57 protein-coding genes and 2 riboswitches (1 of these 59 running past the window's edge) are annotated in these 57,671 nt (G+C 37.3%); of the genes, 12 read left to right on the top strand and 45 right to left on the bottom strand.

Annotated features, from left to right (window positions below; genetic code table 11):
- Positions 1–384: the 3' portion of a phosphatidylglycerophosphatase A family protein gene (locus GKP30_RS18925; protein WP_216831037.1), read on the top strand. 108 nt of this gene lie to the left of the window's left edge; the window shows 384 of its 492 coding nt (coding positions 109–492); the start codon falls outside the window, past its left edge; its stop codon occupies positions 382–384.
- A gap of 76 nt (positions 385–460) precedes the next feature.
- Here GKP30_RS18925 and GKP30_RS18920 read toward each other — a convergent pair whose 3' ends face one another.
- The 3 genes from GKP30_RS18920 to GKP30_RS18910 all read right to left on the bottom strand — a co-directional run bounded on the left by GKP30_RS18920 (position 461) and on the right by GKP30_RS18910 (position 3,176).
- On the bottom strand, positions 461–1,237 hold the full coding sequence (locus tag GKP30_RS18920) for a TIGR01457 family HAD-type hydrolase (RefSeq protein ID WP_216831036.1): 777 nt from the start codon (positions 1,235–1,237) through the stop codon (positions 461–463).
- Between the two features lie 122 nt (positions 1,238–1,359).
- Positions 1,360–2,004, bottom strand: coding sequence for a helix-turn-helix transcriptional regulator (locus GKP30_RS18915; protein ID WP_216831035.1), 645 nt, complete (start codon positions 2,002–2,004; stop codon positions 1,360–1,362).
- Between the two features lie 728 nt (positions 2,005–2,732).
- Entirely contained in the window at positions 2,733–3,176 is a 444-nt protein-coding gene (locus tag GKP30_RS18910) for a DUF86 domain-containing protein (protein ID WP_216831034.1), read from the bottom strand.
- Positions 3,177–3,449: 273 nt separating this feature from the next.
- Here GKP30_RS18910 and glpX point away from each other — a divergent pair, with 273 nt between their 5' ends.
- The 3 genes from glpX to GKP30_RS18895 all read left to right on the top strand — a co-directional run bounded on the left by glpX (position 3,450) and on the right by GKP30_RS18895 (position 5,272).
- On the top strand, positions 3,450–4,424 hold the full coding sequence (gene glpX / locus GKP30_RS18905; RefSeq protein WP_216831033.1) for a class II fructose-bisphosphatase: 975 nt from the start codon (positions 3,450–3,452) through the stop codon (positions 4,422–4,424).
- 12 nt (positions 4,425–4,436) lie between these two features.
- A complete protein-coding gene (locus tag GKP30_RS18900) occupies positions 4,437–4,703 on the top strand; it encodes a DUF3055 domain-containing protein (protein WP_216831032.1) in 267 nt (88 codons plus the stop codon).
- A 260-nt stretch (positions 4,704–4,963) separates the two neighbouring features.
- Positions 4,964–5,272 carry a cytosolic protein gene (locus tag GKP30_RS18895; RefSeq protein ID WP_216831031.1) on the top strand — a complete coding sequence of 103 codons (309 nt, stop codon included), beginning with the start codon at positions 4,964–4,966 and terminating at the stop codon, positions 5,270–5,272.
- A gap of 323 nt (positions 5,273–5,595) precedes the next feature.
- On the opposite strand, the gene GKP30_RS18890 is transcribed toward GKP30_RS18895, so the two are convergent.
- On the bottom strand, positions 5,596–5,883 hold the full coding sequence (locus tag GKP30_RS18890; RefSeq protein ID WP_216831030.1) for a YutD family protein: 288 nt from the start codon (positions 5,881–5,883) through the stop codon (positions 5,596–5,598).
- 338 nt (positions 5,884–6,221) lie between these two features.
- On the opposite strand from GKP30_RS18890, the gene GKP30_RS18885 reads away from it, so the two are divergent.
- The gene (locus GKP30_RS18885; protein WP_216831029.1) at positions 6,222–6,902 is read left to right on the top strand and encodes a YhcN/YlaJ family sporulation lipoprotein; all 681 of its coding nucleotides are present in this window, start codon (positions 6,222–6,224) and stop codon (positions 6,900–6,902) included.
- Positions 6,903–7,029: 127 nt separating this feature from the next.
- On the opposite strand, the gene lipA is transcribed toward GKP30_RS18885, so the two are convergent.
- On the bottom strand, positions 7,030–7,947 hold the full coding sequence (gene lipA, locus GKP30_RS18880; protein WP_216831028.1) for a lipoyl synthase: 918 nt from the start codon (positions 7,945–7,947) through the stop codon (positions 7,030–7,032).
- A 184-nt stretch (positions 7,948–8,131) separates the two neighbouring features.
- Here lipA and GKP30_RS18875 point away from each other — a divergent pair, with 184 nt between their 5' ends.
- On the top strand, positions 8,132–9,136 hold the full coding sequence (locus tag GKP30_RS18875) for a M23 family metallopeptidase (protein ID WP_216831027.1): 1,005 nt from the start codon (positions 8,132–8,134) through the stop codon (positions 9,134–9,136).
- 294 nt (positions 9,137–9,430) lie between these two features.
- Here the strand turns inward: GKP30_RS18875 and GKP30_RS18870 are convergent, their stop codons facing one another.
- The 11 genes from GKP30_RS18870 to GKP30_RS18820 form a co-directional block, all read right to left on the bottom strand.
- Entirely contained in the window at positions 9,431–9,538 is a 108-nt protein-coding gene (locus tag GKP30_RS18870; RefSeq protein WP_216831026.1) for a methionine/alanine import family NSS transporter small subunit, read from the bottom strand.
- Positions 9,538–11,049 carry a sodium-dependent transporter gene (locus GKP30_RS18865; protein WP_216831025.1) on the bottom strand — a complete coding sequence of 504 codons (1,512 nt, stop codon included), beginning with the start codon at positions 11,047–11,049 and terminating at the stop codon, positions 9,538–9,540. The genes GKP30_RS18870 and GKP30_RS18865 overlap by 1 nt, the downstream gene beginning before the upstream one ends.
- Before the next feature lie 311 nt (positions 11,050–11,360).
- Positions 11,361–12,893 carry a Na+/H+ antiporter NhaC family protein gene (locus GKP30_RS18860; RefSeq protein ID WP_216831024.1) on the bottom strand — a complete coding sequence of 511 codons (1,533 nt, stop codon included), beginning with the start codon at positions 12,891–12,893 and terminating at the stop codon, positions 11,361–11,363.
- A 154-nt stretch (positions 12,894–13,047) separates the two neighbouring features.
- A riboswitch (Lysine riboswitch) is annotated at positions 13,048–13,219 on the bottom strand.
- Positions 13,220–13,430: 211 nt separating this feature from the next.
- Positions 13,431–14,261 (bottom strand): sporulation protein YunB, encoded by an 831-nt coding sequence (gene yunB, locus GKP30_RS18855; RefSeq protein ID WP_328703183.1) that lies wholly within the window; start codon positions 14,259–14,261, stop codon positions 13,431–13,433.
- Between the two features lie 162 nt (positions 14,262–14,423).
- Positions 14,424–14,909 (bottom strand): dihydrofolate reductase, encoded by a 486-nt coding sequence (locus GKP30_RS18850; RefSeq protein WP_216831023.1) that lies wholly within the window; start codon positions 14,907–14,909, stop codon positions 14,424–14,426.
- Positions 14,910–15,385: 476 nt separating this feature from the next.
- Positions 15,386–16,342, bottom strand: coding sequence for a thymidylate synthase (locus GKP30_RS18845; RefSeq protein WP_216831022.1), 957 nt, complete (start codon positions 16,340–16,342; stop codon positions 15,386–15,388).
- A 446-nt stretch (positions 16,343–16,788) separates the two neighbouring features.
- Entirely contained in the window at positions 16,789–17,091 is a 303-nt protein-coding gene (locus GKP30_RS18840; protein ID WP_216831021.1) for a YunC family protein, read from the bottom strand.
- A 96-nt stretch (positions 17,092–17,187) separates the two neighbouring features.
- A complete protein-coding gene (locus GKP30_RS18835) occupies positions 17,188–18,585 on the bottom strand; it encodes a bifunctional metallophosphatase/5'-nucleotidase (protein ID WP_216831020.1) in 1,398 nt (465 codons plus the stop codon).
- Between the two features lie 135 nt (positions 18,586–18,720).
- A complete protein-coding gene (locus tag GKP30_RS18830; protein WP_216831019.1) occupies positions 18,721–19,545 on the bottom strand; it encodes a sulfite exporter TauE/SafE family protein in 825 nt (274 codons plus the stop codon).
- A gap of 76 nt (positions 19,546–19,621) precedes the next feature.
- Entirely contained in the window at positions 19,622–20,464 is an 843-nt protein-coding gene (locus GKP30_RS18825; protein WP_216831018.1) for a DUF72 domain-containing protein, read from the bottom strand.
- Positions 20,465–20,640: 176 nt separating this feature from the next.
- On the bottom strand, positions 20,641–21,624 hold the full coding sequence (locus GKP30_RS18820; RefSeq protein WP_216831017.1) for a hypothetical protein: 984 nt from the start codon (positions 21,622–21,624) through the stop codon (positions 20,641–20,643).
- A 561-nt stretch (positions 21,625–22,185) separates the two neighbouring features.
- On the opposite strand from GKP30_RS18820, the gene GKP30_RS18815 reads away from it, so the two are divergent.
- Positions 22,186–22,599, top strand: coding sequence for a hypothetical protein (locus tag GKP30_RS18815; protein WP_216831016.1), 414 nt, complete (start codon positions 22,186–22,188; stop codon positions 22,597–22,599).
- Positions 22,600–23,467: 868 nt separating this feature from the next.
- Here GKP30_RS18815 and GKP30_RS18810 read toward each other — a convergent pair.
- From GKP30_RS18810 to GKP30_RS18770, 10 genes are all read right to left on the bottom strand, one after another.
- Positions 23,468–24,640 carry a DGQHR domain-containing protein gene (locus GKP30_RS18810; protein WP_216831015.1) on the bottom strand — a complete coding sequence of 391 codons (1,173 nt, stop codon included), beginning with the start codon at positions 24,638–24,640 and terminating at the stop codon, positions 23,468–23,470.
- 23 nt (positions 24,641–24,663) lie between these two features.
- Positions 24,664–25,455, bottom strand: coding sequence for a prominin family protein (locus GKP30_RS18805; protein WP_216831014.1), 792 nt, complete (start codon positions 25,453–25,455; stop codon positions 24,664–24,666).
- Between the two features lie 253 nt (positions 25,456–25,708).
- Positions 25,709–27,412, bottom strand: coding sequence for an AlwI family type II restriction endonuclease (locus GKP30_RS18800; RefSeq protein ID WP_216831013.1), 1,704 nt, complete (start codon positions 27,410–27,412; stop codon positions 25,709–25,711).
- 19 nt (positions 27,413–27,431) lie between these two features.
- The gene (locus tag GKP30_RS18795; protein WP_216831012.1) at positions 27,432–29,327 is read right to left on the bottom strand and encodes a Dam family site-specific DNA-(adenine-N6)-methyltransferase; all 1,896 of its coding nucleotides are present in this window, start codon (positions 29,325–29,327) and stop codon (positions 27,432–27,434) included.
- A 522-nt stretch (positions 29,328–29,849) separates the two neighbouring features.
- Positions 29,850–29,975: a hypothetical protein gene (locus GKP30_RS23810; protein WP_268884701.1), complete on the bottom strand. Its 126-nt coding sequence runs from the start codon at positions 29,973–29,975 to the stop codon at positions 29,850–29,852.
- 110 nt (positions 29,976–30,085) lie between these two features.
- Positions 30,086–30,634 carry a hypothetical protein gene (locus tag GKP30_RS18790; RefSeq protein ID WP_216831011.1) on the bottom strand — a complete coding sequence of 183 codons (549 nt, stop codon included), beginning with the start codon at positions 30,632–30,634 and terminating at the stop codon, positions 30,086–30,088.
- Positions 30,635–30,733: 99 nt separating this feature from the next.
- Positions 30,734–30,931: a hypothetical protein gene (locus GKP30_RS18785; RefSeq protein WP_216831010.1), complete on the bottom strand. Its 198-nt coding sequence runs from the start codon at positions 30,929–30,931 to the stop codon at positions 30,734–30,736.
- Positions 30,932–31,141: 210 nt separating this feature from the next.
- Positions 31,142–31,357 (bottom strand): hypothetical protein, encoded by a 216-nt coding sequence (locus GKP30_RS18780; RefSeq protein WP_216831009.1) that lies wholly within the window; start codon positions 31,355–31,357, stop codon positions 31,142–31,144.
- 519 nt (positions 31,358–31,876) lie between these two features.
- Complete coding sequence (locus tag GKP30_RS18775; protein ID WP_216831008.1) at positions 31,877–34,435, bottom strand: DUF927 domain-containing protein; 2,559 nt, start codon at positions 34,433–34,435, stop codon at positions 31,877–31,879.
- A 99-nt stretch (positions 34,436–34,534) separates the two neighbouring features.
- Positions 34,535–34,825, bottom strand: a complete 291-nt coding sequence (locus GKP30_RS18770) for a helix-turn-helix domain-containing protein (RefSeq protein WP_216831007.1) — start codon at positions 34,823–34,825, stop codon at positions 34,535–34,537.
- Between the two features lie 151 nt (positions 34,826–34,976).
- On the opposite strand from GKP30_RS18770, the gene GKP30_RS18765 reads away from it, so the two are divergent.
- Both GKP30_RS18765 and GKP30_RS18760 read left to right on the top strand, forming a co-directional pair.
- Positions 34,977–35,417, top strand: coding sequence for a helix-turn-helix domain-containing protein (locus tag GKP30_RS18765; RefSeq protein ID WP_216831006.1), 441 nt, complete (start codon positions 34,977–34,979; stop codon positions 35,415–35,417).
- A gap of 16 nt (positions 35,418–35,433) precedes the next feature.
- A complete protein-coding gene (locus GKP30_RS18760) occupies positions 35,434–36,591 on the top strand; it encodes a tyrosine-type recombinase/integrase (RefSeq protein ID WP_216831005.1) in 1,158 nt (385 codons plus the stop codon).
- Positions 36,592–36,678: 87 nt separating this feature from the next.
- On the opposite strand, the gene sufB is transcribed toward GKP30_RS18760, so the two are convergent.
- From sufB to GKP30_RS18710, 11 genes are all read right to left on the bottom strand, one after another.
- Complete coding sequence (gene sufB / locus GKP30_RS18755; RefSeq protein WP_216831004.1) at positions 36,679–38,076, bottom strand: Fe-S cluster assembly protein SufB; 1,398 nt, start codon at positions 38,074–38,076, stop codon at positions 36,679–36,681.
- Positions 38,077–38,088: 12 nt separating this feature from the next.
- Positions 38,089–38,532 (bottom strand): Fe-S cluster assembly sulfur transfer protein SufU, encoded by a 444-nt coding sequence (gene sufU, locus GKP30_RS18750; protein WP_216831003.1) that lies wholly within the window; start codon positions 38,530–38,532, stop codon positions 38,089–38,091.
- Positions 38,519–39,742, bottom strand: coding sequence for a cysteine desulfurase (locus GKP30_RS18745; RefSeq protein ID WP_216831002.1), 1,224 nt, complete (start codon positions 39,740–39,742; stop codon positions 38,519–38,521). The genes sufU and GKP30_RS18745 overlap by 14 nt, the downstream gene beginning before the upstream one ends.
- On the bottom strand, positions 39,742–41,037 hold the full coding sequence (gene sufD, locus GKP30_RS18740) for a Fe-S cluster assembly protein SufD (RefSeq protein ID WP_216831001.1): 1,296 nt from the start codon (positions 41,035–41,037) through the stop codon (positions 39,742–39,744). The genes GKP30_RS18745 and sufD overlap by 1 nt, the downstream gene beginning before the upstream one ends.
- 19 nt (positions 41,038–41,056) lie before the next feature.
- On the bottom strand, positions 41,057–41,836 hold the full coding sequence (gene sufC, locus GKP30_RS18735; protein ID WP_216831000.1) for a Fe-S cluster assembly ATPase SufC: 780 nt from the start codon (positions 41,834–41,836) through the stop codon (positions 41,057–41,059).
- A gap of 425 nt (positions 41,837–42,261) precedes the next feature.
- A complete protein-coding gene (locus GKP30_RS23805; RefSeq protein WP_268884703.1) occupies positions 42,262–42,393 on the bottom strand; it encodes a hypothetical protein in 132 nt (43 codons plus the stop codon).
- Between the two features lie 342 nt (positions 42,394–42,735).
- Positions 42,736–43,131: a carboxymuconolactone decarboxylase family protein gene (locus tag GKP30_RS18730; RefSeq protein ID WP_216830999.1), complete on the bottom strand. Its 396-nt coding sequence runs from the start codon at positions 43,129–43,131 to the stop codon at positions 42,736–42,738.
- Positions 43,132–43,404: 273 nt separating this feature from the next.
- A complete protein-coding gene (locus GKP30_RS18725) occupies positions 43,405–44,256 on the bottom strand; it encodes a MetQ/NlpA family ABC transporter substrate-binding protein (RefSeq protein ID WP_216830998.1) in 852 nt (283 codons plus the stop codon).
- Between the two features lie 18 nt (positions 44,257–44,274).
- Entirely contained in the window at positions 44,275–44,943 is a 669-nt protein-coding gene (locus tag GKP30_RS18720) for a methionine ABC transporter permease (protein ID WP_216830997.1), read from the bottom strand.
- Positions 44,936–45,958 (bottom strand): methionine ABC transporter ATP-binding protein, encoded by a 1,023-nt coding sequence (locus tag GKP30_RS18715; protein WP_216830996.1) that lies wholly within the window; start codon positions 45,956–45,958, stop codon positions 44,936–44,938. Before GKP30_RS18715 ends, GKP30_RS18720 begins: the two co-directional genes overlap by 8 nt.
- A 230-nt stretch (positions 45,959–46,188) precedes the next feature.
- Positions 46,189–46,307, bottom strand: a riboswitch (SAM riboswitch).
- 84 nt (positions 46,308–46,391) lie between these two features.
- Positions 46,392–47,633 (bottom strand): MFS transporter, encoded by a 1,242-nt coding sequence (locus GKP30_RS18710; protein ID WP_216830995.1) that lies wholly within the window; start codon positions 47,631–47,633, stop codon positions 46,392–46,394.
- A 175-nt stretch (positions 47,634–47,808) separates the two neighbouring features.
- On the opposite strand from GKP30_RS18710, the gene GKP30_RS18705 reads away from it, so the two are divergent.
- The gene (locus GKP30_RS18705) at positions 47,809–47,982 is read left to right on the top strand and encodes a hypothetical protein (RefSeq protein ID WP_216830994.1); all 174 of its coding nucleotides are present in this window, start codon (positions 47,809–47,811) and stop codon (positions 47,980–47,982) included.
- A gap of 188 nt (positions 47,983–48,170) precedes the next feature.
- Here the strand turns inward: GKP30_RS18705 and GKP30_RS18700 are convergent, their stop codons facing one another.
- The 7 genes from GKP30_RS18700 to GKP30_RS18670 form a co-directional block, all read right to left on the bottom strand.
- The gene (locus GKP30_RS18700) at positions 48,171–48,584 is read right to left on the bottom strand and encodes a DUF4395 domain-containing protein (RefSeq protein ID WP_216830993.1); all 414 of its coding nucleotides are present in this window, start codon (positions 48,582–48,584) and stop codon (positions 48,171–48,173) included.
- Between the two features lie 138 nt (positions 48,585–48,722).
- The gene (locus GKP30_RS18695; protein WP_236035204.1) at positions 48,723–48,968 is read right to left on the bottom strand and encodes a YusG family protein; all 246 of its coding nucleotides are present in this window, start codon (positions 48,966–48,968) and stop codon (positions 48,723–48,725) included.
- A 256-nt stretch (positions 48,969–49,224) separates the two neighbouring features.
- Entirely contained in the window at positions 49,225–49,608 is a 384-nt protein-coding gene (gcvH, locus tag GKP30_RS18690) for a glycine cleavage system protein GcvH (protein ID WP_216830992.1), read from the bottom strand.
- A 68-nt stretch (positions 49,609–49,676) separates the two neighbouring features.
- A complete protein-coding gene (locus GKP30_RS18685) occupies positions 49,677–50,036 on the bottom strand; it encodes an arsenate reductase family protein (protein ID WP_216830991.1) in 360 nt (119 codons plus the stop codon).
- A gap of 270 nt (positions 50,037–50,306) precedes the next feature.
- Positions 50,307–52,091, bottom strand: a complete 1,785-nt coding sequence (locus GKP30_RS18680) for an acyl-CoA dehydrogenase family protein (RefSeq protein ID WP_216830990.1) — start codon at positions 52,089–52,091, stop codon at positions 50,307–50,309.
- A gap of 107 nt (positions 52,092–52,198) precedes the next feature.
- Entirely contained in the window at positions 52,199–53,380 is a 1,182-nt protein-coding gene (locus GKP30_RS18675; protein ID WP_216830989.1) for an acetyl-CoA C-acetyltransferase, read from the bottom strand.
- Between the two features lie 20 nt (positions 53,381–53,400).
- Complete coding sequence (locus tag GKP30_RS18670) at positions 53,401–55,779, bottom strand: 3-hydroxyacyl-CoA dehydrogenase/enoyl-CoA hydratase family protein (RefSeq protein WP_216830988.1); 2,379 nt, start codon at positions 55,777–55,779, stop codon at positions 53,401–53,403.
- A gap of 264 nt (positions 55,780–56,043) precedes the next feature.
- On the opposite strand from GKP30_RS18670, the gene GKP30_RS18665 reads away from it, so the two are divergent.
- Both GKP30_RS18665 and GKP30_RS18660 read left to right on the top strand, forming a co-directional pair.
- Positions 56,044–56,337, top strand: coding sequence for a hypothetical protein (locus GKP30_RS18665; RefSeq protein ID WP_407928642.1), 294 nt, complete (start codon positions 56,044–56,046; stop codon positions 56,335–56,337).
- A 15-nt stretch (positions 56,338–56,352) separates the two neighbouring features.
- Complete coding sequence (locus GKP30_RS18660) at positions 56,353–56,676, top strand: spore coat protein (RefSeq protein WP_216830987.1); 324 nt, start codon at positions 56,353–56,355, stop codon at positions 56,674–56,676.
- Positions 56,677–56,915: 239 nt separating this feature from the next.
- On the opposite strand, the gene GKP30_RS18655 is transcribed toward GKP30_RS18660, so the two are convergent.
- Complete coding sequence (locus GKP30_RS18655; RefSeq protein WP_216830986.1) at positions 56,916–57,164, bottom strand: DUF2573 family protein; 249 nt, start codon at positions 57,162–57,164, stop codon at positions 56,916–56,918.
- Positions 57,165–57,671 lie beyond the last annotated feature (507 nt).

Raw genomic sequence — 57,671 nt, 5'->3', positions numbered from 1 at the left:
CATCCAAATTTAGATATTGATGAGTGTAAGTTGAACGTTGATCGTGTTCTTTCAAAAAGAGAAGTACAAAATGCGATTATTACAGGGATACAACTAGACAAACTGGCTGAAAAAGGCCTAATTGAGGAACCACTATTGAGTATTATTCAAAGCGATGAAGGATTATATGGTGTCGATGAAATTATTGCTTTGTCAATTGTTAATGTTTATGGCTCGATTGGTTTTACAAATTACGGGTACATCGATAAACAAAAACCTGGTATCCTTGAGAAACTAAATGATAAGGAATCCAAAGAATGCCATACGTTTTTAGATGATATTGTCGGTGCAATTGCAGCCGCAGCATCTAGTCGACTTGCACACCGCGCCGCAAACTGTGAATAAAAAATGGGTGCCAGGCACCTTTAGCACTGTATTGAGCTAAAGGTGCCTGGCACCGTTTATTAATACCTTTATTCTTTTATTCTTCTGCAAACACATATTCTGATAACGATGTGAGTGAATAGGTTGGTTGATGTTCAACTTGTTTTAAATCTTCTTTTGACGTAACACCAGTATGAACGATCAGCGTGTCAATCCCCGCTTTTATCCCTGCCATAATATCCGTATCGTAGTTGTCGCCTATCATTAATGTTTCTTCTTTACTCGTACCCAATTGCTGTAATGCCTGTTCGATGATAATTGATTCGGGTTTTCCAATGAATGTAGGTGTTACTCCTGTAGAAACAGCAACCACTGACGTAAGCGAACCATTTCCAGGCAGAAGTCCCCTCTCCGTCGGTATCGCTTTATCGCCATTCGTCGAAATAAAAGTTGCTCCTTTTCTTACATGCAAGCATGCCTGAGCCAATTTCTCATATGTGATAGCGCGATCAATGCCCATCACGACAACATCAGCTTCTTGTTCTGCAGTAATTTCGAGCCCCTTGGACTGCAGCGCTTCTTGCAGACCAACTTCACCGATCATAAATACCTTGGATGCTTTATTAATCTCAGCTATGTAGTTGGCTGTTGCTAAGCTTGTTGTAAACACGTGATCGCTCGTCGATTGAACTCCCATTTGATTCAATGTATGGGACACTTGTTCAGGTGTCTTTGATGAATTATTCGTCACAAATAAGTATGGTAAACCTGATTGATGAATTCGATTAATCCAATCCACTGCTTCTTCAATTCGTTCTTTACCACGGTAAACCGTTCCATCTAAATCAATTAAAAAACCTTTATAATTTTTCATAAGAACCCCTTTACTTTTGTTTTATGGTGCCTGGCACCCATAAATGCACCTTATCTTTATTTTCATATTATAGACTGGATAAATACAAAAAAGAAGTATAGCATCGGCCATACTTCTTTTCGCTATTTCTTTTTATCTTGAGCTTTAATTTTATAATAACAATGTGGTGTTTCATTGATAGCCATACATGTTTCGCATTCAATATCGTCTGTTTCTAACAGCTCTTGAAATAGCGATTGCTCACAAGCGCAGGCAACTGGATATTCCTTAGCAATTTGAGAAATGGGACAATTGTATTCTTTGAAGTGGATCGTGCCATCATCGGACTTCTCCCATTCAACCATATATCCATTTGTCGTTTGAACATCAGCTAATTCTTTAATACGTTCATCAAAGTTCTTGCCTTTGAAGCGCTCTTCTAACTCTTCTTTCATACGCTGCTTTCGTAACTCAAATAATTCATCGATCATTTGTTTTCCACTAATTTTTTCTATATCCTTTAAGAAACCTAGTGTGAGTGAAGCATAATTTCTCGGAAATAACTCTTCACCCTCTTGCGATAATGAATAAAGGGTCGTCGGTCTTCCCATGGCTTGCCTTACCATTTTCGTTTCAACAACTTGGTCTCTTTCTAACGTCCCTAAGTGTCTTCTAACAGCCATTTCAGTTATTCCTAGATGACTGGCTAGATTTGCGACAGTTAGACTTTTATGTTTTTTTAGCAATTGTAAAATTTGCTCTCGAGTCGAGGAGGCTGTACTATCCATCCTAACACCACCTTCCTCTATATTGTATTCCATTTATTATATTATGTAAATTTTTAAACAAAAATGTTTAGTATATATATAAAACGCTTAAGTTGGTAATTCCAAAACCCGTCATCACGGTACTTTTTGTTATTGAGATGATTGAAAACTCCCCTGCAAACACTTTTTACCCATAATTTGTATTGTTCTATTTTTAAATTTAAAAAGCATTCCTGCTGCGCTGCAGAAATGCCCATATGAATTAACCAAATCCTGTTAAAGAACGTTGTTGAATTTGGATTACATTATTAAATTAGATGTCGAAACCCCAATAAGTTTAATCACTGCCTGTTTTGGTTTTTAATTTCACCTAAGAGATTAAGAATCAAATAATTTTGTTCAATTATTTTCTTATTTTGGTTTCTTAATTTAGAAAATTCCCATATACACACGATTAAAAGAATAACCATGAAAATAGTAAGCATATCGTCCTCCTCAAATTCCCTTATGTATTAACTAGGTATTAACGATAACATACTTTTTCACTTGATTGGTCATTAGTGTACGTTTTCTACCTTTTCTATAAGTATCATTTACTTTACTATTTGGCCATGCCAACTAAAATAAAAAAGCGATGCCTTGTACAACATCGCCCTAGTTTGCATTCATTAGAAAAAGGATTAATCAGCTTGTGATTAGCCCCCTTTATCCTATTCAGTTTCAATGCCTAATTTTCTATGTCAGTTTGTCTAATCTTTAGGAAGAAATGCTGAAACTGGTCCTAGTTCTGATTCAAGATAACCACGTACCGCCCCTGGAAAAGCTTCAACTGCTGAAACATTATTTTCTAAAATGTTAAGTAATTGACTATGATCAACGGTTACATAAGCTTGTACAAGTGGCTTTCGGAAACGAATTACATGTCTTAGCTGTTCTGCGATAGTCGGCTCGACCACTTTCTCGTCTTCTAGAATATCAATAATATCCTCATAACTTCCTGGGTCTCGCATGATAAAACCATCAATCATCGCATTGCCTACGTCGATGATCGATTCGATCAAATTATGACCAATTCTTTCTAACGCCAACTTCTCTATCTCGGTTTCCCATGTTGCTTGGCCTCTGTACCTGTTCAGCAATAACTCAATATGATTTAACGTATTTTCAATCTTTTCACGGTCTACAAAATACATTTTCCATCACCCGATGTTCTTATTTTTTTATTTTTTATAATAGTAACAGTTTTCATCGATTTCGTCATGGATTGTTGAAGAAAAACTAACGTATCTCTTTACCTGATAGATAGCTCATTTCCATATCATTAGTATAACATAATCCCTAAATAACCTAGACATTGATTTATTTTTCTCGATATTTGTTCCATACTATTTCCTTATTATTGATGATTTTGTTATGATTAAACATGACATAACATATAAAGAGCTTTAGAACTGGAGGAGAATACATTGGATCGTGAACTTGCACTAGAGATCGTCCGAGTAACAGAAGCAGCTGCTCTTGCATCCGCACAATGGCTTGGTCGTGGGAAGAAAAATGAAGCAGACGATGCGGCAACAACTGCCATGCGTGCCATGTTTGATTCCGTCAATTGTAAGGGAGAAGTTGTCATTGGTGAAGGTGAATTAGATGAAGCACCAATGCTTTATATAGGTGAAAAGGTCGGTAGTGGGAATGGTCCCGAAGTAGATATTGCTGTTGATCCTCTTGAGGGAACAAGCATTGTTGCTAAAGGGCATCCTAATGCGATGGCTGTTATCGCTGTGGCAGATAAAGGAACTCTTCTACATGCACCTGATATGTATATGGAAAAAATCGCTGTGGGTCCTAAAGCTGCAGGTCTTGTTCGTATCGATGACCCAATTGAAAAAACGATCGATATTATTGCAAAAATGACGAACAAACGAATTCATGATGTAACCGTAATCATTCAAGAACGAGAACGTCATGCTGAACTAATTGAAAGAGTTCGTCAAAAAGGCGCACGTGTTAAACTGTTTGGTGATGGCGATGTTGGTGCTTCAATTGCTACGGCATTACCACATACGGGTATTGATTTATTCGTAGGTATTGGCGGAGCTCCGGAAGGGGTTATTTCAGCCGCTGCAATTAAAGCGCTTGGCGGGGACATGCAAGCGCGCCTTAAACCACAGGATGAGGCGGAGTTTGAGCGCTGTAAACGAATGGGACTTGAAGACCCCCATCAGATTTTAACGCTTGATGACCTCGTGCGTGGGGACGATGCGATTTTCGCGGCAACTGGTGTATCTTCTGGAGAATTACTACAAGGTGTCCGCTTTTTAGGTGGGGACTTAGTTGAAACTGATTCGATTGTGATGCGTGCGAAAACAAAAACGGTTCGTTATATTAAGGCACACCATCATTTAGAATATAAGCCACATTTACAAATGCATAATTCATAGAGGTGATAAAAAATGTCAGAACGTTTTTTCTTATATGATGAGGAAGAAACAACGAAAACGCGCTATGTAAGCTTTATGGGCGATAACCAACGTTTCGATCTTGCTATCGTGAAAACCACACGTCATTATGGTAAACAGCTTGTCTTAGACATGCAATCGAACCGATTCGCGATTATCGGTCAAGACGATTTAGATGAACCAGGCTACTTGGAGCATGTATATAAGCTTAGTGATGAAGATGCGGAAGAGCTTCGTTCATTTCTACAAGAAATGATGTAATCATAAGCAACATTTGGCAATACGGTCATTTTCAATTCAACAGCACAGTTGAATTGAAGTTCAAAAGGAGGACAAAAAGAGCCAAGGAGTTCAAGGCGGCGCAGCTGCGAGTAGCGCAGCGTATGCTTTAATACGTGAGCAACGCAGAAGCAAGACAACGCAGAAATCCCCAAGCTATTTTTCCCGGACTTTTGAATATCTTCTCTAAGGCTAAAAACCACCTTCTTCGGGCATATTAACCCATAGGAGGTGGTTTTATTATGGATGAACAACACCCACAGCGTAAAGATAAAGAACAAGCGACAGAGGCTTCCTATACGGATTTCTCTAACGTAGAAACACAGCGTAACTTTATCTTACCTGAACCGTTGCCTGAAGGCCCTTATGGTTCACCAATTAATCGTCCATTAGGAAAAAGTACCCCTTGGCGTGAAGGCCAACGTAGTTATAGTGCGTTTAACTATGAATTTAAATCACTGCATCAAAACTTACCACGTCAATTCCCAGGTGCTCATCCAACGCACGATGATCCAGATAAAAACGAAGAACCACCCTATACGAGTAAATAAACAGCAAAACAGTGAGGAGACGTCTCCCTCACTGTTTTTATACTTCTAATTAATATGTACTTATTGATACTGAGTCCATTATAAGCTATAAGTTCATAATTTTTGGTACTGATTTTCGTTTTATGATCCAAAGTCGACGATTTATGATCCTAATTTTCATTTTATGATCCGAAGTTGGCCGTTTATGATCCTAATTTTCGTTTTATAATCCGAAGTCGGCGATTTATGATCCGAACTACGATTTATGATCCAATACGGGACAATTTTTTCAATCCAACGTCTCATTTTATCAGTAGCAGTAAAATGATCCTACCTGTACTCTCTTAATTTTTTCGTCCCTCTTTTACTCTTTTTAAAACAAAATAAGGACAACCGAAATTACAATATTCGTACAAGTACTCCGAAAGGGTACTGATCTTGTTATCGTAATTCGATTTTTTATTATTATCCTCAAAAAAGCCTCTTAGGCGAAGCTGACTATAGCCCCAGTCTCCTACAATATAGTCATATTTATTTAAGACGTCACTATAACGTTCAACAAACTCTTCTTCATTCCAACCGTTTCGTACATCTTCTATAACCTCGAAGCTCAAGCCTTGTACTCGAACCATAAAGATCCCACCTCTTTTATATCAGTCAGTCATTTTATTTTACCATAAAGTAAAACTTCATACAGCGTGTTTTCGTTTAGCTGTATGTTAGTTGAACCAGACGGGGCGCTTACTTACGCTTAGACTAATTTTCGATCCTAGTCCTCTCTTTTTTAATTTGTACTAGATCAACATCGTTTGTCTGATTTTTAATCGTCACTGCCATATTAACCATAATTTTCATTCATTAAAAAAGTCAAGACTCGCTCAACCTATAAAGGAGATCTTTCAACATTCATTTTTGGACTTTGGTTTTGCAAAGTACTAAATCTTACGAATATCAGAAGGAGGGTCGTCGTATGAAAAAGAAAATGATCACTGCTTGTGTGCTTTCTTCAATGCTTTTAACTGCTGGTTGTCAGACGATGATGGGAAATGAAGCTCCAAATATGCAAGCAAGGCATACACAATATAACCCAAGTGGTGGTGGTGCTGGTATTCTTCATTCAGAAAGAAATGCCGTGCAAAACCCCGAGCATGCAGAGTTTGGGTTTGTCCGTCATCAAAAAGCCCAGGAACAACGTCAACATCGTCAGCCCGATGCTGCCTATATAGACCGTGACCTACTTGCTGATGCAATCAGTAAAATGGCAGTTTATCTCCCACAAGTTGAAGAGTGTGGAACTCTTGTTACTGATAAATACATTCTTGTAGCTTATAAAGCGGATGCTGAAGAAAACCGGGAAGATGTTGCCCTGCAAGTAAAAGTAACAGCGCAATCAATGGCTCCACGATACTTAGACGTCTATGTTACGGATAATCCAGAAATGATGGAAGACATTGAACGTTTTGGTGGATTAAGCAGCTTAACACCGCGAGTCGATGAGCTGTTAGAGCAACAAATTATGGATATGAACCCGATCTTCCCTAACCTTGAACGATTACAGGAAGGTGGAGACAGAGAAAGACAATATGAAGCACCTTATCCTTTAGAGCGCGACAAGGATATGCCAGAAGATGAAGGCACAGAGACATCTTAACAGTGAGCGAAAAATTCAATAGCAATACGTAAAGCGAGATTTCTCTCTGCTCTCCCAAAAATAAACAGCCAGGCAATGTAAAATGCCTGGCTGTTATGGGGAGCTTGATTAACAGCTAACTTGGAAGTTAGTTTGCGTCTTTTTCAATCACTTTCGAAGCTTCCATATGAACTTGTGCTTCATTTACTTGTTCATCGGCATGATAAGACGATCTTACTAGCGGACCAGCTTCACAATGGCTGAAACCTTTAGACATAGCAATCTCACGTAGCTCTTTAAATTCATCTGGATGATAGTACTTTACTACTTTTAAATGCTTTTTCGTCGGCTGTAGATATTGACCAATCGTCATGATATCTACGTCATGTGCCCTTAAGTCATCCATCGTTTCAATGATTTCTTCTTTTGTCTCACCAAGCCCTATCATTAAGCTTGATTTTGTAGGGATATCTGGGTGTAATTCTTTTGCTCTTTTTAAAAATTCAAGTGAGCGTTCATACGTTGCACGTGCACGAACTCTTGGCGTTAGACGTTTTACTGTCTCAATATTATGGTTTAAAATATTTGGTCGCGCATCCATTAACGTTTTGACGTTTTCATATACGCCCATCATGTCAGACGGAAGAACTTCAATTGTAGTAAACGGATTTTTCCTGCGAACCGCTCGAACCGTTTCAGCAAACACAGCTGCTCCACCATCTTTTAAATCATCACGTGCTACTGCTGTGATTACAGCGTGTTTCAAGCCCATAAGTTGTACAGAGTCAGCCACACGTTCAGGTTCTTGCAAGTCTAATTCAGTAGGAAGTCCTGTTTTTACTGCACAGAAACGACATGCTCGTGTACATACATCACCTAAAATCATAAACGTAGCTGTTTTACGCTCCGCCCAGCATTCATGTATGTTTGGACAACGTGCTTCTTCACAGACCGTATGTAAATTATTTTCACGCATCATTTTCTTTAAACCTGTATAGGTTTCGTTCGTGTTTAATTTTATTTTCAACCAATCTGGTTTACGAATATGTTCTTCTTTTTTAGCCATGGAACATTTCACTCCAACTATTTATTTTATTATACTAATGTATCACGTTTTGCCTGATACTCACAAATACCTTGTTTGATTACCAATAATTAACTCATATTATATTCCAAATAAATTACAAACTAACATTATGAACTTAAAGAGAAAATCGCCAGTTAAACCCACTAGAAAGGAGAATAACATAATGCTAAAAAAGTATGCAATCATTTTTGCAGTTATTCCTTTTCTGTTTGCTGCATTCCAACCCTACACTGTATTAGGAGAACAGAAAACCGAATCAAAATATGAACGAAGAATGGACTTGTATAAGAAGGTTGAAACGTTAACTAATATTCCTTGGAATTATTTAGCGGCTGTTGATACGTATGAACGTGGTTTACGAAAAGCTAGACGAGACCGCCTTGAAGAAAAAGGAGCTATTGGTATTTACTTTTCAGCTGAAGAATGGGCTGGTCCATTAAACCCTAATCCAGAAGACACCAACCCCCTATCCATAAGCTTATTCGGCGGAAAAGGCCTCGATGGTAATGGAGATGGTGTTGCAGACAGAGAAGACGATGAAGATGTCCTATACACGATGGCAAAACATTTAGAAACGTACGGATTTAATTTTGAAGATTTTAAAATTGCCCTATGGGAACATTACAATCGTGATCAATCGGTAAATATCATTGCGGGACATGCCCAAATTTATGAGAAATTCGGAACACTTGAGTTAACGAAAAATGCCTTCCCAGTTCCTTTAAACCATAACTACAGCTACCGTAGTACTTGGGGGGACCGTCGCGGCTGGGGTGGTCGAAGAATTCATGAGGGAACTGATATTTTTGCTAATTACAACGTGCCTGTCCGTTCAACGACATACGGTATCGTTGAATTAAAAGGATGGAATAAATACGGTGGCTGGCGAATTGGTATCCGTGATTTAAATAATGTTTACCATTACTATGCTCATTTAAGTGGATTCGAAAAAGGGATTGATCCTGGTACAGTTGTAGAGCCAGGCCAAGTGATTGGATATGTTGGAAGCTCTGGCTACGGAAAACCAGGAACACAAGGTAAATTCCCACCCCACCTTCACTATGGAATGTATCGGGATAACGGGATTACCGAATGGTCATTTGATCCCTACCCATCCCTTAGATCTTGGGAGAAACAAGAAAGAGCGGCTAGACGTAAAAAGCGCTAGAGCTAAGTGATTTTTAACGTCTATAAATAAACTTTATTCTGTGGATTAAAGGGCTATGAACTTAAATTAGAGTCGTAGCCCTTTTTTTGGGTAACAACGGATTGATTGTAGTTATGAACGAGGGGCTAAAAGAGGTAATGATCTTTCGTGACTGCATTCTCCTAAATTCTTCCTTCTCGAAGGCACGTAACGGTCCTTTCGAGCACGAGCAAGCTCTGTTCTATCCAAAAAACTTCCCTTAAAAAGAAAAAGCACTCTGATCAAAATCAGAGTGCTTTCTCTTTATTACTCTTTTTATTTATTGCTTTTCGCAACTCTTACTGCGTTTAAAATACTTAAAGCTAAGCCGCCCCAAACGATTGCGATCCCGATAATCATCATTGTAATTGCACTAGCACTCATTATAGTTCAGCTCCTTTTTCTTTAGGAATTTCTAAGTCATTTTGGCCCCATTTGATGGCAGAGAAGATAAATCCGATTATGATTGCTCCAATCGCAACTCCCCATCCTGAGTAAAGTAAGAATGACGTTGCATATCCCTCATAGTTTTCTTGAATGTTACCGATAAGATTTTGAATAGCCATATAGCCTAAAACGATTGGAGTAATAACTCCTAAGCAAATTTTCCACCATAATCCTAAGCGGATATCCGATACAGAGTTTGCATGGCTTTGAAGCTCTGGAAGCTTCTTAACGAACCAAGAAACAGTAACAACTGAAACAAGTCCTGAAAGTGCTACACCAAACGTGTTAATAAAGTGGTCTGCAGCATCTAAGAAGAATAATCCACCTTGTGTTGCGAAAAGAACAGAGATTAAAGCTGAAAGACCTCCACCAAACATTACTGCTTTACCACGAGAAACTTTAAATTTATCTTGGATACCTGCAACAAATGTTTGCACGATTGAAATTAATGATGATAAACCAGCTAATACTAAACAAGCAAAGAACAAGAAACCAAACAGGCCGTTAAGTGCTGGGAACGTATTAATGATTTGCGGGAATACAACGAATGCTAAACCAATACCCGCTGCTGCTACTTCGTTTAAAGGTACACCAGCTTGAGTCGCCATGAAACCTAATGCAGCAAATACACCAATACCAGCTAATACTTCAAAACTTGAGTTACTGAAACCTGTAATAAAAGCATTGTTTGTGATATCAGATTTCTTTCCTAAATAACTTGAATATGTGATCATAATTGCAAATGCAATGGATAAACTGAAGAATACTTGACCATAAGCTGCTACCCATACGCTCGGAGTCATAATTTCGCTCCAATTAGGTTTAAAGAACGCGTCAAGCCCAACAGCTGCCCCTTCTAAAGTTAAAGCACGGATAACGATAATTAAGAATAAAACTACAAGTGCAGGAATAAAAATTCGGTTTGCAACCTCGATACCCTTTTTAACACCTTTAAATAAAACACCTAATGTAATCACCCATACGATAATTAATGGGAAAAATACTGAAGGTACTAGACTTCCAATTTGACCAGGAACTTCAGCTAGTTGGAGATACTCTCCGAATAAGAAACCACCTGTGTCTTCACCCCAACGCTGTCCGATTGCGAAATAAGCGTAAGCCATCGCCCATGCAATAATAACTGCGTAGTAGGTTGCGATAACAAATGAAATCCCTACTTGCCACCAGCCAATCCATTCTGTTTTCTTGTTCATTCTTGCATAAGATAATGGCGCCGAACCACGATACTTATGTCCCATCGTGAACTCCATAATTAATAGTGGGATCCCTGCCGTTAATAGTGCGAATAAATATGGGAAGAAGAATGCCCCGCCTCCATTTTCATACGCAACATAAGGGAAACGCCAAATGTTACCTAAACCTACTGCTGAACCGACTGCTGCTAGAATAAATCCAGCACGTGTGCCCCATTGTTCACGTCCGTTCATTTCCATAACCCCTTTCTCTACATGACAGTTTTCTAAATTTTCTTTCTCTTAATAGCAAGTATATTCTACTTTCTCTAAGATAGTCTAGCAAAAAATAATATTTTTAAAAATATTATGAATATTTAATCGGAACGAATCCATTAGCATTCTTTAAAACCTACTACGAATTCTACAGTTCTTTCCCCTTTCTAGTACTAATTTTCAGATAATTTGTTATTTTATTATAATAAGTTTGTCCTACTTTGTAAATACCTTTGTCGAAATTAATCGAAAAAAATAGAGACTAAAGTTAGCCTCTATTTTTTCAATCGTTATACTACTCTCTTTAAAACGATAACAGTTACGATAAACGCTACAAATGATGCAATAAAACCAACTAGCATACTTCCAGTAATCCCTAATATTAGGAAGCCGATGATTGATATGACTGCAACGATTAAAGCGTAAGGCAGCTGTGTAATTACGTGGTCAATATGATGGCTACCAGCCCCAGTAGACGAGAGAATCGTCGTATCAGAAATCGGTGAACAGTGATCACCAAAAATCGCGCCCGCTAATACCGCTGCTAGCATCGGAAGTAACATCGTAATATCTAATGTTGCTGCAATATCTCCTGCAATTGGTAAAAGCATACCAAACGTTCCCCAAGATGTACCTGTAGAAAAAGCCATAGCTCCAGCAACAATAAAAATAATGACTGGTAACAGAGCAACTGGAATATTTCCATCAATTAATGATGCTAAATACGCCCCCGTACCAAGATCACCGATAATTTCAATGATCGTCCATGCAAAAATTAAAATATAAATTGCAGGAAGCATCGATTTAATTCCTGCCCACAAGCCAAAGCCAAAGTCTTTCGCTGGTACTTTTTTCGTTAATGTTAATATAACAGCGGCCGCTAATCCGAGTAATCCTCCATAAACGAGAGCAGCAGCTACATCGGTATTTTCAAAAATTTCAAGAAGCGTTGCTGTTCCTTCTGTTCCTTGAATACCTGTCGTAATCATAAAGAAAATTGTTCCTACAATTAAAGTGATAATCGGTAATACTAAATCGCGTACTTTCCCATTATCAACAGGCTGAATATCCATGTTTTCACCTGGAGGCGTTCCTTTTGCTTTATCGACAACTTCTCCTGTTTCAATAGCTAACATTTCGTGTTTTTTCATCGCACCGAAATCAAGCTTAAACCAAGCTACCGCAAGTACAAGTAAAACTGCAAATAAAGCATAATAGTTCATAGGAACAATAATTAAAAATGCCTGAAGTGCCTGATATTGAGTCACACTATGTGTCATTAGGATTCCGCCGATGATCGCAATGATATAAGCTCCCCAACTAGAAATTGGTGAAATTACACACATTGGAGCCGCTGTTGAATCTACGAGATACGCTAATTTTGAACGTGAAATACGGTGTCGATCTGTTAAAGGACGGCTCACATTTCCAACTGTTAAACTATTAAAATAATCATCAATGAAAATGATAATACCTAACACAACAGTTACTAATTGAGCACCTACTCTTGTTTTTACACGTTTAAGCGCCCATTCACCAAACGCACGACTACCACCTGATAAAGCTATTAATGAAGCGAGCATTCCTAGTAATAATAAGAAAAAGATAATATAGAGTTCCCAATCGTTAATCGCCCCATCAACATAGAAAATGGCTGCTACAATCCCAAAAATTTGCGCTATAGAGCTTATTGGATCAAACCCATTAAGCAATAAAGCACCGACAATAATCCCTGCCCCTAGCGAAATTAATACACGTCTAGTTAAAATAACCAAGACTAGCGCTAGGACTGGAGGAATTAATGATAATATCGATGTTTCCATCTTTTTACCTCCTCATATTTTCTTGTACCTTAAAAAGAATAAGAACCAAAAAGAGGCTTACTCTTAAGTGTCATTTCACCTCAACGATAGTTGAAGCGACGACTCTATTATCTTAGAGTAAGCCTCCTAAAGAAGCATCTATTGGCTCCTCATCAACTAAAGTAGTTCTCCACAGCAAGCTGTGACAGTGTTGCACCTATTCAATGCAACCCCAGCAAGAGTACGTTGGACGAGTACTCTCACTTCGGCAAGTTCCCCTTTCATCAATACTCACAGTTGTCATCCTCCTACTGATTACTATTGAAACTCGCGCCTCTACCTCACCATTTCTTGATGAGGTGTAACTATTCACTTTTCCTAAAAACCCATGAACCACGCTATAGTATAGCATTCTTCTAGAAAAACGCCAAATGTAATTTCTGCTACTTTCGACAAGAGTTAACACTAACTTTTTTCCCATACTTTGAGCAACAATCTTTAAGAAAAGAGCCTTTTCAATAAGAGTCAACTGGAGTCATCTTTCAGATCATCACAAAGTTAATTATCTCTTACAGCATCCTGAATGTCGGATTCTCTAATAAAAGTAGGTGCTGGCCCCGTGCCGCCCACATTATAATATTCTGGAACTTTTCCTGGAATTAACGTCATCCCAATCGGAATCGATGTCTTAACAACTTCCATATCCGTTGCAAAAGGAATAACAATTTTAACATCGACTTGCAGATCCAAGTATAGAGATAGCATTGTATTATTGATGCCTGTATTTTCTACCTGATGCCTCATGTTTGCCTTTACATCCCCAATCGCTGTGAAACGAATAGGAATTTGAGGACCTAAATGAGCCAGTAAAGCATTGTTTGTCGCTTGACCTAAGGGAATCGTATAGATTATCCCGTCTTGGGTATAAACTTCTTCGTTAAAATCTACTTCAACACCATCTGGAAGAACTAACTCATGTACTCTGCCTTGTTCCATCAAGCGCAAATATCGTTGTACTCGCTGTGTAGCTTCGGCTTGAACACGAGTAGCAATAGCTGAGTTAAAGGTGATGGAGGCGATATCCCCATTCCGATCCTTTTCAATAATGAGTAACTCATCCATATCTAACTGCTCGGCAATCTTTTTAGAAATGGCGTCATTAATGGCCTCTGTACCTAATACTTGCGTTTCCGTCTTGGCAATATGAATAAGCGTTGGCCGAATACCTTTCTCTACTAGCCAGAGCCCTTGTGCAGTGAGAACAATAAAAATAACAAAAGATAATAACAGAACATACCGAAATGGAAGCGGACCTTTCCTACTTCTATTCCCTTTTTTTTGCTTTAGGAGAGGGCCTTTCCACACCCCACGCTGTCTAAAACGAACCACTCCAAAAACCCCCTTTGCAAGAAATATATGCAAAAGGGGGACGGCCTTGACCTTAATTTTGTGAGAAAAGCCCAAATTTCTGTATGGACGAGCAAAATTATGACCAATGGTTATCGAGAATTCCACTTTAGAGACAGATGTTTTCACGATTTATTAAAAAGTTTATTCCCTTTCATAAACCGTAAAATAATAATCGTAAGGGTTTTTTTCATCTTTTATACCCTTTTCCCTAGAAACTTCCTTCCACTCTTTTTCATCAAAAGCAGGAAAGTATGTATCACCATCAAACTCTTCATCAATATGAGTAATATAAAGCTTATCTGCGATTGGAAATGCCTCTTTAAAAATTTCAGCTCCACCGATAATAAACGTTTCTTTGTTGCTGTGATCTACAAACTTCTTTACATCATCAAGTGAATGCATTACCGTACAACCGTCAGCTGAATATTCCTGATTGCGCGTAATGATAATATTTTCTCGGCCTGGTAATGGACGTCCGATCGACTCATATGTTTTTCTCCCCATAATAATGGGATGTCCCATCGTCACTTTTTTAAAATAAGCCAAATCAGCAGGAAGACTCCATGGCAAATCGTTATCTTTACCGATCACACGGTTATTATCCATGGCAACTAGAAATGAAATCAACGAACACAGCCCCTTTCTTAATACAAAAAATACTCAACGACTATTATAACCCTGGGTGTAGAAAAGCGAAAGGTGCCTGCTTATCGGCGACAAGTGCTGGAGGGCCAACCATTAGTGTCCTGCCCTTTGGACACGTTGGATGGACCGAAGCAACCTCGAGCCGATGGCACCTGCAGCTAGACAATAGAAAAGTGGAAGCGACCGGTTAGCGGCGTAGGGACTGGAGCCTCTCCGTATGAGATAAAGGATACACGGCGATCGTCAGTGAGCCGATGTTGACTTATCGTAAGGAGGAGAGCGAAGTCCACTAGACGCTGGTCGCTGGAACTAGACAGGAAAAGCGAAAGGTGCCTGCTTTTCGGCGACAAGTGCTGGAGGGCCAGCAATAGCATTCATACACAATTTTCTATGATGTTTGATGGCCCAGGCGCCTTATGATAATGCTTTTTTCTAATAGTTAATATCCAACCTTCTCCTTAAACCGCTACAGGAGCTTTAATAGTCGGATGTGGATCGTAACCCTCGATCGAAATATCCTCCATCTCAAAATCAAAGACAGACTTCACGTTTTCGTTTAGGGCGAGTTTCGGTAAAGGTTTAGGTTCTCTACTTAACTGTGTTTCTACTTGCTCCAGATGATTTAAGTAAATATGTGCATCGCCTAATGTATGAATAAATTCACCGACTTCTAAACCACACTCGTGAGCGATTAAATGTGTAAGCAAAGCGTAGCTTGCGATATTAAATGGAATACCGAGGAAAATATCACCACTTCTTTGATAGAGCTGGCATGATAATTTTCCATCTAATACGTAAAATTGAAACAATGTATGACACGGCGGTAAGGCCATAGATGGAACATCCTCTGGATTCCAAGCCGAAACGATTAAACGTCTTGAAGAAGGGTTTTTCTTGATTGTTTCAATAACATCAGATAACTGATCGAGAGTTTCTCCCGAAGACGTTTGCCAATCGCGCCACTGTTTCCCGTAGACTTGTCCTAAATCACCGAACTTTTCAGCGAACCCGTCATCCGTTAAAATTCGGTTCTTAAATTGTTCTAACTGTTCTTCATATTGGACTTGGAACTCCTCGTCCTGCTGTGAACGTAAACCGAAGTTATCCATATTAGGACCTTCGTATTCTTCACTCTTAATCCAACGTTCAAACGCCCATTCATTCCAAATGTTATTATTATGTTTTAATAAATAGCGGATATTTGTATCTCCTTTTATAAACCATAACAACTCACTGGCAATGAGTCGAAAAGGAACACGTTTCGTTGTTAATAACGGAAAACCTTCCTTTAGGTCGAAGCGCATTTGATAACCAAATATAGAAATCGTTCCTGTTCCCGTCCGATCTTCCTTTTTAATTCCATTCTCAAGAACATGCTTACACAGCTGAAGATAGTTATTTTCATTCGTACTCAACTTACACGCAACCCCTTTTTATATTATTTTCTCCTGTTTACAGGTTTTACATTTTCGGATTTCTATTACCTAATTATCTAAAAAAGGCTCAATCTATAAATTGTTGCTTTATATCATTGGACCGTTAACAAAAAGATTGACTACCTTATGAGTTTGTCCGCATTATTGAACCAAAGTCGATTGAATATAACTCTAAAACATTTTTAGTAAAATGTTTTACCTAATTCTTTATCATACAAGTTGTTAACCCTATAGACAACAAGACTTTGCTTCTTCCAACAGGTTTTGCAGTTCATTAGGTATATTTTTTATGGAAATACTCTATTAGACTTACAATTTCAACATATTAGATTTGTCATGTTAAAAAATCAGAACAGGCAAAAGAGACTAACTTATGCGTTAGTCTCTTTTGTTTTATTGGAAAATAAGGTACCTTTTTGACTTGTTTAAAGCATTTTTAACAATGCGTCGCTACCTTTCATTCCTGCTTTTACACCGATTTCCTCTGCTTCTAATGTAACAGATTCGAGTGGAGCCTCTAGTAGTTGTTCTATCGTACGAACACCAACAGCGCGACCTGCAATTATTTTACGTTCTTTTAATTTTTCGTTTAATAATGCCACGTCTAGTGCGCCACACATGATGTATCCTTTATCACTCATGACTGCCATAAAGTTTGTTTTTGGAAGCTTAAGTGTAACAGCAATGAAGGTATGACCCTCGATTGAAATTGGGTTCATTTCAAGCACAGTAATCACTCCTCCGTTTTTCGATTAGCATGAGACATTTAACTATCCTCGCTATACAATATGAAAAACGAACAAAAAAGTGCAAAGGTTGGACGATTACCTATTTTGCTGTAATTTCCACACGAAAACATCACGAAGCAGCTCTGGCATAAAAAATACTTTTGTAGTACTTTCCGCAATCGCTGGGTACAACTTACCAAAAGTGAACATATCTAATGTCGCCAGCTGATACTCCTTCTTTAAATCAATCGGCTGCCCCTCAATTAAAATACTCTCGACACGCTCAACATCATCCGCTAACATTTTTGTTTTCACTTCAATTCCTGAAAACGCCATTCTCCCTAAAACTTCACCACGAAAGCCAAAGCCTTTTAGTTCAAGGCGTTGCATTCGATCTGTAAAGGCATGCAAGATCGTTTCTTTTAGTCGATCACCACGCAAGGTAACAATACACGGATTTATCGGATGAGGACAAATGCGATGAATGTCCCCTCTTGTAGTCACCCCTTTTTGAAGACCATCAAGAAGTACACCTGAATTAACCATGCTTATATTTGTGTTGCACCATTCTTTTAAGCCCTCTGCTAAAAGTTCTGGACCTTCTGATGGCTCAAACCATTTTACTGGCAAATCCTCGCCTAAAACGACAACCTCTTTATTCATAATTTCCTGTTGTTCTTGTTCGAGGCGTTTTAATAAACAGATCGTTTGTTCCGACTGTGGCATCGTTTGCGTTTCAATTGCTGCCATTTCAAATTCAATAATTTCTTTTGTTTCTGTATCAATGACTAGTTTTATTTGTCCCACATGAAAGCCGAACTTTCCAGCTTGTCCGATCAAAGTTCCTTTCACATTTTTGCCTGACTGAAGCACATGATGTGTATGAGCTCCTAAAATTACATCAATACCTTCAATATGCTCCGCAATTTCCTCATCAGCAGGAAAACCGAGATGCGATAGCAAAATGACAAAGTCTGCCTCCAGGCGGACTTTTGCTACAAGATTAGGTAATATTTCAAACGGGTCAATAATGCTCCAGCCAAGTTTTTCATAAAATGGAAAGAACGGTGCCGTCATACCAATAACACCAACCTTCATGCCATTCTCTATTTGTATGTAATGATAGGGCTTCGCCCAAGGTGGAACCTCTTCACTTTCGTCTAGCAAGTTTCCTACTAATACAGGAAATTGCGCAGCCTCATACAATTGATTCAAAGTCTGTTTTGAAAATGTAAGCCCTTCATTATTTCCTATTGTTACTGCTTGAACCCCTATATCATTAAGCAACTCAACGTTTCCTTTACCGTCTGTTGCTTCTGTCATTGGATGACATCGATCGGCGTGATCACCGATATCAAAATAAAGCATATCTTCATGCTTTCTTTCATGTAAGCTTCGTTGCTTTTTAATAAACTCTACAATTTTTGGCCAATGCTCAAAATGACTATGAATATCATTTGTATGGTAGATAAACAAAGTTTGCTCAGAAGACATCCTAAAGCCTCCTTTTATCTGTCTAGTGTCTCTTTGATCAATTTATCATCAAATTAAATTTGATCGCTTTTTTCATGCTTATTAGTTTAAATCTTCGGCTTTGTTCACATCATCTATAGACATGCGGACATGAAATTATCCTCCCATGAACCCTTGCCAAATTAACCGAGCACCAATGATTACTAAGAAGATCCGTAAAAACATAACAAGTGTATCGCTCTTTAACCGTTGACCAATCGCTGCTCCTAATTTCCCCCCAAACCATGCTCCTGGAATTAACGCGATCGCGTACAGCCAATCTACATTACCTAACGCAATATGAGAGATTGAACTAGAAATGGCTGAAAAGAAAATCATGAACATCGAGGTTGCTACAGCCATATGAGGTGGAAAACCGAAGAGTAAGATCATCGCAGGAACCATGAGTGAACCGCCGCCAATTCCAAATAGACCAGAAAACATCCCAACAACAAATGCGATCGGAATCGCAAGCCAAGGACTAAATCCGTATTGGATCGTTTCACCTAGATCATTAATATATTCTCGCTTTATCCCTTTTTTCCCTACTTTTATTGGCTTTAGATACTTTCTAATCATTAAAATAAATGAGACAATCACAATAAAGAGTCCGAAATAAATAAGAAAACTAGATACTTCTATTCCTTTATTTAAATAAACCCCAAACAAAGCCCCAGGAATACTCCCCGTCAAAAAGATTGAACCGCTGACATAATCTACTTTTTTCTGTTTGATATAAGCGAGCGTAGATGACATCCCCGTAAATATCATAATTAGTAATGACGTCCCTACTGCAACTTGTGGAGTAATTCCAGCTAAAATACCGATGTAACCGCTAAGAACCATCAAAGCAGGAACAACAATAATTCCTCCACCTAACCCCATTAAACTACCTAACGTTCCAGCAATGAGGCCTAAAATTACTAACACTAACCATTCCATACGTTTTCCCAACTTCCTTATGTTGCTCTATTCTATTTTTCTTGATGCTTATAAGCACTAATAGTCTCTATGAAGATTATTCATCAAATAATGTTAATTGTCTAGGTGCAAGACCTTCGTATTCAATGCCGAGCATCGCTTGAAAGCGCTTGGCATTTTCAGCAGCGTCGCCACCTGAATTATTGTTAAAAAGAATATAAATATCTTTTGTAGTTTTTTCCAGCTGTCGAACTCTTGCCGCCCATTCACCTAGCTCTTCATCATTGTAATTATATAAATAACGAACATCGCGCCAATTACCATCCCCAGGATCACGCCAACCATAGTAATTACGTCCATGGAAACGAATCAGCGTCTTTTCCTCATCAGTCGCTTCTAGAACAATCGGAACACTACCAGTGCCCGCCTGTGGTTCATCGCACACACTGTGGATCCATTGTTCCTCCTTCATAAACGTGATAGTTTTCTCCTTCATATCTGAAGTGAACCAAGATTGATGACGGAATTCTAGCGCTACTGGGAGGTTTTGAAGCTGCATTTTAACATATCGTAAATACTGAACATTTTCTTTTCGGCAATCAAACCAAGGAGGAAACTGACACAAAACCATTGCTAATCGTTTTTCCCGAACTAACGGCTGGACCGATTCACGAAAAGCTTCAAACATTTCCTCTTTCGATTGGAACGGAATGTCTCCACGCTGATGCCCTGTCATTCCTTGGTATGCCTTTACGACAAACTGAAAAGAGGCTGGCGTTTCTCGTATCCACTTTTCATAATTTCGAACAGGTTGAATCGCGTAAAATGAAGAATCGACCTCGACGACTGGAAAATGGCTACTATACGTGCGCAGCTTATCTTTGGTTCCCTCATATAGATCATCGTGATCCCCCCAACCTGTTAAACCTATGTAAATCATGGCATTCCCTCAATATCATTCTAAAGATTTTATATGGTTTAATCATACTATGCTTTAAGCATTGTCCACAATAAAACAACTACCTTCTTGAATGGATATTTCATTAACTATTATAAATAAACACAAAAAGAGAGGTGCTGCACGTAGCTTACAGGCAACCCTCTCTTTTTTCATGCTTATCTTAATTCATTTTTTCGTGTTATACCGAATAAAAGTAGACCGACAATGATGACAAGAATGATAGAATAGAAGATCATTCCTGGTTCCCAGATCTTATCAACTGGTGACGTTTCACCTGTTTGAACACCTACTCCCATAGTCGCAACCGCCTCATTACTATCTCCTACGTTATCTAGAATAGCAACCATATCACTTGCGACTGTTGCTTTTGGTAGCTCTGCAAAAGAACCTTCAATTTCTACAGGAGTGCCTTCTACCATTTGATAGTCAACTAGGAGAGTTCCGTACGTTTTCATATCATGTGGATTAGCATTTTGTGTCCCAGAAATAATTTGTAAAATTCCTTTACCACCTTCAAAGCTTGGGTGTGCTGCAACATTAATATCACTAAATACTTTATTTGAATTACCGTTATAAATTTTACTTAGTCCTGGACCTAAAATGTGCATACAATAAGGTAGGTCCATTTGTACCCCTGTTGGCAAGCTAAAATGCCAGCCTGCAAGTGCACGGTCATCTTCATGACCACCGTCGTATACATCCTCTGAAAGCCCTACTATCAGCTTATATTTTGTAACGCCTCCATTTGGATCTAGTTCAAACAGTAGCGTACCATCAGGTTGAACCATATTTTCACCATCTGATACACGAATTAATTCGTACGTTATTTGTTCATGATATTTTTGGTTTGGTGACTGTGCCCCATCTGATCCCCCATGGCAAGTAAGACAGGATTGCCCAAAGGTTGCTGTTTCCCCCATAAATGTTTCTGGATTATCAAACAGTGGATTCACTAATGCCCCATCACTAACGATATCCATGTAATCAGCAACTGCATCAATAAGATCAATGTCATGAGGTTCCCCTTTACCTTGGCCTGACCCAGGGTAAGCGCTTACAGATCCTCCAAATGTCAACAGCAAAAGAGCCAGCACCGTGATAAATGAAAGAAATGGTCTTTTCTTTTTAGAACTGAACATATTTCTTTTCCTCCCCCTTTTTAGTAGTTCAAGTTGGTTTTATCTATTTACTCGAATTATAATACCCATACCCCTACATGTAAACTGGATTGTTTTTCTAATTTGGTCTCTTTTTGTAATACTTCCCTCGATTTGGTAACATTTGTTATTTCATGAAAACAAAAAAAGACTCAAAGCATTGCTAAATAACAATCTTTGAGTCTTTTTTTATTATTTAAACATTTTTTAATTTACGATATTCGTCTTAACCGATCGAACCTTCAATTTCGAATTTGAATAATTTTGCCTAAAATAGTTTGAGGTTGTTTATAAATAAATGGCTCTACATCAAAGGTTTAACCTTTTTAAGATTAGAATTCGTCCATAATGATTCTGCACTGGGTGACGAAGATCGATGAAAGTTGTTAATTAAGGCAGATTGCGGAATTGTGTCAAGGGTTGTTGATCAAGGACATGTATGGATTTTTAAAGTGAATGCCCTCTTGGATAAATTTATACCCATACAATTAAATTTATTGAGTCATATATTAATATAATTCTTTAAAGAAAGAGGTGATTTATATGGGATTAGGTCCAATTCCGCCTCCAAATGATCTATGTACTTCAGCTACTGCGATTACTACTCTTCCATTTTCAAATACAATCAATACCTGTAATGCTACACTCGATTATAACAGTCCTTGTTTTGAAGATAACAGAGGTGACTATTTTTCTGTATGGTATTCTTATACACCTGCGGTGGATATGCAGATTAACGCTAATACAGCAGGGAGTGATTATGATACCGTTCTATCTGTTTTTACAGGAACCTGTGATAATTTGCAATTCATAGTCTGTAATGATGATGCTTCCCCAGATTTAACCTCTAGAGTCATTTTTACTGCCACAGCTGGAGTAACCTATTATTTTATGATAGGTGGTTTTGATTCTTTTGTTTGTGGAAATTTAGTATTTAATGTTTTAGAAGGTACTTGATCATGGAAACCAAAGAAAAAGATTTTTTTAAAAAAAGTCGAGCAGTTATAAAAAACATTGACAAACGAAGGAGTTCTGTCAGTGTTTTTTTATTATTAAAAATCTTCTTTCGCTTTAACACCTTATACTATCCGTGAAACCATGCAAGATTACTGCAAAAAAGCCAGTGTTGATTATTAAGGCACCCACAGCTTTAGAAATAATAATTCAGTTCTGCTACTTGAATCAGGCGCAAGCCTTAAATATGTATCAAATCGCTTAGGGCATAAAACCATCAAAACAACAGCGGATACTTATCTTGATATTACTGAAAAAATAGAAGAAGACGAACTTCAAAAGTTCGCCTCCTACACTAAAAGGTAATTTTACTTGGCACAAACTTGGCACGCCACCAAGTTGGCACAAATTTAGCACGATACAAATTTGTCTCACTATGAAAATCATTCAAACCCTTGATATACAAAGGTTTTTTTTATTTATTACCCAATTGACCCTTCCATCTCGAACTTGATTAATCGTGCCTAAAATAGTTTGAAATGGCTTATAAAGAAATGGCTCTATATCAAGGGTTTAACCTGTTTTCTAAAAATGGAATATAATGCAAAGTAAATTCATTTCGGCATGAAATCGGCACGAGTTCGGCACGAATACTTACAATAATAAACAAACGTATAGCCAAGGGGGCTATAATGCTAAAGTTTTATCCACTAAAGTTTATGAAGTAACTAGAAACAAATCTAATTTATCAAAAGTCCGACAACATCGGGCTTTTGATTTCTCTTATATAAATTCAAGTATCTTGTTCGGGGTCAAAATGAAACCAAAATCAAGTTTGTGATTAACTTAAGAGTAATTGCAATTTCCTTTATCATAAGAACTTCTTCTTAAATTGATTTTCTAATTTTTTTATCGCTTCATCATTTCCCACTATTACATTTACCATTTCTTTATATAACTGGACTTGGACGCCTTGACTTCCGCCCTTACCAATTTTCTTCACAGAAAAGATTTCTGGGTCAATTGCTTGAAAAACATTTTTTATATTGCTTCTCTTAAATTCTTGACCTTTAACATATAGAAGCATGTAGATATAATACATCAATTTCATAAGCGCCCCAAAACCAGTAGTTTTTTTCAGAACATACTCTTTATCATTCCATTGCTTATTAAAAACTTCCTCAACAGCTTTAAAATAACTGAGTATAATCTGGATAATCTCTTTTTCTCCCTTATCTCTTAAAAATGACCTCTGTTTGTTAGAAGTTCTTTCTTTCACATACCTAACTAATTCATCAATAAAGGCTGACTGGGAAATAGAGCCTACCCCTGTACCTAACATTTTAACTTCATTATAAAATGGAGAAATAGTATTGTTATCTAACCATTTAACTATTGAATGACACCTTTTTATTTCATTATACTCATCATCCTTAAACGCACTCAAATCATACAATAGCGACTTGTTAACTGGTCTTTGCTTCCCATTAATTATACTAAAGATTTCTGCTTGTATAGGAATTTCAAGATCTAAAAAGATGGTTACAACTAATTCATAATTATTCATGACAGCTAAGTCGTCTGTATAACCAAATGAAGCAAGTCGATGCTGTCCATCTACGATAAATGCATCTACTAAATCTGGGTCTAAAACTCTAAGTTCAATTAGATCTTCATCAAGTTCAATTGCTTCAAACCCATTTGTTTGGAAGTTATCTTCTATATCGTCATTAATCCACTTGTTATTTAAAGAAACAATAATACTATTTGGTAATAGTCCATTCTCACTTGCTAAATATTCCGCAATTTCTTTAAGCCGTTTTTTCTGTATAATCCTTTGAATACCGTTCTCGGACTCTACAACATTTAGTTTTTGCCTTACTTCATCAAGATACTTATTTTCTTTACTTTCTCCACTGTCTCTCCAATGAATAGTTGATATTCTGATTAAGTCTGTTGCTTTCATCTTTCCAATATAGAACTCATTTGAGTTTTGAGTGACCTTAATTAATTTTAATCTTATTTCAGCTTTTTTATTCTGCATTTAAATTCACCTCTTTTCGTTTTTTAAAGTTCTTCATCTTCAATGTTTATTTCTCCAACTTTACGATCATACTCGTGACCATTTTTAACTTTTTCAATAATTGGGTCAATGGCAACTGATTTTTTAGCAGTATCAGAAATTACTTTTAATTCATCAGTTAATTTCCCTGTATCCCCAGTTTCTTTAAAATCTTTTATAGCCTGTTGTAATGCATCTAAGTTGGCTGACATTTCTTCTAACTTATCCTTCATTTGATCTTCAAGTTTTCCTATTTCTAGGGAAACATTCTCTATTTCATCAACTTTCCCTTGTATTTCTTTAGATTTTGCTGATACTACTTCAACTTGTTGTTTTACTTCATCACCCAAGTTGTCAATTTCTGTTTTCTTTTTACTAACTTGTGTATCAATTGACTCAATATTATTTATTTTGTCCTTTGCATCCTTGTTGGTTTTCTTTAACCTTCTAGCTGTATTTGTAATATAAATCGTATTAAAAACCCCAAATGCAATTATGAGTCCAAGAACTACTAATGTAATATTTAATAAATAATAAAAAAAGTCTCTATCAGTTTTAACAGATTCCAATTCTGTTTGAAACCTCTCAATAGAAGCCTTATATAAAGATTCATAAGGCTCTTTATCCACCTTCTGCTTTACTTCATCCTCTAAATTACTTATTTTTTCTTCTAGCCTTAGATATTGGTTATTAGTTTCTTCTTCAACGGATTGATTGGGTGATTCAGCATATACAATAGTTGAATTAACTACAAGTTTTACTAGAAGTAAAGCCAATAGGATTTTAGGTAATTTCATGATCTCCCCTCCTATGTTAGATCTATTTGTTTAAATAAATAAATTATGTAAATAATTTTCATCAATAGTTTAATAATATCTACTGTTGAGTTTTTTCACAATTTTTTTATTACTTTTGTAGCATTTTACACCTGAAACATTTCCAATAAAAATATTAAAAAGATGGTAAATAACAATTGTTACTTACCATCTACCTTTTCCAAAGCTAAAGTATCGGATTAATACATTTAATGATTCATGGATTAAACAACAATTAAGAAGTTATTTTTATATCATTAGCAAATTGGTTAACTTCTTTTTCAATCATCAACTTCCACGATGGGGCGTCTAGTGAGGAACAATTTTGTCGGCAATTCTTAATGAGGTTCTCAATCATTCTATTTGTTAACCTACTGTTACCACCTCTAAATCCATTCTCAAAAATCAAAGTAAACTGCTCCAAGGTAATTGGCAATATTTCTAAGTCCAGTCTAGTGTCATCGGATTGATACCAAACACCTAAGCGAAAAGTTTCTGCAGTATTTGTATCAATTGTGTTTGCCATAAACAAACCGTACACTCGTTTCCCTTTCTTTGCATAGTGATTAACCATATCTGCAACATGCTTCCTTACAGGGGCTCCTTCCATAGCCTCTTGCCTAGAAGAACTCGAAAGGGTTACTTCACCTACGATAACAAAGTCTTCAAACTCGAATATTAAATCTGACCCACCGCCAACAGCATGACCCAATGGGTAGAATTCTTCGTCAACTCTAAAACGTCTAGCTTCCCAAGGTAAATTTTCTAAATGGTTAATTGCCAAGAAGGCACGCCACAATGCCCATTCAAAATAAGCTGGACCTTCCCCTTGAGGAATTTTGCTTCCTTTTCTAATTGGTCTTGTTAACGCCTTTAGATATTCAAGAATATCTTCCCACTCGTTTATTTGATTACTAGCATACCTCTTTTCAAGTACTCTTAACCAGTCTTCTTCTAAATTCAACCTAAGGTGAGATAGGTCTTGTTCATTTAAAAAGGTTAGATTAGGTAATGATATAGCTTCCCCGTTAGATTCCAAAAGTGCAACTGTAGAATTTATAGCTTCCACTGCTTTACTTGCGTTATCTGTTGGGAGCATTGCGCCATTCCATAGGATGTGTAAATACTCTTCAGATGGTATTTGCATATAAGGCTCGGTTATAATTTGTTTATAAATAGTCTGTTTGTGTAAAGCAATCTTTAGTGAACTTCCGTTTTCCACAAACAGTCCAGTTAATTTTAAATATCTGAAATTAGAATCAGCATAGTCCTTCAAAGTTTGTGAACTTTGACTAGTTAAATAGCTAGCAACTTCTTCCCTACATTCATTAATATATTGTCTTTTCTCCCTTACCCGATCGAATTGTGTTAATTTGGTGCGAAATTGTTTTATTTTTTCAACAGCATTATTAACATCATCAATTTTTCTAGTTACCTGAACAATAAAAGCCATTTCGTCCTTGGTTATTTTAGCTTCTGAATTTTGAGCTTCCAACCTATTTAGTATTTCTAAAACTATTCGTAAGGGGCTAAATACTGGTTCAGGAAAGTCTTCAATTACAGAGGGTATTTGATGTGCTAATAATGCCCTTAGAAAAACTTCCTGCTCCGCGGGTAAAGTATTTACATTTATTAATCTTATACCGTTAGGGGTAACAGTAAAAGGTTTATCAGATTCTGGATGTCTGATAAACCCTAATTGCATTAAAGCTGCACGCCATTTTCTACCTACATCACTGGCATCTTTTTCAGGTGTTTCCTCTAGTCTTTTTACAAAGACAACACCTTTATCATGAAGTAATTTTGCAAATGCTTGTTCATTATTCTTACCGCTCAAGTTACCATGTAATGAAGAGTTAACAAGGACACGTAGTCCATCTTTTAATCTTTTAGCATTCCGAATTGTTGTGTTGCCTATATACCATGCTTTTTCCGACATAACACCCTCCCCTTTAAACTCAATATCCTACAAATAAATATTCTTCTACAGTGTTTTTGTTATTTCCTACCTTATGCCCCTGGTTTCCAAAAGAGTATTTATGATTCACTGATACTACATCAACATTTTTTTTATATTTTTTCATTAGTGTTACCATTTCATCTTTACTTGGTAATGAATTAGAAGAGTATGAAACGATTAATATACTATTTTGGTGATACTCAAATAAATTATCAAAAGCATCGTGTGCTCCTTTATGTGTTCTAAAAGGCGTAGGATAGGATTTGAACTTTTTCGTTTTAGTATGCCATTGCATTTCAACATCCTTCCAATCCCTTACTAGTCCCTCAACAAAGTGATATCTTCTAACATACTCATTGTCACTTAATGGGCTGTAATACGGCGGATCAATATATACTAAATCTGCCTTCTGTTCAGTTGTCAATGCATCTCCGTGAAGGGAGGCGTTTTCTTTACCATTGTCAAAAACAGCATTGTTTACCGCTTCAACTGCTTCTAAAAATTGTTGCCTTAATGTTAATGTCAAATCTCGTCTACCATCATCATAACGATGACCTGTGTAAGTAAAAATGCCTCTTGGTCTCTTTTTTAAACAAGCACGCACTAATGCCGCTAATACAAGTGACTTTTTAGTATCATTTTCTAGCTTTTTTAAATTTGCTCTAACAACATCAATGAAAGCGTTATCCTCATCATAAAAATACAAATCCTTAAATGTATTAGAAACAAATTCATCACTAGGTGTTGTTTCATCAAGAATTATTGCTAAGTCCTCATTAGTTAACACAATATGACTATTTTCTACTAGTGCTTTTGTGTTATTCGCGGAAAATGCCATGTAATCATTGCTTATTACACGTTTATTTTGAGTTTTAAACATATAGCTTACTACCCCACTACCGCTGAACAAATCCAAAACAGAATCAAACTTAAATTGAGATGCAACTCCCCATATATAACCCAAAAGCTTTTCTTTGCTGCCCATAAATCTAGTCGAAGGAAATTTATCCATTTGCTCTGGTAATTCTAATGACTCCGCAATGATATTACACTTATACGGTTCCACTTTAACAAGCACATCTTCTCCTGTTCGTTTTGAAGCCTTGCTACTAATATTTCTCTTCGTCTGATGTACACTTATTTCAAACTCATTATATAATTCATGCACAAGCGGATGGTTTGAATTAGTTAAAAGAACATTACAACTTAAATTCCTTAACCGCTTTACCTCTTCAGCTAAATCATTTTGATCAGCTTCATGAAATTGTTCTTTAGTGTATCGTTTGAAATCCGAATACTGTGAAATAGGGAGGTAAGGAGGGTCTAAAAATATAAAATCATTTGGTTCTGCATATTCCCGAAGCACTTCTTTGTAATCACCATGAATGATAGTTGCTCTTTTTAATAATCTACTAACTGCTTGAAGGTTGTCCTCGTCGCAAATTCTAGGATTTTTATATCTACCGAAGGGAACATTAAATTCCCCTTTTTTATTAACTCTGTATAAGCCGTTATAGCATGTCCTATTTAAATATAAAGTTCTAGCAGCCTTTTCAACATTTGTTAACGTGTCAGGATTAATTGCCCGAACCTTATAATAATACTCTTCATCATTTTTCATTTCTTTAAGTTTCTCAATAAGTTCATTTACATCATCTGCGATAACCTTATATAAGTTAATCAGTTCTGGATTAGCGTCTGAAATTATTGCATTTTCAGGTGAAAGTTCAAAAAATAGAGCACCTCCACCAATGAAAGGTTCAATATATTTATTAAATTGTTTTGGCATATTAGATACTAATATATCAATCATTTGTGTTTTCCCACCAGCCCATTTTAAAACTGGTCGTGGTTTAACATAATTTTTTCCATCAAATAATTTTTGCTGCTGCATTTTTATCTCCCTCATATAAACACTGTTACTCCATTATAACTTAAATTTTTCATAGTCAAAATGGAAACTTTATACGGCTAAGGCCAAATAACTTATATTACCACAATAATCCCTATGAAAAAATATAAAATACAAGCATCCCTTGTTTAGTACAGTTACAGTCGAACCTTTTACTTCTCAAATTTCCTGTCAGTTCAAGCAGGAGTCTTATTTTCTTTTTCACGGTGCTATTGTTCTCTTTTATGCTGTAAATATTTTATTTAGTAGCCTAGTTCAAGTTGATTACGATATCCTAAGCTGTTCTTTTCAACCAATGCTTTGATGTGGCTGTCAAAGTAAACAGATCGTTTCCCTAACTGTTCATCAACCTTCTTAACTGTTAGTTTTAATAAAATAGAACACCTATTTTATTATTGTTCAATAAAAAAGCAGCTACATATCTAACATAGCTGCCAATAGATTGGAGTTTTTTTGTTTACAACTAATAAAATTACAAAAGAAAATGAATTAAAACTGTACTATTTAATTATGTTCGCTTAAATTTTGCAGCCGTTTTTTAAGATTCAATTTAGTTGTTCGGATTACTTTAGACTGCTTTTTTCGTGAATCAATGTAATCAACAGAACGATGAACTTGAAAAGATACCATTCGCCCCCCCCTTTTCTAAAAAAAAATTTTCAGAATTACACTTTGTCGGAAATGGTTCCCTTTGCGCCGCTGTTCCCAAGGCTTAACTATTTTCAAAAAATAGGGGGGGGCTATTTCAAGGTTGACAACCATTCTACAGTATCCTTTTCTACTGCTTTCATTAGTTCTTTATCACTCAATCTTCCATACTTTTTATAAAGCACTTCACGAAGCTCTGGCTGTACATATGTACTAAATGATAATACCCTGTTATCATGCTTGATTTTAGCTCGGCTTTTACGTTCTGCAATTTCTTCATGAGCTAACTTTTGATTGAGACTATAGATTATTCCACGAATATATTCAGCTGGCTTCAGTCCCTCATCATTAGCTTCTTTTATCAAAGTCTTCCGTACATCCTTTTCAAGCCAGACTGTACCTTGATTATTGTGACGTCCTGTTTTTGACAGTGTCAATTCTTTAATGCTATGTCGTTCACCGATTGCTCTTCTTATGGCTTCACCATTAGGATCTGGTTTCCCGTATAAGTTCCAACGGCTTTTTAACCTATTTAAAGCCTGTACATCTTCGTAGCTTAGGTATATCTCAATCAGGTTCTCTTCAGGAGGTCTTACAAATCCTTGAACCTTTTCAAGTACATTCAAATTATTAATTTTCACGTTTCCACCTTGCCTTCTTCATTTCTTTAAAATTATATTTTGTTTTCAATGCTGTAATCTTCTTGGATGGTGAACCTATAATTTTATAGATATACTCACTCATGTTTTTTTCTCTCCCGATAACATATTACTCTCATTATCACCTTTAGCATTTAACTGCTCTAAACCCATTTTAAGAAAAAAGCTATCCCGATATTTCCGAGCTTTTGCCTGGTTTTCAGGTTTCTGCCGATATTGACGATAATACGCTTTCCGTCCTTTGTCGATCAGTGCTTGAGTCTCGACTTCTTTTTTCACCTTATTCACCACATTTCTTGTTATTTTCTTTTATTTTGCATAATTTGAGTCATTTTTATGCATACTATGAACTTTTGTATACCATTAAAAAGACCCTCTATGATTATATTTAGAGGAGGTCAGAAGAGGTGTTATTCAATAAAGATAATACCCGCACACACACTATGAAGCGTTGTATATTAAATGTAATTCATCCAAATTATTTATAGTTTATTGCGTAGGTCGCTTAAATTCATATATCTTAGCACCTTTATGCTTGCAAGAACCGCAATAAAGTAATTCATTCTTTTGAATCCATGCTTTTTCCAGTTCCATTGCTGAAACTCGTACTGCCATTTCAATTAATTCATCAATCGAATAATATTCGTAGTCGTCAAGGTTAAGTGAATATTCATCATTGCAAACATGACAATTAAAAGTGTACATTGCTGTTCCTCCTAATCAAAAGGTACGGTGGGTACCAAAAAGGTACTACGTATTTTTTTCTATTGTAATATGCCCAAACCTTGATATATCAAGGTTTTCCCCTATTAAGTACCGAAAGTACTATAAGTACCACTTTTAATAGAAACACATACTTATATACAAATATTTATAAGGGTTAAAAATGTCCTATATATATATATTTATTTTCCTTAGTACTTTTAGTACTTTTAGTACTTTGTTATAACAACCCTTGATATATCAATGTTTATAAGGTACCAAAATTTTATTTTTATAATTAATGTTTTGGTACCTTTAGTACTTTCTATTACCCTTAATGGATGCCGCAAACCACCTTTTTAATTTCTTTCTAACATAAAGTCTTTTTTCTCAAGCAATTCAAAAAACTCATTGGCTGTAATGCGCCCATTGTAATCTTTTTCAATTGCTTCAAGGATTTCTTTTGTTTCCTCATTCATTTTCTCACCTCCTTTCAAGCTTGTACCTTTCAACTATGCAAGGCTACTGATCCGAATCTTCTTCTTGGTTGTAATCTTCTTCAAAATCAAGGCCTGTTTTTTCATAAAACTCTTTATTCACTATCACAGCATTATATTTGCAATGCCTATGCTTAACCTGTTTATAATCAATTTGCTTCCCGTCTTTAAGGTGTGTTTGTGTAAATCCACGTTTTTTCCATTCATTCCGCATCATTTTTTCTTCTGCTCCCAGCTCCTGCCTTAAAAAATCAGGTGTAAGGCACACTGTATCATATTTATAAATCGCCCAAACTGTATCAGGAGTGTGATGATTTGCTATATATTTACGATTTGAATCTAGCTTATATAAAATTTCCTCAAGCAATTGCTTAGGCTTATCTATAGCATTGTTTTCATTTGCCATTTCATCAAACAGTCTATTTAACAACTTTAAATCCATTTGAATATTAAGTAGTTTTGATAAAGCGAAACCCGCAAAATGAACTGTAGCAAAATACATACTTAACCTAGTTAAAACTTCATCGCCATTCGCCTTTTGAATATAGTGGTTTTTTAGGGTTATAAACTCCGAAAGTAAATCTTTTTTTGCTTCCTGCCATTTCTTCAAGAATTCCAACCCCACTGCACCATAATTCCCTTCAAGCGCTTTGTACAAATCCGAAAAATAATTGTTCTTAATCTTTCCAAAAGGCTCATCGACTAATGAAATTACCCTTGCTGCAGCTCCTCCAGCCTTCTTTGCGTATTCTGTTAATGGCACTTCTCCTGTACTAATAAGAATATTGGTCCAAGTCATTTCCCCTCTAGATCCCGTTAAACTTCCTCTCCCTTTCGAACGACCGCCAGAAAATTGATAAATCACATCTGCCAAGATACGCACATCAACTTTTCGGGTATCATCCATGTAAAGTGGAAAGCTATTTAAAAAACCTGCTTTGCGCTCTATCGAAACCTTAGTGGCATTCCATTCATTAACTAAACCTTCATTGCCCCAAACACTTCTAGCCACTTGTAGAGCTGTACTCTTCCCTTGTGAAGTGCTTCCTGAAAGATCTACAATAAAAGGTGGCACCTTTAAATCATGTAGTATGACGGAAGCGAATGAAGCTAACACTAGAAAAAGTGGTTTTGGAAAAATACGAACCCGATCAAATAGTTCTTTTATCCAAGACTCAACTGTTCCTTTTGTTTTAAAGGATTCGAACAATTGTTTATCTCCATAGTCACTTGGAACAATCTCTACACCCTGAGCATTCAAAGGATGGATAAATGCATTTTGGATATGCCCTAACCGTTGCACCATATAGGCTTGATTTATATGGTTGTAAGCTAAATAATCATCAAAATATCTAATTAAATCTTTGTAATTTAAATCATTAATAGAAAATCCACTAGCTGCTAATGTAAGCAGCTCCTTTTTTGTGGAAATCACTGCTGCTGAAACCACTTGCCTTTTTTCCTGCCCATTATCTTTCCAAGCAATCTCATAATAAACATCGTTGCTTTCAACATTGTAAAGCTTTCTTAAAATACGAGGAACCATACGTGAAACCATCAATATCTCTTTTTGATATTCGTCTTTTTTCAAAATCGTTTTATATAAGACATCGTCTTTTATGGCAAATGGAAATGGAATCAGGTTTGCTTTTTGCACATTTTTGATTTCATAAATCTCGGCATTTTTACAGTAATAAATGATTGTTCCTATTGAATATTTGTTTAATTTGACTTTTTCTCTTTCAAATTTCGTAAAGGTTTCACCTTTACCATCATCTATAATCGAACAAATTTCCAACGCTTGTTCCTCGGTAATCATACCTTCTTGAAACAAATTACATAAAGCCAGAATGAACCTTATCCAATGCTCATATGTAAGCAAAATTCCTGTTTCAGTTAATTTCACTATACATTCTTTAAACAGACGAAAGTCAAAATCGTGATTATTGCCGATGCCTTGAAGAAATGTACTTGTTTTTCGCTCTTTTGTTTTTTTCTGTGGTACTTCTATAAACTGCAAATCATTATGAAATACATAGTCGCTAGAACCTGCATAACATAGCTTTGTCGGATGTATAGAACCGTCTAATTTCAAACCAAATTCCTCTTCATATTTTTCGAATAATGTTTCATAAACTTGCCACCAGTGTTCCAGATCATAAATATATTCATTCAAAATATTGTAGCAATGGTATTTAGGATTTTGCTCCGACCAAGAAGATGATCTTTGGATAATATGAAAATACTCTGTTGCTTTTCTTTCAAATTCTTTATAATCCGTAATTCCATTATCAAAATCAAAATACATAAGATTACAACTGAAATTCTTAATTTCATCCTGCAAAATGGACGAGCCAAACCAGCTGGCACAAACATGGGGTTTTCTTTGTTCTAATATTGTAAGAAATCTTTTTATCGGTTCATATCGTGGCTCGGTAAAATAAACGTTCACTTTTTTCATATAGGTCATTATTTTTTCGGTGTCTTTTTTAGTGGCTTTACGATTAAAACCGTCTGTAAATGCAGTAACAGTTAAGGTTACACCTGTTTCAAAAGGTTCAATCATTGCAATTTTTGTTGACATTCATTTTTACCCCTTTAACCTCACTTTTTCATCTTTTTGTTTAACTATATTAAAAAATCTCATGACATCTCGATAATAATGCTATCTTAAGTAAGCTTTCTAATCCCATTCTATAACGCCACCTTTTTTCCTAACATCTTTTGACCAACGGTTGATATATTCCTTTACTTCTTGACGATTAAATAGCCACTTCTTACCCACTCGCATAGAAGGGAAATTCGGATCGTATATAAATAATTTCTCTACTGTTGGTCTGCTTAATGAAAGCATTCTACAAAGTTCCTTGCTATCTATAAGGAACATATCTTCTTCAATTTCTTCAACGCGTTTACGTACTTCTTCTAAATATAATTTTTTCAATTCACTTTCATCTAATGAAATGTTAAGCATGTGCTTCCTCCTTGAATGTATGTTTTAACTTACACAATAAAATATTACCTTGTACGTTATATTTTATACAACAAAATAAAAAAAGTAAGTTATAACTTACATTTCAACTGGAAATAGTTTATACTGTAAGCAGAAAGGAGAGGAAACACACATGGGGTTTACCACATTTAACAACTACCTAAAAGAAAGAAGAATTAAAAAAGGTTTATCTATTCGAAAATTATCCGAAATGACCAATGTTTCAGCTATGTACATTTCTGAATTGGAAAGAGGTAAACGAAATAGACCTTCACCTGAAATTTTAAGTAGATTGGCAAAAGGTTTAGATGAAACACAAGAAGATTTTTTGGTAGCAGCAGGATATATTGATCCAGATGAATATGTAAAGATGAAAAAGGAAAGAGACGATATAGAATGGTCATTAGCGGAGCAAGAAGAGGAAAAAAAGCAAGAACAAAAAAAGCAAGAACAAAAAAAGAAGCTTAATTTTTTACTGGATTCTGATGATCCACTATTTTACCAGGACAGGCTTCTGACAAAAGAGGAAAAAGCAAAAATAGATAGCATGATCAAAATTATTCTAAAGGATTGAAAGGAGTTAAGGAAAATTGGCGACATTTAGAAAGCTACCAAGCGGAAAATGGCAAGCACGAGTTTCAAAAGATGGTAAAGAAAGTAGCATTGGAACCTTCCGTACGAAAAAGGAAGCCGAAATTGAGGCTGCAAAGGTTGAAGAACGTATCTATTACGGTCAAACCTTAAACGATCGAAATATGTTATTTGAGGATGCTGTGAGGGACTGGCTTGAGCATAAAAAAGCAAATGTAAAAGAGTCAACATTTGTACAACTTGAAGTAATTGTTAGAAATCACATTATGCCCTCTTTTGGAGATAAAAAAATTATGACTATAAAAAGAAATGAAATAAAAAGATGGATTGCTTCATTTGGTGAACTAGGTGATAACGGAAAAGAAAAATATTCATTTGGTTCAAGGTTGAAATATCTTTCAGTAATGAAAAGTATTTTGCATCATGCTGTACACGAACTTGAAGTCCTTGAAAAAAATCCTTCTGATAAATTAAAAGTCCCTGTTCAAGATACTGTGGCTATAAAAAAAGAAAAAGTAAAATATTACAGCCTTGAAGAATTAAATCAGTTATTAGATTTCATGAAAGTATATAAACACCAACGCTTTCCTGATTATCAGCTTTATTACATGCTTATGTACTTTTTAAGCAAAACTGGCTTGAGAATATCTGAAGCTTTAGCTTTAAGATGGGAAGATATTAATGATGATAAGGTAACCATAGATAAGCAAACAAGCCGTGATGATAAAAACAAAGTGAAATTAACAACATTAAAAAATTCTTCATCATATCGTACAATCAAAATGGATAATGATTTAGTACGTGAGCTAAAAAAGTTCAAAATAAAGCAATATGAATTAATAATAGGAAATCCAAGGTTTCGTAAAAACGAAGATGGCATCATATTTCAAAATTATAACGGTCATTATTTAACACCTTCTATAATCCGTGAAACAATGAAGGATTATTGTAAAAAAGCTGGTGTTGATTATAAAGGCACACACGGCTTCAGACATACACATGCGATTCTTCTAATTGAAGCTAAGTTAAGTTTAAAATTTGTATCAGATAGACTAGGGCACCAAAAAATTAATACAACAGCAGATACCTATCTTGATATTACCGAAAAAATGGAAGAAGACGAACTTCAAAAGTTCGCCTCCTACACAAAAAGATAAAATTAAATCGGCACAAAATCGGCACGCCTTCGATTTTATACTTCACAAAACCTCTTAAACCCTTGATATATAAAGGTCTTTTCTTTATTACCCAATTGACCCTTCCATCTCGAACTTGATTAGACGGTTCATCTCTACTGCGTATTCCATCGGTAATTCTTTTGTAAATGGCTCGATGAAGCCCATAACAATCATCTCAGTCGCTTCTTCTTCAGAGATACCACGACTCATTAGATAGAACAATTGATCTTCAGATACTTTAGAAACTGTCGCCTCATGTTCTAATGTGATGTTGTTATTAAGAATTTCATTGTAAGGAATTGTATCAGACGTGGATTGATTATCCATGATTAACGTATCGCACTCAATTTTTGATTTAGATCCTTCAGATTTACGTCCAAAGTGAGCGATCCCACGGTACGTAACTTTACCACCGTGTTTTGAGATCGATTTAGAAACGATCGTTGATGAACAATTCGGTGCTAAGTGATGAATTTTCGCCCCAGCATCTTGGTGCTGACCTTTACCAGCAATAGCAATTGAAAGGATCGTACCTTTAGCACCTTCACCTTTCATTACAACTGCAGGATATTTCATCGTTAACTTCGAACCGATGTTTCCGTCAACCCACTCCATCGTTGCACCTGCATTAGCAACTGCACGCTTTGTTACAAGGTTAAAGATGTTTGGTGCCCAGTTTTGGATCGTCGTATAACGGCAGTATCCGCCTTTATTAACGATGATTTCAACGACCGCACTATGAAGTGAGTTTGTTGAATAAACTGGCGCAGTACAGCCTTCTACGTAGTGTACGTGGCTATCTTCGTCTGCGATGATTAACGTACGCTCGAATTGACCCATGTTTTCAGAGTTAATACGGAAGTACGCTTGTAGAGGTGTTTCAACCTTTACGCCTTTTGGTACGTAAATGAAAGATCCACCAGACCATACTGCAGAGTTAAGTGCCGCAAACTTATTATCAGAAGGAGGAATAACAGTACCGAAGTACTCTCTAAAAATGTCCTCATTTTCTCTAAGAGCTGAGTCCGTATCTTTAAAGATAATTCCTTGCTCTTCAAGATCTTCTTGCATGTTGTGATAAACTACCTCTGATTCGTATTGAGCAGAAACCCCTGCTAAATACTTTTGCTCTGCTTCAGGAATACCTAGTTTATCAAACGTGTTTTTGATTTCTTCTGGAACCTCATCCCAAGACTTCTCTGACTTCTCAGATGGCTTTACGTAATACGTAATGTCATCGAAATTTAATTCAGATAGGTCGCCACCCCATTGTGGCATTGGCATTTTGTAGAACTGCTCCAGTGACTTAATACGAAAATCTAACATCCACTGTGGCTCATTTTTCATTCGAGAAATCTCCTCGACGATTTCACGAGTTAATCCCTTTTTCGAACGGAAAATCGAAACGTCTTTGTCTCTGAAGCCATATTTATATTCACCGATTTCCGGCATTTTCTTAGCCATGAGAAAACCTCCTTATTCGTTTTCGCTTTGAATACCCTTTTCCATCGCTTTCCACGCTAACGTTGCACATTTGATTCGTGCTGGAAACTTTGATACACCTTGTAGTGCTTCAATGTCACCTAAATCAAATGTAGAGTCATCATAGTCTTTTCCTTGCATCATATCAGAAAAGATTTCAGACATCTTTAATGCTTCTTCAACAGTTAAGCCTTTAACCGCTTGTGTCATCATCGATGCAGACGCAAGACTGATGGAGCATCCTTCACCTACAAATTTAGCAGCAGAAATCTTTCCATCCTCTACTTGCATTTGTAATTGAATACGATCACCACATGTCGGGTTATTCATATTCACCGTTACCGAATCTCCTTCGAACTCTCCACGATTTCTAGGGTTTTTATAATGGTCCATGATCACTTGTCGATATAAAGTATCGAGATTGTTACCTAAAGACATCGCCGAAATACTCCTTTGTTTTTATTAATCCATTGACAAGTGCATCAACATCTTCTTTTGTATTGTATAAATAAAAACTCGCTCTAGCTGTTGCTGTTACATTTAGCCATTTCATTAATGGCTGTGCACAGTGATGACCTGCACGAACAGCAATCCCTTCAGCATCAAGCACAGTCGCTACATCATGTGGATGAACATCGTCAATGTTGAAGGTAACAACTCCAGCCCGCTTTTTAGGACCGTAAATGGTTAACCCTTCAATTTCAGACATTCGTTCCATCGCATATGTTGCTAGTTCGTGCTCGTGCGCTAAGATCGCATCCATGCCGACTTCTTCTAAGAAATCGATCGCTGCACCTAATCCGATTGCACCTGCAATGATTGGTGTTCCACCTTCAAACTTCCAAGGAAGTTCTTTCCACGTTGATTCTTGCAAACCAACAAAGTCAATCATTTCTCCACCAAACTCGATTGGCTCCATGTTGTCTAGCAACTTTTTCTTTCCATAAAGTGCACCGATACCCGTAGGACCAGCCATCTTATGACCAGAAAAGGCAAAGAAGTCACAATCTAAATCTTGCACATCGATTTTCATATGAGGTGTACTTTGGGCACCGTCAACAACCATCACAGCGCCATGCTTATGAGCAATCTCTGTGATTTCTTTTATTGGGTTAATTGCCCCTAATACGTTAGAAACCTGCATAACCGATACAATTTTCGTTTGTGGAGTTACAGTTTCCTCAACATCAGCTAAATCAATACTTCCATCTTCCTGCAGCGGAATATATTTTAACGTCGCTCCAGTAGCTTTAGCTACTTGTTGCCACGGAATAATATTACTGTGATGCTCCATCGGTGTAATGACGATTTCATCACCTTCACCGAGATTTGCACGTCCGTAACTGCTAGCAACTAGATTTAGTGCTGTTGTCGTTCCTCTTGTAAAAATAATTTCTTCAGTTGAATTCGCATTGATAAACTTACGAACCTTCTCCCTTGCACCTTCATATCCATCAGTTGCAAGTGTACCGAGGGTATGAACCCCACGATGTACATTAGAATTATAACGACGATAATAGTCATCTAGAGCTTCAATTACTTGAATTGGCTTTTGAGACGTTGCCGCACTATCTAAATAAACAAGTGGGTTCCCGTTCACTTCCTGATGTAAAATTGGAAATTGTTTGCGAACCTCTTGAACGTTCATTATTTTACTTTCCTTTCGATAACTTCCGTAAAACGCTCTTTTACAGATTCAACTGGAAGTTGGTTTACAACTGGTGCTAGGAAACCATGAATAATTAAACGTTCAGCTTCTTTTTGCGTAATTCCACGACTCATTAAATAGAACATTTGTAGTGGATCAATTCTTCCTACAGAAGCAGCGTGACCTGCTGTAACATCATCTTCATCAATAAGAAGGATTGGGTTCGCATCTCCACGAGCTTTTTCACTTAGCATAAGTACACGCTCTGTTTGCTCACCGTTTGATTTTGAAGCACCGTGTTCAATTTTCGTAATTCCATTAAAGATTGCAGTTGCTTCTTCACGCATAACACCATGTTTTAATATATATCCTTCAGAATGTTTTCCATGATGGAAAACTTGTGTTGTGAAGTTTTGTTTTTGTGTTCCGCGACCGATCGTTACAGTTTTTGTATCTGCATACGAACCCTCACCGATCAGGTGCGTTGTGTTTTCACTTACTGTATTTCCGTCATTCATTTGACCAAGTGCCCAATCCACTCGAGCATCGCGGCCAACATGTGCACGACGAACAACATAAGTAGTTACGTTCTCTGAAAGGTTGTCAACTGCTCCGAATGAAACACGTGCTCCAGCACCTGCATAAACTTCCGCTACAATGTTAGCAACCGTTTCTTCTTTAGGGCTTCCTACATAGTTCTCTACATACGTAACTGAACTATTATCCTCTGCAACAACGATTACGTGGTTGAATAATGCAGCTTCACTTACATTGTAAACAGCTTGTAAAGGAACAGTTACCTCTGTATTTTTTGGTACATAGATGAAAGTACCACCATTCATTAATGCCACATGAAGAGCAACAAGACGATTTTCATCGACATTGACAGCGTCTCCCATGAAATATTTTTCAACTAATTGCCCGTGCTCTTTAAGTGCTGTTGCAAGGTCTGTAAAAATAACCCCTTGTTGCTTAACAGCTTCGCTTAATTGAAGACGAGCTGTAGCACCATCTTTTTGCACAACAATGTTTTGTTCATTCGTTGCTTCACCAGCTAAAGCTTTAACCTCATCATCTAACTCATCAAAAGAAGATGCTGTTACATCTTGAAGATGAGCAAACTGAGTGAAGTTCCATTTATCAATCTTTGTTTTATCTGGTTTTGGTAAATCTAATTTATCTACTAGTTCAAGCGCTTTTAAACGAAAATTTAATAGCCATTCAGGTTCGCCGCGCCCTGTAGAAAATTGTTTAACATACTCTTGGTCGAACGCAAGCTTCGTTTCCACTGACATATTATCCCTCCTCACTACCTTATGCTTCTACTTTTTCATCTTCAATGCCAAGTTCTTCTTTAATCCAGTCATAACCTTCTGCCTCTAAACGTTCAGCAAGTTCAGCTCCACCAGATTTTACGATACGGCCTTGCATCATAACGTGAACTTTATCAGGAGTGATGTAGTTCAGTAGGCGTTGGTAGTGAGTGATGATAAGACAGCCAAACTCTTCTCCACGCATAGCATTTACACCTTTAGATACTACTTTAAGAGCATCGATATCAAGACCTGAGTCAATTTCATCTAAAACAGCAATCTTTGGATCAAGCATCATTAATTGAAGGATTTCGTTACGTTTCTTTTCTCCACCAGAGAAGCCTTCATTTAAATAACGTTGTGCAAACTCTTGATCCATTTCAAGTAATTCCATTTTCTCATCTAATTTACGGATAAATTTCATTAATGAAATTTCGTCTCCTTCTTCACGGCGAGAGTTAATCGCTGAACGAAGGAAGTCCGCATTCGTGATTCCACTAATTTCACTTGGATATTGCATTGCTAAAAATAGACCAGCTTGTGCACGCTCATCTACTTCCATTTCTAAAAGATCTTCACCGTTGAAAGTGACTTTACCACTTGTGATTTCATATTTAGGGTGACCCATAAGTGCAGATGCTAATGTAGATTTACCTGTACCATTCGGTCCCATGATCGCATGGATTTCTCCACCGTTAATTTCTAGGTTAAAATCCTTTAAGATTTCCTTACCTTCTATTGCTACATGAAGATTTTCAATCTTTAAGTATGGTGCTGTCATTCTTTACTACCTCCAATATATTGTCTTAAGATTTCACTGCTCTCTTGACGAAAGAAGTGCTTTTGTTTATTCTCAATTTATTCTCATTACAATCTTATATCAAATCCAAAGTAAGATCAACTTTTTTAATAACATTAATACACTTATTATATATTTATGTATAGAAAGTATTTTATTGCCTTGTCCAACAAATATAGTTTCTCCAACTTAAGAGCAATGTCATACGTACTAAAGCTGGGTCCGTTATGAAATATACGATAAACCTGTATTGTTGTAATCAGCTTATCCTAATATCTATTATAGCTAATTAGAGGGCACACTTTTTGAAAGTCACAATGTAAACGAAAATATTCAATAATTAAAGCACTATATAAAGAGGCTGACTCATGATCAAGAGTCAGCCTCTTATTTCTACTTATCTTATATTACCGTTGATTGAACTCCATAGCTAGTTTAATGGAACGCTTATATTCTCTTTCGCGCGCTTTTTCAATTTCTAAGCGTTTCTCCAGGCTGCGATTGTACTCCTCGTAACCAATTCCATGGCTCTGTTGCATCGCTTTTTCCATTTCGCCTGTGTAATTCGTTTGAATCGTTTGGATAATAAATCAATCCCTTCTTTTTTATAAGGTAACTGACGCGTAGCCTCAAATTAAGTTAACAGCTTCAGTTACGCTTACTCTATAAAGAATCATATCATCCTTACGATTTCTTCCCAACTGCGGTATAGTGTGAAATTTTCTGACAATGTATCGTTATTCATACTCACCTTTTCTCACATATCATTGCTATACAATTTAGCACATATACTCAATAATGCTCGCTAATTGGGAAAACTGAAAAAGCTTAGGTTATCTCTGCGCCAGGTCTAGCGGAAGGAAATTAAACATAAAGCGCTCTTAATGTTGCTTTTGATTATCCGAAGAACCTAACTCTGAAATAGCTTCTTGAACGAGCGTGACAGCTTGACTCATTGCTGCCCCTCCACCGAATGCAGCCGTTACACCGAGTGCTTCTAAAATTTCTTCTTCACTACACCCTTCATCAAGGCAGCCTTTTGTATGATAGATAATGCAGTATTCATCTTGCGAAACCACACTAATTCCTAATGCGATAAGTTGCTTTTCTTTTTTTGTTAATTTTCCTTCTTTAAAACAAGCTTCTGTGAATTCATTGAACTTCCCAGCAATATCAGGCATCTTCTGTAAAAACTGCCCTAAGCCCTCTTTATAGTCTTGTAGTGCCATTTGAATGACATTGTCTTGCTGATTGTCTTGGTTTTGGTTTTGATCCATGTTTATGTACCTCCTTATTATCTGAACACCTTTAACATTCCTATTATTCCTTTGTATTCCCATTTCATGTATAAAACCGCCACGCTATTTTAGTGAATCACTTATACTGACCACGCTACGGATTTATTCATTATATTTACTTTTTGCAATATTAAAAGGCGAAATTAACATCCCACATCCGAGATCAAAAGCCACAATCTTTTAGAGAAGAGCCAACAAAAAGTGGTATTGGAAAATCAATTCCAATACCACTAGTAGTTCATATAACTTAACTTACTCACTCCAAGGAATTACTGCACCGTTATACGTTTCAAGAATGAAGTTTACAACTTCTTCAGAACGTAATACTTCAAATAAAGTGTGAATTTCTGGACGGTCTACATCTTCAGAGCGAACAACGATTAGGTTTGGTTGAAGTACATCTTGTCCTTCAAACGCAATACCGTATTTTTCGATGTCTACTCCACCTTCAAGTGCATAGTTCGTGTTAATAACAACAGCGTCACCTTCTCCACTTTCAAATGATGGAGCAAGTAATCTTGCTTCAACAAGTGTTGAGAAGTCTAGGTTTTTCGGGTTTGACACGATATGTTCACGTTGCGCTAATTGGCCTTCTTCAACGTCTAGCTCAATAACGCCAGCACGCTCAAAGATTGGTAAGATACGGCCATGGTCACTGAAAGAATCACTCATGATAATTTTTGCACCATCAGGCAGCTCGTCTAAGCTGCTGTATTCTTTAGAATATACACCAATAGGTTCAGCGTGAATTGGTCCAATGCTTTCGAACTCATAACCAAATTCTTCGATTTGCATTGCTAAATAACCTGGCGTTTGGAAGTAGTTTGCATCTAGTTCGCCTTCATTTAATGCTTGGTTTGGTAGAATATAATCTGTGAATGTTCTAATTTCAAGATCGATCCCTTTTTCAGCTAAAAGTGGAGCAGCAAATTCAAGTACTTCAGTATGTGGAACAGCTGATGCCCCTACGACTAATTTAATATTCTCTTCTTGTGCTGCTTCTCCTCCTGGAACTTCTTCTGTTTGTGGCTCTTCAGCAGTACCACATGCTACTAATGATAAAGAAATTGCTGCAGCCCCAATTAAACTTAAAAACTTTTTCATCTCTTTTTTCCCCCTTGATTATCGCTTGTCTGTTTTATTTGTGAAATAATCTCCAATCCATTGAATAATAAATACGATCAATAAGATTGCGATTGTTGCCACCATCGTAATAGTTGTGTTGTTCCTTTGGAAACCTTCTAAATAGGCAAAGTGACCAAGACCTCCAGCACCGATAACCCCTGCCATCGCAGTGTAACTGACTAAAGCAATCGCTGTTACGGTAATCCCTGAAATTAACGCAGGTAAAGACTCTGGAATTAACACTTTATAAATGATTTGCCAGTTTGTTGCCCCCATCGATTGCGAGGCTTCGATAACACCTTTATCAATTTCTCTTAAGGCGATTTCCACCATACGAGCATAGAAAGGAGCCGCGCCGATAATTAAAGCAGGTAGAGCTGCATTCGCTCCTAGCATCGTTCCCATTAACATTCTTGTAAACGGGATGAGTAATACAATTAGTATGATAAAAGGAATAGACCTGAATACATTGACAATAGTACTTACGATTAAATTAGCAGGACGGTTTTCCCACAGATTGCCTTTGCTCGTTAAATATAAGATAAGTCCTAAAACAAGACCGATGGCGAAAGTGGCAGCAACGGAGATGGATGTCATATAAATGGTTTCAACCGTTGCTTCCCACAACTTGTCCCATTTCATCTTTGAAATCCATTCATTAAACATGGTCGATCACCTCCACTTGTACTCCTTCTTCACGAATGAAAGCAATCGCGCGATCAATTTCTACGACATCGCCAGCAATTTGTATAAACAGTGTTCCGTAAGCCCCTTCTTGTGTTTGTGAAATTTTACCTTGTAATATATTTACTTCTATATTAAACTTACGGATTATTTTCGTAATGAGTGGTTTTTCTGCCTCTTCCCCTACAAAGCTTAATTGAACGACTTTTCCAGAATTCTCTTCAATAATATGAGAAATCGTGTCCTTCGTTTCTTCGGGATCTGTCACTTGCTTAACAAATTGTTTCGTAATCCCTGCTTGTGGGTTTTTAAATACATCGAGGACTGGTCCTTCTTCAACGACATTCCCTGCCTCCATCACAGCAACTCGGTGACATATCTTTCGAATGACGTGCATCTCGTGTGTAATTAGCACGATTGTTAAGCCTAGCTTTTTATTAATATCTACGAGTAATTCTAGGATCGAATCTGTTGTTTTCGGATCTAATGCAGAAGTCGCTTCATCACAAAGCAGTACTTTCGGATTGTTTGCAAGTGCTCTTGCTATTCCAACCCTTTGCTTCTGACCACCACTTAGCTGTGAAGGGTAGGAACCTCCTCTTCCTTCAAGACCGACTAGTTTAATCAGTTCGTTTACTCGTTTTTGCCGCTGTTCTTTTGGTACACCTGCTATTTCTAACGGGAAGCCGATATTCTCACTTACCGTTCTCGACCATAGTAGATTAAAGTGTTGGAAAATCATGCTAATTTCTTGTCGTGCTTTACGTAACGACTTACCTTTTAACGAAGACAGCTCTTTACCTGCAACTGTAACCGCCCCTTCTGACGGACGCTCAAGGCTGTTCAGCATACGAATTAAGGTACTTTTTCCCGCACCACTATAACCGATAATCCCAAAAATTTCGCCTTCTTTAATTTCTAAGTCTACACGGTCGACCGCTGTAACCATTCCATCTTTCGTTTTAAAAAGTTTGCGAATGCCGCTTAAATTTATCATGGTGCCTCCTTTAATCGTTTTTCTCTCTCGCCACGTCTATTATTACTATCTATTTATCTATTATCTTTATCTATCTATATTTTTCCTATTGATTTACTAGTAATAAAGCGCAAAATATCCTCACTAATATTGAGTCCAGTTAAATAGTGGTTTTAAGACAGTTAGCAAATAAAAAAACCTTCCCGTCAACAGATGAACAGAAAGGTTTAGTCACAATGTTAGTGTCCTTTCTCTCATCTTTCAAGGCATTTCACCTTGCAGGATTTAGCACCTTTCTTAACACATTTATCGTGTTTTCAAAGGTTGCCGGGTTTCTTCGGGCCAGTCCCTCCACCACTCTAGATAAGAGCTTGCAGTTATTAAAATTACTTTAATCAATGAAAGAATAATAACATGTGTCGAAATTTGTTGTCAACAGGTTTTAATTAAATGATTATTTAACTTTTCTAAACACTAAATAAAAGTAAACCGAACCAATTAAATACAAGCAACCTGTAATTGTAAAAACTATGGCATAGCCATGATACGCGCCGTACATCATGACAAGCGTCATCGAAACAGGACCCATAACCGCCCAGCCGAGCTGGAATACCATTTGCCCTACCGAGTTCGCTAACCCCTTAATCGAGTCATCTACACTTCTCATCATTAAGGACATCTGGATCGGGTTCCCCGCATTCATTAATGCTTGGCGGAAAAGGAAACCAATAACTGCCAACCATAAATTTTCTGTATAGGCTGTAAGTAAAAGGAAAGGTAAGGAGGCTAATTGTAAAATAACAACCGCACGAACTTCACCAAATCGTTTAACTACAGCAGGTCCGATCATAAAAGCAACTGCTGTCATCGCTTGACCTAGAGACAAAATGATACCAACAAGTGATTTATTGATTTCAAAGCGATCTGTAAAATATAAATTTAAATATGGAATAACTAAACCTGAACCAAAGCCAATAATTAACTGTGCGATGGCAAAAAGAGCAATCATTTTCAGACCCGACTTTTGAGTCTTAAAAATATTTTTAAATGAACTTGCTGCTGTTTTTTCAGTTTTCAGCTTTCTTTCCTCGTTAATCTTCATAATTGGAATGAGAGACGTAAAGAAGAAAATCGATCCAACGAGCAACGTAATTCGAACACTCCACAATGAACTCAGTGAAAATAATGCTTGTAAAACATCACTTAATGTACCACCTAATGTATTCCCTACGACATTCGCAACCATGATAAGCGCAAAGTTGAAGCTAAATAAATGAACACGCTGCTTCTCCGTTGAGTTTTCCGCTAGTAATGGAATAGATGACACTTGAATAAATGACATGAAAATCCCTGTAGCAAACGCACTAACAAGAAGTAGCGATTCTGCTTCTAACACGGACCGTAATAACATCGTAACAGAAGCAAATATTGCCCCTACTAATATGACTTTTTTTCTACCCACTTTATCACTCATAATTCCAGCTGGTAATAAAAAAATTGCTGACGCCATCGCTGTCATTGCAATTACTTTACCGTTTACCTGGTCGTCATATCCGAGTTCACGTATATAGTAGTTGTAAATGATCATGAAAATGCCCATTCCAACATTCACTAAAAAGGATGCGAGTAAAAATAACCGAACATTTTTATTATAGCTCTTTAATTGATTACCCCAATCCCCCAAAAATTTTGACATGCTACATACCTTCCCCGAAATAAATTTCGCTACCCTAAATATAATAGTCAATTATTTGGTGTTTGCCTAGAGTTTTGCATCATTATTTTTTTGTAAAATTACGGGTTTGTAGAATTAGCGTATGTGAGAACCCTTTATAACCTTTAAAGCAGATGAAGGGAATGTGTACAAGACGGTGTTTGAGACAGAGGTTGTTGTTGGTGAAGAGAGGCAGTTGATGATCATAGGTGCTGGTGTAAAAAGGGGGTTGATGCAAGAAAGTGAAATGTTGGTTGGCGTTGGGGTTGGGTTTAACACTGGAATTTTACTATTTGAAATTATTGTTACGAAGCTTCTTTTAGGGGTATGAATTTAACTGTTACTGGAAGAAAGCTGTTATAAAGCTTATTTTAGTCCCTTGTTATACCTATTTTTGGTATGTTTAAGTTCTATAGTTTTGTTTGCTACATAGGGTTTCTTGGTTTTGGTATTAATTTATTTTAAATTCGGTGTCTATCCCTGTCTCTAGACAGAAAAAATGAGGCGACAACAGCCACCTCATTTTTTCATCTCATACTTAATTTTCTTAAATTGGAAATACATAAAGCAGCCGACGCAAAATCCGAGCAAAGCGACTGAAGCGGCTACAGTAACCATTCCAACTAGAACCCATCCGAACCAATGTCCAGTTGTCACTAGTACAATAAAGGCGATACCTAGTAAGCTTGCTGCAATGATTTGGTTAAAGCGTTGCAGCTCTGCTGCTTCCGTTTCTTCGTTATAAGCGTCTTTAATTAGCATCTTAGCTACTTTAAACGTAATATTTGCCTTAGGGCCAAAGAGTAGCGGTAATAACACGATCAGTAAAGTAAGTGCTAGTAATGATACATTTTGAAGTAAAATAGAAAATAAAGTAAGGATAACCATCACATACTGATTGGCTCTAACATAAGACTTTGGAATTTCTTTCATACCAATCCCCCTAAATCCGATAAACATAATTAGATTAGTTTATTTTATGATGAATGGATCGATTAAGCAATGGAAAAACCTCACAAAATAATTGTGTTTATAACAAAAAAAGCGAGGGCCACTTACCCCCGCTTTTTTCTAGCACCACCCTAAGTCACAATCATCAACATATTTCTCTTGTTTTTCTGGATGAGAATTCTCATAACGGTATACTTTATTACTGTCAAATTCAAAGCCTTCAGCCATCTCATACTGATTACCTTGGTTCGTCATAATGATTTTTCCGATACGAGCATCATCCATATATAAATTCATTGCACCGCTTTCTAATTTCCCGTCGACCTTGCTTGTTACGTCAACCTTTTTCATTTGCTTTTCAATCATAAAACAAAACCTCCTTCTTAACTCGGGCGGTTGTTTTTACATTTCCCTAAAAAGCAGTTTTTCAAACTAGACATTAAGTGGTCGCCAACATCAGTGGGGTGTATATAATCTGCCCTTTTAAAAAACATAAAAAAGCTGACATCTTGGATGGATCATTCTTTTGAGATGTAATACACATTCCCAATAAGAAGTCAGCCAAATGATGTCAGCCTATTTTAGAATGGCTCATATAAAATGAACCAGTATTAAGTTTATCTTAGTCTTCACTAATCATTTCTTGGTATTTTTCAGCTGTCATTAGGTTATCTAACTCAGACTCGTCAGATAATTCAACAACGATCATCCATGCTTTTTCATATGGTGATTCGTTAACTAGCTCTGGAGCATCGTCTAGGTTTTCGTTAATTTCAACAACTTTACCACTCACTGGTGCATAAAGTTCTGATACTGTTTTTACAGATTCTACACTTCCGAATGGCTCATCCGCTGAAATTTCATCGCCAACTTCTGGAAGTTCAACGAAAACGATGTCGCCTAGTTCAGATTGAGCGAAGTCTGTAATTCCTATATGGACTTTATTTCCTTCAACTCGTACCCACTCATGTTCTTCTGAATATTTCAATTCTTTTGGTAAGTTCACTCGTATCCCTCCAATAATATCTCTTCATCGTTACTATATAATAAATTAGTAACGTTATACAAGCCTAGTTACATTTTCCAATTTTCTTCAAATTCCTCTTCTTTAAAACCGACAGTAACTTTTTCTCCATCTGTTACGATTGGGCGTTTGATTAACATCCCATCTGTTGCAAGAATATCTAACAACTCTGCATCAGTGGCTTCTTTTACTTTGTCCTTCAGACCTAGCTCACGGTATTTCTTTCCGCTCGTATTAAAAAACTTTTTAATTTCTAGGCCACTTTTTTTATAGAGCGACTCTAATTCATCTCGGCTAGGTGGCTGTTCGACAATATGTATAGCTTCAAAGTTAACCCCATGATCTTCAAACCACTTTTTTGCTTTTTTGCAGGTTCCACAGTTCGGGTACCAATAAAACTGTAAACTCATTCTTAATCTCTCCCTTTCCAAGTCTCCGTTAATGCAGCAGATCAATCTCCAATCGATTGACCTACACTATATGCTTATTATTCCTTAAAATGCATCAATTAACAACTGTTTATGGTACCACTGTGCACCATTGTGCACAGTGGTACATGCCAAAGAAGCCCCAATTTGGGACTTCTTTGATCTTAGTAGAGAGGAGAATGCTTCCTTGTAGAAAGGAGGTTTTATTATGTTTTTGGAACTAAAGCTCCAAAATTGAATAACAATTGTTAATTAAACAGTGTAACGCTCTTCAGTTAATACGCGCTCTGCGATTTGACGCTTCTTCGCAATAACATTGATTGGAGTGTGACGAGTTAATTTACGTAAGATAGAGATCATTGTACGTAAAGTGTCACCATCTTGCATTGCTACTAAAGATTCTTTAGCATGAGCTTCGATACGGTTAAATGCTTCTTGGCAATATACTTGAGTTAAAAGTAATTTTTGCTCAGCTTTATCTAAACCATTACGGTTGATCGCTTTTTCTGTACGAAGGATAACAGATTCCATTGAGAATACTTCGCTAACGATATCAGCAACATTTGCTAGGATTTCTTGCTCATGCTGAAGCTTTTGTTGATATTTTTGTGCTCCAGTACCAGCGATCATTAAGAAGATTTTCTTAGCCATTTTTAGTAAATATTTTTCTTGCTCTAATGGCTCTGTTCCAACTTCCTCTGGCATCATCATCATTAGCTCTTCTTGAAGAGACATAGCTTGCTCAAGTAATGGAAGCTCACCTTTCATAGCTTTACGAAGGATTGTACCTGGTACTAAGAGACGGTTGATCTCATTTGTTCCTTCGAAAATACGGTTAATACGAGAGTCACGGTAAATGCGCTCTACTTCGTATTCAGCCATAAATCCATAACCACCATGGATTTGAACTGCTTCGTCTGCACAGAAATCTAATGTTTCTGAACCAACAATTTTATTTAAAGAGCACTCAATTGCGTACTCAGCAATAGCTTCTGCTACTTTACGGCCATCTTTTTGCTCTTCATCCGTTAAGCTACCTAAACGATCTTCAAATAGACCACCTGTACGGTAGATTGAACTTTCTGCAGCATACGTTGCTGTAGCCATGCTCGCTAATTTTTCTTGAATTAAAGTGAACTTAGCGATTGGTTGTTTGAACTGCTTACGCTCGTTAGCATATTTAGCTGCTAATTCAAGCGCACGCTTAGCTCCTCCAACTGTACCTACCCCAAGCTTGTAACGACCTACGTTTAAGATGTTAAACGCGATAACGTGTCCTTTACCAACTTCACCAAGAAGGTTTTCTTTTGGTACATGAACATCTTCTAAAATTAATGTACGAGTCGAAGAACCTTTAATACCCATTTTCTTCTCTTCAGGACCTGTAGAAACGCCATCGAATGCTTTTTCTACGATAAATGCGCTGAAATGCTCACCATCAACTTTTGCATATACTACAAATACGTCTGCAAATGCAGAGTTTGTAATCCATTGTTTTTGTCCGTTTAATACATAGTGAGTACCTGCTTCATTAAGAACAGCAGTCGTCTTTGCACCTAGTGCATCCGAACCTGAACCTGGCTCTGTAAGTGCGTATGCAGCAATCTTTGCACCAGAAGCTAGATCTGGAAGGTACTTTGATTTTTGGTCATGATTACCGAAAAATACGATTGGTAATGAACCGATCCCAACGTGAGCACCATAGCTTAATGAAAAACCACCAGCTCTTGAAAACTTCTCTGTAATAACAGACGAACTAATTTTATCTAAACCTAGCCCACCGTACTCTTCAGGTACATCTGCTCCTAAAAGACCAAGCTCACCAGCTTGATTTAACAGGCGACGTGATACATCAAAATTATGATTTTCGATTTCTTCGATTTCAGGAACAACATCATTTACAACAAACTCTTCTGTTGTTTTACCAATCATGATATGCTCTTCAGAAAAATCTTCTGGAGTAAATACTTTCTCTGCAGAAATACTATCTAATAAAAAGCTTCCACCTTTTACGATTTCGTCTTTAACATTACTCATTTTCATTCCTCCGTTACGTTAATTTTTCGGAATTCTATTTTTTGATCAAAGCCCCAACCCTTAGGAAAGGGACTTTCATCATGATCTATAAAACTATTAACCTACTATTAATTTATTAATTCAAATACCCCAGCAGCTCCCATTCCGCCACCGATACACATTGTAACGACACCGAACTGTTCACCGCGACGTTTCATTTCATTCATAAGAGTTAATGTTAGCTTTGCACCTGAACAACCTAGTGGGTGACCGAGTGCAATTGCACCACCATTAACGTTTACTTTGTCTAGGTCTAAACCTAAGTGACGAACGACTTGTAACGATTGAGAAGCGAACGCTTCATTTAATTCGAATAAACCGATGTCAGATAAGCTTAATCCAGCTAATTCTAGCGCTTTTGGAATAGCCTCAACTGGTCCGATACCCATGACTTCAGGTGCTACACCTGCAACTGCGAATGAACGGAATTTCAGAATTGGAGCAAGACCGTTTGCTACCGCTTCTTCACGATCCATCACAAGAACACTCGCAGCACCGTCACTCATTTGCGAAGCATTACCAGCTGTTACAGACCCTTTAGGATGGAATGCTGGACGCAATCTCCCTAATGTTTCAAGTGTTGTGTCTACACGAACTCCTTCGTCAACACTAAATGTCACTTGCTTTTCTTTTAACTTATTGTCTGCACCCACTGAACGAAGATTTACATCAACAGGAACGATTTCATCTTCAAACTTACCTTCTGCAATAGCCTTAGCTGCACGACGGTGACTTTCTACAGCAAACGCATCTTGATCTTCACGACTTACACCGTAACGATTAGCTACTTCTTCTGCTGTATAACCCATACCCATGTAGTATTCAGGCGCTTCTTCTACTAGTGTTGGGTTTGGTGCGATAACATGGCCACCCATTGGAATTAAACTCATCGATTCTGCTCCACCAGCAATGATCGATTTTGCATGACCTAGCATGATGCGCTCTGATGCGTATGCAATACTTTGTAAACCTGAAGAACAATAACGGTTGATTGTAATTGCAGGTACAGTATTAGGAAGGCCAGCAAGAGCTGCAATATTACGTGCCATATTCATTCCTTGCTCTGCTTCTGGCATGGAACAACCCATAATAACGTCATCGATTTGACTTGGATCGAAGTCCCCTGCACGTTTCAATGTTTCTTTTATAGTTAATGCACCTAAATCATCTGGTCTTACGTTAGCGAGTGTACCTCTCTTTGCTTTTCCGACTGGTGTTCTAGCACCAGCTACGATAACCGCTTCTCTCAAATTTCTTCCCTCCATTCTTCCTAATTGCGTAATGGTTTCCCTTTAGTTAACATATACTGCATTCTTTGTTGAGACTTCGGCTCACTTACTAAGCTTAAGAATGCTTCACGCTCAAGGTCTAATAAGTATTGTTCATCGACTAAAGTTCCTTTTGGCACACGGCCTCCAGCAAGTACGAATGCTAATTTTTCTGCAATCTTTAAGTCATGATCAGAAATCATTCCACCAAATTTCATTGTTTTTGCACCTAATAGCATCGTTGCATAACCCGTCTCACCTACAACAGGGATTGGCTTACGAGCTGGCGCTTTATATCCTTGCTCAAATAAATGAAGAGCTTGTTGTTTTGCGTTATAAATGACGTGATCCGCATTCATCGTCACACCATCACGTTGACTTAAGAAGCCATTTGCACGACCTTCGTCTGCAGAAGTAGCCACTTTCGCCATTGCAATTGTTTCGAACGTACGGTTTGCAACCGCTTGAAGGTCAGATCCCGCTGTATGGTGCTCTAGGTTACGAAGGTATAACTCTTTGTTACCTCCACCACCAGGGATTAATCCTACACCTACTTCAACTAAGCCGATATACGTCTCTGAAGAAGCTTGGATGCTTGCAGATGGTAAACAAATCTCTGCTCCACCACCAAGTGTCATACCAAATGGCGCAGTGACAACTGGTTTTGATGCATAACGAATTCTTGCCATCGCATTTTGGAACTGACGGATTACAAGGTCGATCTCAAAGTAGTTATCGTCTTGTGCTTCCATCAGGATCATCATTAAGTTGGCACCAACACAGAAATTCTTACCTTGGTTACCGATGACTAATCCTTTGTAATTTTTCTCAACTTCATCAATTGACTTGTTAATCATTTGGATAACATCTAATCCAATCGAGTTGTTTGGTGATGTGAATTCTAAACCAGCAATTCCGTCACCTAAGTCAATTAGGGAAGCTCCTGAATTTTTAAAGATGACTTTATTGTCTTCTTTTAATGATTTTAAGTTAATAATCTTCTTGTTTTGCTCGATTGCTTTATATTCAGCCTCATGGTAATAGCTCTTCTCTGAATAGAAGCTCGTTTTACCAGAAGCAAGCATTTCTTTTACCCAGCTTGGAACAGTAGCTCCTTCTGCTTCCATTTTAGCAACTGATTTTTCTACCCCAATTGCATCCCATAGTTCAAATGGTCCTTGTTCCCAGCCGAAGCCCCACTTCATCGCTTGGTCGACAGAAAGAACATCATTTGAAATTTCGTAGCATTTTTCTGCAGAGTAAATTAATACTGGTTTAATTAAATTCCAAATTAACTGTCCAGCACGATCATCTGCATATGCTAATGTTTTAACTTTTGCAGCTAAGCCTTTCGCTTGTTTTGCTGCTTCAGTAGAAGCTGTTTTTAATTTTTTACGTGGACCATACTCAAGTGTGTTCGGGTCAAGCTCTAGGATCTCACTACCCTTTTCGCCTTTTTGTTTAACAAAGAAGCCTTGACCTGACTTTGCACCGATCCAGCCTTTTGCAGCCATATCGCGCATAAATGGCGGTGGATCAAATACATTTTTTTCTTCACCTTCTACTTGATCATATACATTTTTTGCAACATGTAAGAAGGTATCTAGACCTACTACGTCTAATGTTCTAAAAGTAGCACTTTTAGGTCGTCCAATTAGTGGACCTGTTACAGAGTCAACCTCACCAACTGAATATCCGCCTTTAAGCATTTCTGAAACCGTTACTAACAGTCCATAAGTTCCAATGCGGTTAGCGATAAAGTTAGGCGTATCCTTCGCCTCAACGACACCTTTTCCGAGAACGTTTTCAGCAAACGCTTTCATAAATTCTACAATTTCAGGATTTGTGTCATTAGTTGGGATGATCTCTAATAACTTTAAGTAACGAGGTGGATTAAAGAAGTGTGTTCCTAAGAAGTTTGCTTTGAAATCTTCAGAACGTCCTTCTGCCATTGCCTCAACAGAAATCCCTGATGTATTTGAACTAATGATTGAACCTGGTTTGCGGTATTGATCAACTTGAGTAAATACCTTCTTTTTAATATCTAAGTTTTCAACAACAACTTCGATCACCCAATCGACATCAGCAAGTTGTTGCATATCATCTTCAAAGTTACCTACAGAAATTAAATCTTTGTTATCTTTCACCGTTAAAGGTGCTGGTTTTTGTTTTAAAAGCTTTTGAACCGCAGTTGCACTTAATCGATTGCGGACAACTTTATCTTCAAGAGTTAATCCTTTTTTTGCTTCTGCATCTGTTAATTCACGAGGTACAATATCAAGCAATATCGTTGGAATTCCTACGTTTGCTAATACTGCAGCAATCCCTGAACCCATGACACCTGATCCTAGTACAGCTGCTTTACGAATTTGACGAACCATATTTGTCCTCCTTCTCCTGAAACATTTGAATGAATACTCATTCATTTTTCTATTAAAAAAATATTGAATTGCGTAATAACTTCTGTTCTATTTCAACTATATCGAATTTCACTCCAATTAGCAAGGGTAATTTCTGAAAATTATCAATTATTTTTTCCTCATGTTAGTAGCTCCCATGTATTGTTTGAACCTCATTGCTACACGATAAAGATGTATCGTTATTGATACAATATCATGTGGCTAATAAGGGAGGCTGCACACACCATGATGCAACAGCAACAACAAAACCAACAGCAACAAATGCCGATGAACCAGCAACAAGCAGTTATGCCTCAACCTCCGAATGTCGTTACAAGTAAAGACCACCTTTACATTTCGGACATGCTTTCTTGGAACTTGCTCGCCATGAAGAAGTGTCATTTTTTTGCCCAACAATGTACAGACCCTGAAGTGAAGGGCGCGATTGAGAAAGCTGGGCAAATGCACAAGCAGCATTATGAGCGCATTTTGCAACATTTTCAGAATCAACAAAATCAAATGAGTCAAGCACTTCAATAACGGGAGGGTTTCTACATGAACCAACAAACGAAAATCCAAAACCCTGAAACACAAGTTCCTAAAACACCGCAAATGTCAGATCGTGACTTTATAAATGACGTTCTTGCGACAGAAAAGTACATGACAGCTTCTTACAGCTATGCGATGAACGAAGCGAGTCATGAACAATTGTACAAAGACATTAATGCGATCTGTAACGAAACGCAAAACTGTCAACGTGAATTGTTCAATGTCATGTTCAAAAAAGGTTGGTACAGCTTTGATGCAGCGTCTCAACAACAGCTTGACCAATCTTACCAGCAATTCTCTGGTTACAGCAACCAGTTTCCTTATAGTTAGAAAAGCGGTAGGCGTCTGATTATTGGCGACAAGCGCTGGAGGGCCAGCAATAAGTGTCCTGCTCTTTGGACACGTTTGATGGACCGAAGCGACCTCGAGCCGATGACGCCTGTAGCTAGACAATGAGAAGTGGAAGGGCCTTGTTGAGAGCATAGGGAAGGGAAAGGAAAAGAGGAGGCTGACATTTGTGTCGGCCTCCTTTCTTTTCATATTAATTTTGCTCCTTTGGAACTAAGCGACTAGTTGGACTTCTTTCGGTGTTCTTGGTTTAGCGCTTGAATCTCCGTAACAAGCTCCTTCATCTTTTCTTTCGCATCAGGATACTGCTCATTCCAATGTTTCGCAAGCGGCGGCATACTTTTCGAAATATGTGTATACAACGCCCACGCCTGCACTTTTTCTTTTAACGCCTCATCCTCAACACCTAGTAACAGCTCTGTATATTTTTCTAATAACCCATCTAATTGTTTCTTAAGCTTTTCGTCCACATCTTCACCTCATTATGTTGGTTATCATTTTCTCACTATACCTAGTATAACGAAGTACAAGGTGATTTTAAAAATATTGCGCTAGGTAAGAGTAGATTTGTCGGTTTAGTTACCGCTTCCTCCTTTTTTCGTCTGCTCTGGGCTCCATTCGCTCCTTTTAGTGACTGACCCCTGCTCTTTTTCCTTGCGACGGGCTCCATTCACTCGGTTTAGTTACCGTTTCCTGCTTTTTTCAGCCGCTCTGGGCTCCATTCGCTCCCTTTAGTGACTGCCTCCTGCCCTTTTTCCTTGCGACGGGCTCCATTCACTCGGTTTAGTTACCGCTTCCTCCTTTTTTCATCTGCTCTGGGCTCCATTCGCTCCTTTTAGTGACTGACCCCTGCTCTTTTTCCTTGCGACGGGCTCCATTCACTCCTTTTAGTGACTGACCCCTGCTCTTTTTCCTTGCAACGGGCTCCATTCATTCGTATTAGTTACCGTTTCCTGCTTTTTTCAGCCGCTCTGGGC

It is taken from the genome of Alkalihalobacterium elongatum (assembly GCF_019024285.1).
Classification (GTDB): domain Bacteria; phylum Bacillota; class Bacilli; order Bacillales; family Bacillaceae_F; genus Alkalihalobacterium; species Alkalihalobacterium elongatum.
This window is presented reverse-complemented; position numbering and strand designations above follow the sequence as displayed.

Bases quoted from the DNA above. Each gene is read 5' to 3' on its own strand.
- GKP30_RS18665 (WP_407928642.1), top strand. From the start codon at position 56,044: ATGATGCAACAGCAACAACAAAACCAACAGCAACAAATGCCGATGAAC.
- sufD (WP_216831001.1), bottom strand. From the start codon at position 41,037: ATGTCAGTGGAAACGAAGCTTGCGTTCGACCAAGAGTATGTTAAACAA.
- GKP30_RS18715 (WP_216830996.1), bottom strand. From the start codon at position 45,958: ATGATAAATTTAAGCGGCATTCGCAAACTTTTTAAAACGAAAGATGGA.
- GKP30_RS18835 (WP_216831020.1), bottom strand. From the start codon at position 18,585: ATGTCTTCTGAGCAAACTTTGTTTATCTACCATACAAATGATATTCAT.
- GKP30_RS18800 (WP_216831013.1), bottom strand. From the start codon at position 27,412: ATGTCGGAAAAAGCATGGTATATAGGCAACACAACAATTCGGAATGCT.
- GKP30_RS18860 (WP_216831024.1), bottom strand. From the start codon at position 12,893: ATGGAAACATCGATATTATCATTAATTCCTCCAGTCCTAGCGCTAGTC.
- GKP30_RS18780 (WP_216831009.1), bottom strand. From the start codon at position 31,357: ATGTACACTTTTAATTGTCATGTTTGCAATGATGAATATTCACTTAAC.
- GKP30_RS18830 (WP_216831019.1), bottom strand. From the start codon at position 19,545: ATGGAATGGTTAGTGTTAGTAATTTTAGGCCTCATTGCTGGAACGTTA.
- GKP30_RS18810 (WP_216831015.1), bottom strand. From the start codon at position 24,640: ATGCAGAATAAAAAAGCTGAAATAAGATTAAAATTAATTAAGGTCACT.
- GKP30_RS18770 (WP_216831007.1), bottom strand. From the start codon at position 34,825: ATGCTTAACATTTCATTAGATGAAAGTGAATTGAAAAAATTATATTTA.
- lipA (WP_216831028.1), bottom strand. From the start codon at position 7,947: ATGGCTAAAAAAGAAGAACATATTCGTAAACCAGATTGGTTGAAAATA.
- GKP30_RS18825 (WP_216831018.1), bottom strand. From the start codon at position 20,464: ATGATTTACATAGGTTTAACAGGTTGGGGGGATCACGATGATCTATAT.
- GKP30_RS18725 (WP_216830998.1), bottom strand. From the start codon at position 44,256: ATGAAAAAGTTTTTAAGTTTAATTGGGGCTGCAGCAATTTCTTTATCA.
- GKP30_RS18885 (WP_216831029.1), top strand. From the start codon at position 6,222: ATGAAAAAGAAAATGATCACTGCTTGTGTGCTTTCTTCAATGCTTTTA.
- GKP30_RS18820 (WP_216831017.1), bottom strand. From the start codon at position 21,624: ATGTTCAGTTCTAAAAAGAAAAGACCATTTCTTTCATTTATCACGGTG.
- GKP30_RS18685 (WP_216830991.1), bottom strand. From the start codon at position 50,036: ATGAGTTTACAGTTTTATTGGTACCCGAACTGTGGAACCTGCAAAAAA.
- GKP30_RS18915 (WP_216831035.1), bottom strand. From the start codon at position 2,004: ATGGATAGTACAGCCTCCTCGACTCGAGAGCAAATTTTACAATTGCTA.
- GKP30_RS18865 (WP_216831025.1), bottom strand. From the start codon at position 11,049: ATGAACGGACGTGAACAATGGGGCACACGTGCTGGATTTATTCTAGCA.
- GKP30_RS18695 (WP_236035204.1), bottom strand. From the start codon at position 48,968: ATGATTGAAAAGCAAATGAAAAAGGTTGACGTAACAAGCAAGGTCGAC.
- GKP30_RS18815 (WP_216831016.1), top strand. From the start codon at position 22,186: ATGGGATTAGGTCCAATTCCGCCTCCAAATGATCTATGTACTTCAGCT.
- GKP30_RS18895 (WP_216831031.1), top strand. From the start codon at position 4,964: ATGGATGAACAACACCCACAGCGTAAAGATAAAGAACAAGCGACAGAG.
- GKP30_RS18670 (WP_216830988.1), bottom strand. From the start codon at position 55,779: ATGGTTCGTCAAATTCGTAAAGCAGCTGTACTAGGATCAGGTGTCATG.
- GKP30_RS18680 (WP_216830990.1), bottom strand. From the start codon at position 52,091: ATGAGTAATGTTAAAGACGAAATCGTAAAAGGTGGAAGCTTTTTATTA.
- GKP30_RS23810 (WP_268884701.1), bottom strand. From the start codon at position 29,975: ATGGTATCTTTTCAAGTTCATCGTTCTGTTGATTACATTGATTCACGA.
- GKP30_RS18775 (WP_216831008.1), bottom strand. From the start codon at position 34,435: ATGTCAACAAAAATTGCAATGATTGAACCTTTTGAAACAGGTGTAACC.
- GKP30_RS18890 (WP_216831030.1), bottom strand. From the start codon at position 5,883: ATGGTTCGAGTACAAGGCTTGAGCTTCGAGGTTATAGAAGATGTACGA.
- GKP30_RS18795 (WP_216831012.1), bottom strand. From the start codon at position 29,327: ATGCAGCAGCAAAAATTATTTGATGGAAAAAATTATGTTAAACCACGA.
- GKP30_RS18700 (WP_216830993.1), bottom strand. From the start codon at position 48,584: ATGAAAGAAATTCCAAAGTCTTATGTTAGAGCCAATCAGTATGTGATG.
- GKP30_RS18660 (WP_216830987.1), top strand. From the start codon at position 56,353: ATGAACCAACAAACGAAAATCCAAAACCCTGAAACACAAGTTCCTAAA.
- GKP30_RS18875 (WP_216831027.1), top strand. From the start codon at position 8,132: ATGCTAAAAAAGTATGCAATCATTTTTGCAGTTATTCCTTTTCTGTTT.
- GKP30_RS18765 (WP_216831006.1), top strand. From the start codon at position 34,977: ATGGGGTTTACCACATTTAACAACTACCTAAAAGAAAGAAGAATTAAA.
- GKP30_RS18910 (WP_216831034.1), bottom strand. From the start codon at position 3,176: ATGTATTTTGTAGACCGTGAAAAGATTGAAAATACGTTAAATCATATT.
- sufC (WP_216831000.1), bottom strand. From the start codon at position 41,836: ATGACAGCACCATACTTAAAGATTGAAAATCTTCATGTAGCAATAGAA.
- GKP30_RS18920 (WP_216831036.1), bottom strand. From the start codon at position 1,237: ATGAAAAATTATAAAGGTTTTTTAATTGATTTAGATGGAACGGTTTAC.
- GKP30_RS18805 (WP_216831014.1), bottom strand. From the start codon at position 25,455: ATGAAATTACCTAAAATCCTATTGGCTTTACTTCTAGTAAAACTTGTA.
- sufU (WP_216831003.1), bottom strand. From the start codon at position 38,532: ATGTCTTTAGGTAACAATCTCGATACTTTATATCGACAAGTGATCATG.
- GKP30_RS18710 (WP_216830995.1), bottom strand. From the start codon at position 47,633: ATGTCAAAATTTTTGGGGGATTGGGGTAATCAATTAAAGAGCTATAAT.
- sufB (WP_216831004.1), bottom strand. From the start codon at position 38,076: ATGGCTAAGAAAATGCCGGAAATCGGTGAATATAAATATGGCTTCAGA.
- GKP30_RS18720 (WP_216830997.1), bottom strand. From the start codon at position 44,943: ATGTTTAATGAATGGATTTCAAAGATGAAATGGGACAAGTTGTGGGAA.
- GKP30_RS18870 (WP_216831026.1), bottom strand. From the start codon at position 9,538: ATGAGTGCTAGTGCAATTACAATGATGATTATCGGGATCGCAATCGTT.
- GKP30_RS18730 (WP_216830999.1), bottom strand. From the start codon at position 43,131: ATGGATCAAAACCAAAACCAAGACAATCAGCAAGACAATGTCATTCAA.
- GKP30_RS18745 (WP_216831002.1), bottom strand. From the start codon at position 39,742: ATGAACGTTCAAGAGGTTCGCAAACAATTTCCAATTTTACATCAGGAA.
- GKP30_RS23805 (WP_268884703.1), bottom strand. From the start codon at position 42,393: ATGCAACAGAGCCATGGAATTGGTTACGAGGAGTACAATCGCAGCCTG.
- GKP30_RS18900 (WP_216831032.1), top strand. From the start codon at position 4,437: ATGTCAGAACGTTTTTTCTTATATGATGAGGAAGAAACAACGAAAACG.